The organism is Pseudarthrobacter woesei (assembly GCF_055412745.1).
The window spans coordinates 169,985-226,096 of record NZ_JBVAYU010000004.1 but is presented as its reverse complement, the minus strand read 5'-3'; the positions used below and the strand labels follow the sequence as shown (position 1 = coordinate 226,096).

Below are 56,112 nucleotides of genomic sequence, written 5' to 3'. Positions count from 1 at the left end.
CTGCCTGCGCCCGGCCAAGCGCCCGGAAATGCCCACCGGACGGGACATGTCCCGCGCCGGGGCCGGCGGGTGGACATACTCCGGTTATGTCCGGTCCCGGGCGCGGGGACTGGGCATGTCCTCCCGGCGGAGCAGCCTGGCTCCCCGCCGCCGGACCCACCCAACGCCTGACCGGGCCAACGCCTGACCGGGCCGGGCGGCGGGCGTGCCGTGACGGTCCTGCCCAGTTACTTCGGCGCCCGGAGCCAAACGCGCCCGGGAATCCAGGCTTTGCGCGGGGCGGCAGGCGGCCGGGCGGCAGGCAACCGGGAAGGAGCGCTCCCGAGGGCCGCCAGCGACCGGCCAAGCACCCGAAAATGTACTCTCCCGCCAGCTGCCAGCGCCCGGCCGCGTCCACCCGCAGTCGGACATGCGGTCAGGACCGGCGGGCAATGACGTCGAAGATGTGCCAGTGCTTGGGCCCCCGGAACGACTGCCCGTCGTCGTCGCATACCTCGAACTTCAGGATCTCCAGGCCGTCGAAGAGTTGCCGTGCCTCCACGTCCGTGTGGAAGTTCCATTCCGTAATGTCCGCCCAGGAATCCCGGTCGCCGAAGAGGTTCACGGCGATGATGCCGGCGGGAAGGAGCGAGGTGAGCAGCATCCGCCAGAAGCCTTCGAAGTGCTCTGGGCGGATAAAGGGCAGCGAATAGCCGGCGAAGATGAGGTCCGCCGGCGGGAGTGCTCGCAGGTCCTGGAACGCCCGCACCTCGATGCTGAGCCGGCCGTCCGTGTCCGCCGGAGCGATCCGCAGGAGCCGCTCCCTGGTGTCCGGTAGCGAGTCCACAGCATACACGCGCCAGCCATTCTCCAGCAGGGCCAGCGTTTCCTTCCCGGCGCCGCAGCCCAAGTCGATGGCGAGCCGTCCGGTTCCCGGGCCGGCGAGTGCCATGGCGTCGAGGCAGAGGGAGCGCACGGGACGGGTCGCCTGGGCTGCATTGTAGTCCGCCCATACTTTGTTCCCCGCGAGGCTTTCCACAGGATCAGTTTTCCACTTGGGTGCCGGCGGAGCCACACCTGGCTCTTAGCTGTTGAGCTTCGCGACCGTCATCAGGATGGCCGAGTCCTCTTCCGCCTCCAGGCTATGCAGCCCGTCGGGCACGATCAGGAGGTCGCCGGCTTTCCCCTGCCAGGATTCCTTGCCGGCTTTTAGCCGGACACAGCCCCGCAGCACAAACACGGTGGCTTCGCCCGGGTTCTGGTGCTCGCTCAGCTGCGTGCCGGCTTTGAACGCCATGACAGTCTGGCGGAGGACTTTCTCGTGCCCGCCAAACACTGTGTCCGCGGCCCTGCCGCTTCCCGCCGCGAGGGCAGCCGCTATTTGCTGACGGGCCAGGGCCTCGATCGATATCTTCTGCATGAGGCCACCGTACCCACAATCGCCTTCGCTGCCGAGTGCCGTTCGTCCCGATCGAGTGTCCCGATCAATAGCCGAGGAGGGAAATGTACCGCCACCCGCCGGCGACTCGCTCAATACACCACCCTGAAGTTGCTGAACGCCCCCGTCGCCCGGGAGATCGACTCGTCCACGTTCTCCACCCGGCCCGGTGCCTCCGGCGATCGCAGCCAGCGCCGGAGCTCAAGTACCGCCATCTGAGGTCCCTCCGCCACGATGCCCACCGAACCGCCGTCGTTATTCCTCACCGTGCCCGTCAGCCCCAATTCCTCGGCCTTGCGCACCGTCCAGTAGCGGAACCCGACGGCCTGCACCACACCGTCCACCGTCGCCGTCAGCCGAACCCATTCCCCGGAATCCCTCGCTGGAAACTCAGCCATGTTCCCAATGTAGCGCCGGAGGCGGGCGACGCCACCAGGGGTGGCGGGAATCGGACAAGGGGACTTTTGCCCCTTACTACCCGCCGGTCCCAGCAGTCAGGCTGGTCAGGAGCATTACGGGGACTTGTCGAGCAAACGGCATCGCACAAGGACGTGCCCCAACCGCCTCCGGCGGCGCTACTGCCCGAAAGGACACAACGATGGCAGGACAATTCGAAATCTTCACGGACGCTGAGGCGAACGTCCGGTTCCGCCTGCTCGGAGCGGACGGAAGCGTACTGGCCATTTCCAAGGCCTATGACGACAAACGGGCAGCCGCGGAGGGCATCATGGAAGTGCGCGAGTGCGCCGGCACCGGCCTGATCAAGGAGGCCCGCTCCAACGTCTGGGGCGGGATTGGCCGGACCCGCAAAGGCCTGCCGACGCCGGCACACCGCCGGCACCGGCACTTCCCCGCCGTTTAGGCGGGGCATCGAGAAGACGGCCGCACGGGACGGCATAGTCGGGAGCAGTCATGGACGAAGCGCGGGTCCACATCAGCGGCTTCCGCATGGACTTCGGCGACACCACGGTGGTCCGCGACCTGTCCTTCGACGTGCACGCCGGCGAGACGTTCGGCTTCCTGGGCAGCAACGGCTCCGGGAAGACGACGACCATCCGCGCCCTGCTCGGCATCTACGAACCCACCGCCGGAATCCTGCACATCAACGGCCGGGACTTCAAGCCCGAGCACGGCGACCGGCTGGGCTACCTCCCCGAAGAGCGCGGGCTCTACAAGAAGGAAAAGGTCCTCGACATCATGACCTACTTCGGCCGGCTCAAGGGGATGGACCGGCGCGTCGCCAGGCAATGGTCGCTCGAATACCTGGACCGGGTGGCCCTGGCGGACAAGTCCGGACTGTTGCTGGACAAGCTCTCCAGCGGGCAGCAGCAAAAGGTCCAGCTCGGCGTCACCATCATGAACAACCCCGAACTGCTGATCCTGGACGAGCCGACCAAGGGCTTCGACCCGGTCAACCGGCGCCTGCTGATGGACATCATTGCCGAGCAGAAACAGGCCGGCGCCACGGTGGTCATGGTGACCCACCAGATGGAAGAGGTGGAACGGCTCTGCGACCGCGTCATCCTGCTCAAGGACGGTACCGCCGAGGCCTACGGCACCATCGACGAGGTGCAGAACAAGTACGGCGGCCGGATCATCCGGATCAAACACAGCGGCACCATCCCGCCGTCGCCGCACTACGCGGTGATGCTCCAGGAGACCTACTACGCGGAACTTTCCGTCACCGACTCCAGCGATGAGGCCAGCATCCTGAAGGACCTGATCGACGCCGGCGTGACCGTCCGCAGCTTCACCACCACCAAGGTTTCGCTCGAGGACATCTTCATCCGGGTCTACGGCGACCAGAACAAGCCCTCGACGTCGGCGTCGGACTCCGCGCCTGGGTCCGCCGGCGGCGGACCCGCTTCGGACGGACCCGCTTCGGACGGATCCGCTTCGGGGGGACCCGCCGGTACGGCGCCCGCCCTCGCACGGGACGGCGCGTAGCCATGGCGCAGCGCAATCTCGGCACGGTCATCGGCTTCGAGTTCATCCGCACCGTGACCAAGCGGCGGTTCTGGATCGGTACCCTGGCCGTCCCCGTTATGATCGCGATCGTGTTCGGGCTGATCTTCCTGAGCAACTCCACCACGGACACCGCGGCCGAGGCCCAGAAGAACGCCCAGTTCACCATCTCCTATACTGACGCCTCCGGGCTGATCAACGCCGAGGTCGCCGCCGTCTTCGGCGCACGCACGGCGGACTCCCCGGATGCCGGGATCCGGGCGGTGCAGTCAAGGGCTGTGGACGCCTACTTCGACTTTCCCGCGAATCCCGAAACCACGGCCGTGCGCGTCTATGGACACGACCAGGGGATCTTCGAGAACGGCAAGTACGCCGCCGTCGCGCAGGCCATGCTGACCGGCGCCGTCGAACAGAAAGTCGGCTCCCCGCAACTCTCCACCCTCGCCGCCGGCAAGGCGCAGATCGAGACTGTCACGTACGACGGCAGCCAGGAATCCGGCGGCCTGGGCACCGTGATCCCGCCGCTGATCTTCCTGGTCACCTTCTACGGGCTGATCGTGCTCCTCGCCGGCCAGATGCTCAATTCCACCCTGGAGGAGAAGGAAAACCGTGTCACTGAAATGATTCTGACCACGCTGAAGCCCACCACCCTGATCGCGGGCAAAGTGATCGCCATCTTCGCGATCGGCCTCGTGCAGATGATCGTCTTCATCTCCCCGATCGTGATCGGCCGGGTCTTCTTCCCCGATGAACTGAGCCTCTCCGCCCTGGACCTGCCCCCGCTGACGTTCGACCCGCTCCGGATGAGCATCGGCTTCCTGATCCTCGTCGGCGGCTTCGCTCTGTTCACCACCACGCTTGTGGCAATCGGCGCCGTGATGCCCACCGCCAAGGAAGCCGGAAACTTCATGGGCGTGATGATGGCGCTGATCTTCGTGCCGTTCTACGCCGTGGCCCTGGTGATCTCGGACCCGCACGCGATCATCGTGCAGATCTTCACATACTTCCCGTTCTCCTCCCCCGTGACGGCACTGCTGCGCAACGGCTTCGGCTCACTGAACCTGTTCGAGGCGGGAATCGTGATCGTCATCCTCTTCGTCGGCGCCGCGATTATGCTCCGCCTCGCCGTCAGGCTCTTCCAGTACGGCTCGATTTCCTACACCTCGAAGGTCAACATCCGCACCGCGCTGCGGGCAGGATCGCGGCCCGCCGCCGCGGATACGACGCCGACGCCGGCCCCCTGAGTTACGCCGGTGCCCCGAGTTTTCGGGGGTGCCTACTGGGCTGTCTGCAGGCTTGCGAGGAACTTCCTGATCTCCTCCGCCATGCGTTTCGCCTGGGTCCAGTGCAGGTAGTGGCCGGCGGCGAGGGGGATGATCTCGTGGCGTTTGACGTTCTTCAGCAGGTTCTTCAGCGTCTCCGTTTTCGTGGCCTCCTCCGGCGATCCGGCCCCGGCGACGAACGTCAGCACGGGCAGTACATCGGGATAGCTGACTCCCCGGAGGTCCGAGGCGTTGTTCCCGATCCTCGCCGTCTCATCGGCAACGGCCGCGTTGCCGAAATTCCAGCTCATCATCAGCCGCATGCGTTCGCGTTCCTCCGCGGTAAACGCGTCGCCGTCCGGTTCCGCCAGTCCCGGCGCGACCGCGAGGATGTTCCGGACCACGCCCGTGACGGACAGGATCCGCGCCAGGCCGACGCCACCGGATTGCACCTCAACGGGTCCGCTCTTGGCCGCCGGCACGGTGAGGTCGATCCCGATCACGGCCGACACGTCCGCGGGGTACCGGTTTGTGTAGTCCAGCATGTAGAAACCGGCGATCGAATGCCCGGCCAGGACGTACGGCCGGGTGACATTGATCTTTCCGAGCACCTCGTGGAGCTCGGAGTTGATGTTCTTGTTGGTCCGCTCGCTGGCGCTCAGGTCGCTGTAGCCGTAGCCGAATCCCTCCACAACGGTGACGTTGAAGTCGCCCAACTCCCGGATCAGCGGGGCAAAGTCCAGCGCGGGGGCAGCCGTGCCCAGGCCGCTGACGAGCACAATCGACTGGCCCGCATGGCCGTTGCGGTACACGTTGACCGATCCGCCGGTGATCGCGATTCTTTCGCCGTAGGGGGTGATGCTGGCCCGCTCCTGCCGCTCAAGGAACAGGTTGGCCGCCGTCGAGACCATCCCCACCCCGACGGCGATCAGGGCCGCCGTCGCGAGGGCCCTTAGTACTCTCCGGCGCTTCCTCGGACGGCCTCCGGCAGCGGGTTTGGCGGCGGCTCTGGCGGCGGAATCCTCAGCGGAGTCCGTTGAGGAAGCGTCCCTGCGACGACGATTGATCCTCATGGCAGCCCTTTCAATGCCTAGTGCCAGAACGAAAGCCTCACGGCCGCGCGTCGTGCTTGGCTGCCTTCCAGAGAAGGACGCCCAGCCCTGCTGTCACCGGCGTCCAGATCATTCGTTCAACCAACGACGGCGACGCGAGATTCGCCGCTGCCCCGACGGCCATCAGTCCAGCCGTCCCGGACATCACCCGCCGGCGCAGGGCGGGCGCCGCCAACGAGGTTCCGGCTGCTGCTGCAAGCATTATGTACACCCCTGACGCTGCTGCGCTACCACTTCGGAAGGAATCGGGAAGGACACCGGGATGCGCTCCGCCGTAGGCAGCCGCACCCCACGGCGCCCCCAGGGCGAGAGCCCCTTGAAAGCCGGCCACTCCGAGGAGGAGCACGGCCGCCGCCTTCCCGGCACGGCTCGCAGGCTCCCGGGCGAGCAAATCCTTTCGATCCATCACAGATCCTCCTGAGTCGCGATCACAGCTTCCATTTCTATCTTCCAGATATACACTATCTGCTAGATACATTAGCCCCGCCAGCCCGCCCTGGCCAGCAGATTCGCACCAGCCGTTTCACGAAGGAGCACCGATGGCACGCTCGGACCAGACCCAGACCGCTGTTCTTGGCGCGCTCAGCATCATGCCCATGTCGGGCTACGCACTCCGGGAAGAATTCAAGAACACCCTGGGGCACTTTTGGAGCGAGAGTTTCGGGCAGATCTATCCGGCGCTGGGGGAACTTCGGCGCGAAGGGCTGGTGGAGCGCCAGGATGGTGCCGGCGACCGGTCCCCGCGCTACGGCATCACGGCCGCCGGCTCTGCCCGGCTCCGTGCATTGCTGGCCGAACCGCCCCAGCAGGGCAAGCCTCGAAACGGCGTGCTCCTGCGCCTCTTCTTCGGGCACCAGCTTGGTCCGGAGGCGTGCCGCCAGCTGGTGCTCGGGGCGCGAGCCGTGGCCGAACGGCAGCTTGCCGCCATGAACGAGGCCCGGTCCGAGTTGGCGGGGGGCGAGCTGGGCGGGAACACCCCGTATGCGCGGATCACCATCGCGGCCGGCGAGCATTCCGCCCGGGCCACGATCGATTGGGCGAGGGACGCGCTGGCGATCCTGGCCAACCTTGACGAGGCGCCGGGTTTTTCACCGGCGGCCTCTCCGCCGGCCTCTCCGACGGCCGAAGCGACGTAGTCATTGTCCGGAGATCCCGGTATTCCATCCCTGCCGCGGGAACCATGCCGTGACGCCAGCCACGTTGACACCGCACGGATTTCAGTTGCCCGCGGAAGCTTGCTAGAGCTTAAGGCAAGCAAGAGTTCCTGATCCCAGCCATCCCGTTCCTGGCCATGGCACTCGCCGTGGCCGCCGGGCTCGTCCTGTCCTGGCTGCTGCGCCGGATTGTGCTCCGGCTCAACCACAAGCAGACCGAGTTGCGGGAGACGTCGAGGGTGGCCCGGCTTCCGCTGCGCTTGGCGCTCTGTCTTATCGGTGTCCGGATTGCGTTGGCGATGACCACCGAGGACGTCCAATGGCGCCGCAACGTGGACCATGTCCTGCTGATTGCCCTCATCGCGTCCCTGGCCTGGCTGGCCATTGCCGTGCTGCTGATCATCGAGGCCATGGTCCTGGACCGCTACCGGGTGGATGTGGCGGATAACCGCCGTGCCCGGCGGCTCCGCACCCAGGTAATCCTCGCCCGGCGGATCGCCGTCGCAGTGATCTCGGTGGTTGCCCTCGGCAGCATGATGCTGACCTTCCCCGCGATCCAGGCCCTCGGCGCCGGACTGCTGGCCTCCGCCGGCGTGATCTCGATCGTGGCCGGCCTCGCGGCGCAGACCTCGCTGGTCAACGTTTTCGCCGGCATCCAGCTCGCTTTCACGGACGCAATCCGGGTGGACGACGTCGTGGTGGTGCAGAAGGAGTGGGGCCGGATCGAGGAGATCACCCTGACCTACGTGGTGGTCCACATCTGGGACGACCGCCGGCTGATCCTGCCCTCCACGTACTTCACTACCACGCCGTTCGAGAACTGGACCCGGCGGCAGTCCGAGGTTATGGGCACCGTGGAATTCGACCTCGACTGGCGCGCCCCTGTCGACCAGATGCGCACCGAGCTGAAGAAGGTCCTCGCCGGAACCGGGCTCTGGGACGAGCGCGTGGGCATCCTCCAGATCACCGACGCGACGGCGGGCTTCGTCCGGGTCCGCATCCTGGTCAGCGCCGCGGACAGCGCCTCGCTCTTTGACCTTCGCTGCCTGATCCGCGAGGAACTCGTGCTGTTCCTGCAGCTGGACCACCCGACGGCGCTCCCCCACGTCCGGCTCGAATCGCTGCCGTCCGCCGCGGCAGAGTCCCCTGCCTCCGGTTCGGCGGCCAAGCGCCCCGGCAAGGTCTCCGCCGCCGATGAGCAGCCCCGGCACCACGCGGATCCGCAGGATTCCCAGCTGTTCACCGGCTCGATCGAGGCCGTGGAACGCTCGCGGGCATTCGCCGGCCCCGGCGAGGACGTGTTTGAGGACCGGGACAAGACCATCGCCTCGCAGAACTAGCGGCCGCAGAACCGCTACCTCGGGCTGAGACACACCGGGGTGCAGACTAGACCGCTACCACCCAGATGGCTCCGGACGCCGACGCACCAAGATCGATGTCCCGGTCACGCCCCTGGAGGCGGATCGTGGTGACGTCCGCGTACGGACGGTGTTCCCGGACGGAAAGCCGTGTATCCGGCGCGAGTCCAAGTTCGGTGAAGTACCGCAGCATGTCCGGATCCGCATCAGAAATGCGGGTAATGGCGACAGCCCGGCCAATGACCGCGGCGGTGAGCCGCGTTGCGGCCGGCAGATGTGGCCGGCCATCGGCAGTTGGTATCGGATCGCCGTGTGGATCCCGCGTCGGATGCCCGAGTTTCTGATCAATGCGCTCGATCAGCTTGTCGGAGACGGCATGTTCGAGTACCTCGGCCTCGTCGTGGACCTCGTCCCAGCCGTAGCCCAGCATCTGGACCAGGAATGTTTCCAGGAGCCGGTGCCGGCGGACCATCGCGACGGCGTCGTTCCGTCCCGCATCAGTCAGCCCGATACTCCCGTACGGTGCGTGGGTCACGAGGCCCTGCTTGACCAGCTTCTTGACCCCGTCCGACACGGTGGAAGGCCTGACGCCCAGACGCTCGGCCATCGCACCGACGGTCATTGGGGTTGCGGACCACTCCGTGGCTGACCAGATGAGCTTGAGGTAGTCCTGGGCTGAGGGGGACAAATCCGAGACCGGCATGCCACCCATGGTAGCAAGCCGGAGCAGAATGTTAGGCTAAGCGAACAATATTGTTTGCTCGATGAATCGATGGGAATTGGCATGCCGAAAAATCTCTCGGAGCAGTTACCGAGCAGGCGGTCCATGCTGTCGGGGGCTGCCGCTTTCGCCGCCGTCCCGGCTTTTTCCGCGCTTCTGCCCCAGGCATCCGGCGGTCATGACCAGCACGGCGCGGCAGGGAACGGCGGCCAGTACGCCACGCCGTCGGGCCCCGACACGGCGGCGGGCGGACAACCGGGCGGCGGGACCCCCGGGACCAGTCCCACGGCGATGACCAACCACGCCGGCCACGCCGGCTTCGCGGGCGGGTCCGTTCTGCCGGAGCGTGCCGGCATCGACCCCACCGCCATCCTGCGCGACTTCGACCGCGGAAAGACCAGCACGCTGCCGGACGGCCGGACACTGCGCGAATGGGACATCGTGGCGGTGGACAAGGACTTCGAGATCGCCCCCGGCATCATCTTCAAGGGGTGGAGCTACAACGGCCGCATCCCGGGCCCGACGCTGTGGGCGCGGGAGGGCGACGAGCTGCGCATCCACTTCACGAACGCCGGAGCACACCCGCACACGATCCACTTCCACGGCATCCACCGGGCCACCATGGACGGCACGCCGGGGATCGGCGCGGGGTCCATTGCCCCGGGGCAGAGCTTCACCTATGAATTCGATGCCACACCGTTCGGCACGCACCTGTACCACTGCCACCAGTCGCCGCTGGCCCCGCACATCGCGAAAGGCCTCTACGGCGGCTTCATCATCGAGCCCAAGGAGGGCCGGCCAAAAGCCGACGACGAGATGGTGATGGTCATGAACGGCTACAACACCGACGGCGGGGATGACAATGAGTTCTACTCCGTCAACGGCCTCCCGTTCCACTTCATGGACTTCCCTGTCAAGGTCAAGCAGCACGAACTGGTGCGCATCCATCTGATCAATGTCCTCGAATACGACCCGATCAACTCGTTCCACGTGCACGGCAACTTCTTCCACTACTACCCCACCGGGACCATGCTGACGCCCAGCGAGTACACGGACACCATCTCCCAGGTCCAGGGCCAGCGCGGCATCGTGGAACTCCGCTTCCCCCACCCGGGCAAGTACATGTTCCACGCCCACAAGACCGAGTTCGCCGAGCTGGGCTGGATGGGCTTCTTCGAGGTGGGCGCATCATGACGGTCAAAGACACCACAACGGCCACGCCCACGACGGCGGAACCCGCGCCGGGGCGGGGGCGGCCACCGGCCCCCCGCTGGCTGCTCGGTTTCGGGCCGCTGGTCCTGATCGCGATCGTGCTGGGCCTGTTTTCACTCCTGAACGCGCCGGGACTCTCCAAACTGTCCGAAGGCATTCCGCCCAAGGAGGAGATCGCCGTCGAGGACATCCGGCTGACGCCCGGCCAGATCTCCATCACCGTCCGCAATGAGGGGCCGGATCCGGTGGCGATCGCCCAGGTCAACGTCTCTGACTACTACGCCATGTTTACGCAAACGCGCGAAACCATGGCACCGCTGGAATCCTCCACCCTCGCCGTCGCCTACAACTGGGTCGACGGCGACCCCTACGAGATTGCCCTCGTGACCACCACGGGGGGCAAAATCCTCGCTGAGATCGCAGCGGCGGCCCCGAGTCCGGAACGCGGCAGCCAATTCTTCGGACTCATGACACTGCTCGGCGTCTATGTCGGAGTGATCCCGGTAGCCCTGGGGATGCTATGGATGCCGTTCGTGCGCCGCTCCTCCGCAGCGTGGGTCCGGGTCCTGCTGGGAGTCACCGTTGGGCTGCTCGCCTTCCTGGCCCTCGACGCGACGCTGGAAGCCGTGGAGCTCGTGGCCAACAACGGCGCCTTCGGCGGGACCATCGTGGTATTCCTCGGCGCCCTGACCGCCTACCTGGTCCTCGAAGGAACGGACGCCTGGATGCGCCGGCACCAGAACGTTGGCGACGCCGGCCGGCCGGAGGCTCTGCCCCCTCGGCGCCTCGCCCTGCTGATCGCCATCGGCATCGGGCTCCACAACCTCGGCGAGGGACTCGCCATCGGCTCCGCCTACGCGGTGGGCTCCCTGGCCCTGGGGGCCTCACTGATTGTCGGCTTCGCCATCCACAACACCACCGAGGGCCTGGCCATCGTCACCCCGCTCGCCAAGGAACCGCCCGGGCTCGGACGGCTGGCGCTGCTCGGGCTCATCGCCGGGGCTCCCGCCGTCGCCGGTGCCCTCGTCGGAGCCACTGTCTTCCAGCCCGCTCTTTCGGCGTTCCTGTTGGGCGTCGGCGCCGGAGCGGTGGCCCAAGTAGCAGTTAAACTCCTCCCCCTGCTGAAGGACCGGCAGGGGAAGACCTTCACCGCGCTCACCACCCTTGGCATCATCCTGGGACTGGCAGTGATGTTTGTGACAGGGCTGCTGGTCCAGGCCTAGGCCCGCAGTGGCCCGGGCTGGCGCTCCCAAGGACACCGGGCCTGCCGGTGACCCTGCAGCCGGACGCGCACGCCGGCCGCATCCGCACCTGGTCAGTCGTGGGCGGGTTCGCCGGTGACTTTGTGGTCCGCGTGGTTCAGGCCTTCCACGATGAGGCGGGTGAGGTGTCCGTCGGTGATGCTATAAACGACGCGGCGGCTCTCTTTTTGGGTGGTGACCAGTCCGCTGAAGCGCAGCTTGGCCAGGTGCTGGCTGACGGAGGTCCGGGATGCCCCGGTCCGCTGCACCAGGGACGTCACATCGGAGGATTCCTGGGTCAGGAGCCAGAGGATATGCAGGCGGGTGGGGTCCGAAAGCATCCGGAACGTGGCGGTGGCGGTGTCGAGACGCCGGGCGTCGGGAGCAACGGGGTGGTGCAGGCTGGGTGCGTTGGTGCGTTGGATGCTGTCCACCCGATCACCCTTTCGTGGTTGCCGGCGCGGAGCCAGTCCTGGATGTTGCGGGCCAGAGTCTCAGGGCCGCCACGGTACTGATTGTAGCCACCGCCGCGAGGATGGCGGCCGCGGCGGGCTGGCCGGCAGCGGCTCCGATCCACCCGGCGACGGGGTAGGTGATGATGAAGCAGGCGTGGGAGAGGGAGAACTGGGCGGTGAAGATGTAGGACCGGGTGCTGTCCGTCGCGGCGCGGCGCAGCAGCCGGGCAGCAGGTGTGTTAATCATCGATGTTCCGGCGCCCAGGACAACCCACAGGCCCAGCAGCACAGGCCAGGGCCCGGACACGGCGAGCAGCACATACGTCCCGGCCAGACCGAGGGAGAGCAGCACCGCCCCGGCCGCCATGAAGCCGCGATCCGGTGCGCTGTCCAGAATCCTGGGGACGGCGAGGGCGATGACCATGGATCCGGCGCCGAAACAGGCCAGGGCGATGGCGACGTCGGCGTTGGACCCGCCGAAGAGTTCCCGGGCGTAGACCACGGTGTTGACCAGCACCAATGCCGTGGCGGCCGCCACGGCGAGGTTCAGTGCCATGAGCCCCCGCAATTCCGGGGTCCCGGCAAATATCCGGGCGCCCAGGGTGGTGCGGTGCCACAGACTCCCCTCCAGCGGTGCAGCATGCGCAGCCGGCAGCCTGGTGGTGACGACCAGTGCCGCTGAGAACAGGAACCCGGCCACGGTTCCCAGGAACAACTCGTGGAAGGACAGCACCGTCAGCAGCGCCGCCGCCAGGGCCGGGCTGGCCAGGGATTCCAGGTCGTAGGCCAGGCGGGAGAGTGACAGGGCCCTCGTGTAGTGCCGCTCATCGGGCAACACGGCCGGGATCAGGGCCTGGAAGGCCGGAGTAAAGGTAGCCGAGGCGCTCTGCAGCACGAAGACCAACACATAGATCTGCCACGCTTGGTCCACCATCGGCAGCATGAGCGCGATGCCCGCCCGGATCAGATCCGCGCCGACCAGCACGGCCTTTTTAGGCAGCCGCTCCACCAGGGCCGCCATCAGGGGTGCAATGAAGACATAGGCCAGCATTTTGATCGTCAGCGCTGTGCCGAGAACGGCCCCGGCCTGACCGCCTGCGAGGTCAAAGGCCAGCAGGCCCAGCGCCACCGTGAGAAGACCGGTGCCGAGCAGGGCCACGATCTGCGCCGAAAAGAGCTTCCGGTAGGCAGGAACACGCAGGACTTCAATCAACGGGACTCCTCGGGTCGACGCGAAAACTCAACAAGTGCTTACGTATGCACACAAAAGACTAGCCCATCATTCCCGCACCGGTCTCCCCGGAACCCGTTCAACCACCCCGAACGGCCGGCGCTAGCCTGGCGCCGGCCCTAACACCAACACCGGGCCGCTCATCCGGGCCCGGGGCCGTGGAGCGCATCAAACCAGCACGCAATTGATTGAGTACACCCCTGCATGTACTTTGGAATCATGGAAACCCTCACGCACGCCCCGGTGCTGGCCCGGTTCGGCTTCGCCGTGTCCGATCCGACCAGGGCCCGGATACTCCTGGCCCTCGCTGACGCGCCCGCCCACCCGTCGGACCTCGCCGATTCCCTCGGAGTTTCACGGCAGAGCATGTCCAACCACCTGACATGCCTGCGTGGCTGCGGGCTGGTGGTTGCCGTCCCCGACGGCCGGCGGAACCGGTACGAGCTCGCCGACGCCCGGCTGGGCCACGCGATCCGGGACCTGATCGGCGTCGTCCTGGCCGTGGACCCGGCCTGCTGCGCCCCCGACGGGACGTGCCTGGCATGACGGCGCTCGATCTGGCGCCCGCAACAGACCGCCGCGCCGTGCTCAGCAGGCGTATCCGGATCTTGGCCGCCGCAACCATCAGCTACAACGTCATCGAAGCCATAGCCGCACTCTGGGCCGGCGGCGCGGCCGACTCGTCGGCGCTGATCGGCTTCGGCCTGGACTCCGTGATCGAGGTGGCGTCCGCCGTCGCCCTGTCCTGGCAGTTTGCCGCCAAGGACCCCGAACGGCGCGAGCACCTGACCCTGCGGATCATCGCCATCTCCTTCTTCGCCCTCGCCGCCTTCGTCACCCTTGACTCCGTGACGTCCCTGGCCGGCGGCGGCGAGGCACGGCATTCCACGCCGGGCATCGTGATCGCGGCCCTGAGCCTGGCCATCATGCCCGGGCTGTCCTGGCTGCAGCGCCGCGCCGGCCGCGAACTCGGCTCCCGGACGGCGGTGGCCGACTCCAAACAGACCCTGCTCTGCACCTACCTCTCCGCGGTGCTGCTCGCCGGGCTCGTGCTGAACAGCACCCTGGGCTGGTGGTGGGCCGACGCCGGCGCCGCCCTGGTCATCGCCGTCATCGCCATCCGCGAAGGCATCAACGCCTGGAAGGGCGACGTCTGCTGCACCGTTCCCCACAGTGCAGTCCCGTCCGCAGCGGCAGCAACCGGCGCCGAACCGGACCGCTGCTGTTCCGCCCCGGCTGTAGACCACGACGGCGGCACGGTTGTCCACGACTCATCTTCGGCCGCGGCGAAGGACCCCGAGGTGGGCGAGTCGTCCGTCTGTTGTGAGGGGTGTGCTTCCGGCCCCGAACCTCAGGCAGTCACCGTGGGCCCGGGTTTGGGCCGCAGGGACGCCTGAGTCATGGACTTCGAACTGCGCACCATTCCGGGCTGCCCGAACAGCGGCCCGGCCCTGGAACTATTCCGTGCCATCCTGGCGGCAGGAGGGATGGACGCCGAACACCTGACCCTCCGTGAGGTAACCTCCGAAGACGAGGCCACGGAACTCCAGTTCCACGGCTCCCCCTCGTTCATCGCGGAAGGACGTGACCTGTTTCCTGCGGAATCCGCACCGGCCCTGAGCTGCCGCATCTACCGCACCGGGACCGGTATCGCCGGAATTCCTTCCGCCGAGTCGTTGCTCACCGCGGTACGTGCCTTCGGCCCTCAATCGTGACCTGTCACCGGCCCATCGAACCCGACAACTTGGAGACACGCGCATGAGCGGTCATGACCACCACCATGGCGCTGTCGGTGCTTCCGGACCCGGTAACCGCGGCAAACTGATCATCGTCTTCGCCATCACGTTCACGGTCATGATCGCGGAAATCATCGGCTCGATCCTCGCCGGCAGCCTCGCGCTCCTGGCCGACGCCGGCCACATGTTCACAGATTCCACCGGGCTGCTCATCGCGCTCATCGCCGCGTCGCTGGCGCTGAAACCGGCCACGCTGAAACGGACGTGGGGATATAAGCGGGCCGAAATCGTTGCCGCAGCGGGCCAGGCAGCCCTGCTGCTCGGCGTCGGCGGCTTCGTCATCATCGAGGGAATCCGCCGGCTCTTCGAGCCTCCGGAGGTCGGCGGGGACACGATGCTCTGGTTCGGCATCATCGGTCTCGCCGGCAATGTTATCGGCCTCATCGTCCTCGCGTCCGGCCGGAACCACAACTTCAACATGAAGGCCGCGTTCCTCGAAGTGCTCAACGATGCGCTGGGGTCAGTGGCCGTGATCGTCGCGGCGATCATCATCGCCGTGACCGGCTGGGTCCAGGCTGACGCCGTCGTTTCCCTGTTCATCGGCGTCCTGATCATCCCCCGCACGCTCAAGCTGCTACGCGATACCGTGAACGTGCTGATGGAAAATGCACCTGCCGGCCTGGACATGGGCAAGGTCCGCGAACACATCCTGGCCTTGCCGCACGTGATCGACGTCCATGACCTGCACGCCTCCCTTGTTGCCTCGGGGACACCGGTCCTCTCGGCCCACGTCACCGTCGAGGACAGCTGCATGACGGACGGCCACGCCGCCACCATCCTCGCCGAACTGCAGCGCTGCGTGGCCGAACACTTCGACGTCAGCGTCGAACATTCCACCTTCCAAATCGAACCCGCCGCCCACCGCGACCAGGAAAGCATTCCGCACTGATGACACAGACCACCATGAAACCCGCCCCCGCCCCGAGAGACCCCGCTAAGAAGGCACGCCTTGTTATCTGGATCCTGCTGGGGTTTGTCGTCGCCGCTGGCGCGATCGGCTACGGGGTGTCAACCGCCAGCAGGCCGGCAGCGCCATCCCCGCAGCCGGCCGCCGACTCGCAACTGGTCCGCGAGGACAGCCACCGGGTTACTTCACCGGTCACGGAGAAAGCCCAGCTCGTCGAGTTCCTGGACTTCGAATGCGAGTCCTGCCGTGCAGCGCAGCCCCTCGTGGAGGAACTCAAGAAGGAGTACGGTGACCGGATCACCTTCGTGAACCGTTACTTCCCCCTGCCGGGACACCGGAACTCCGGCACGGCGGCCCTGGCCGTGGAATCTGCCGCGCAACAAGGCAAGTACGAGCAGATGTATGCCAAAATGTTCGAGACCCAGACCCAATGGGGCGAACAGCAGGATTCGCAGGCGCCGCTGTTCAGGACCTTCGCGCAGGAGCTGGGACTGGACCTGGGCAAGTATGACGCCGCTGTGGCGGATGAGCAGACCATTGACCGGATCCGCACGGACGTCGCCGATGGGAAGGCGCTTGGCGTGACCGGAACCCCGACATTTTTCCTCAACGGCAAAAAGCTGACGCTTAGCACCGAGGCAGACTTCCGCCAGAAACTGACCGACGCCGCAAAGTAGCAACCGTAGACCACTGCACATCTCCCGAGGGAGCTACCGTGGTCAACGGGCACTCACCCGGGAGGAGCGGCGCACCATGACACGACAGCGTGCGCCGTTCTGGTTCCTGCGCACCATGGTGGTCGCTGCTGCGGTCATATTCCTTGCCGCTGGAGCCCATATCCTCGCCGGTGGACAGTTGCCCCCTCCGCCGGGCCGGAAGTGCGCCGGCACCTGCCGGCTGACCTTGATGCGCCCATGCTGGCGCTTCACGTGAAATTCGCGTGTTCCCCTGCTGAGGAAAATGATCTGTGCACCCAACTTTGGACATCCGCGCAGTCGACGTCGGAAAATGACACTTGGGCCACCAACCGGAACAACGCGCGCACCGGAGCAGCCAGGCCTGACCTACCAGCCGGATCGACAACAAGCGAGGGAGCTCGGCATGACCATTCCACCACCCCACGAACCCGACCCGTTTCCGCCGGAGCCCGGCCCCACGACTCCGGAACCGGAGCCCGGGGACCCTTTCCCGCCGGAACCCGGACCGGTCCGGCCGCCATCGCCGATTCCGGAGCCGGGGCCTGCGCCGACGCCGGGGCCGTTCCCCACGCCCGGCCCGTTGCCGATCCCCGATCCGGGGCCGGTCCCGCCGCGGCCGGATCCCATGCGGTTCTAGGCGCCCGGCCTCGGCACGCGTCGCAGGTTCACGACGCGCAAAGTCGCCCGCGACGCGCAAAAGACCCTTCGACACCCGAATCCGGGTGTCGAAGGGTCTTTTGCGCGTCGGCAGGAAGAATGCGTGTCGCGAGCGAGCTACGGCAGGACGATGTCGCGGGTGACGTGGTTGTAGTGGATGACCAGCTGGCCGCCGCCGTGGCGCACTTCGTGATTGGCGCCGTCGAAGGCTCCGAACGCGCCGTAGTTCTCATCCCAGGAGCGGTTGAGGGCGATCTTGAAGCTATAGACACCGGCAGGGAGCTCAGCCGTGAGCTTCCAGAGCTGGTCAACGAGATCCAGTTCCATCTGGACCTCGTCGTACTGCGGCGCCCAGTTGGCGGGCGCGCCCAGCAGGACGTTGAAGTCACCGACGACGGCGACCGCCTCCGGCTGGTCGATGGTCTGGACGCTGGTGGCCGCTTCGGTGGCGCGAGCCGCAGCTGTAGGAGCTTCAGCCGAAGCACTAGCAGGAGCCTTGGCGGTGGCCTTAACTGCGGCCGTCCGCTTACGGACAACCTTGGCGACCGGGGCAACGGCCTCTTCGACCAGCTTGGCAGCCGCGCCGGCTACCTTCCCGGCGCCCTTCCCTGTAACTTTCGCAGCCTTCGGCGCCGGCTTCTGGGCTGGGGCAGACGGCAGCGGGGTGTCGGCCGGGACGGGAGTTCCGGCGTCGAGCGCTGCGGAGAAAGCGGCAGGGTCAGCGAACACGACCGTGGCGCGCTGGCCGTCGTCGGTGATAGTCCAGCCGGAACGGCCCTTGACGAGCCAGCCGGCCTTGACAAGCTTCGCCGTGGCAGTGGTCAGCGTCTTGTGTCCGCGGGGAATTCCACCGCTGAGCAGCTCACGCTCGAACTCGTTGAGCGGAACGCGTGTGATGGCCTCGCCCAGCACCGCTCCGGCGTTCAGTTTCTCGCCCGTCCATACCCCCTCTGCCAGAACATCCAGCACGGCCTTCAGCCGAAGGTTGGTGTTTTCCGCAGTGTTCGCGCCCATGGGTCTCCTCTAGCAGCAATTGATCCACCTGCATCTTGCCAAGGATGGGTGCGTTTTCGCGAGTAGAAACGGTTAACTTTGTGTGTCGTGACCCACTATTACACCCCAGCCGGGCGGGCACGAGGCCAACAAGACCCCCTACCCGCCAGTAGAAAACAACGCGGGGTCACTTACGGCCCATCCCGGGGCTCGGGATGGGCCGTAAGTGACCCCGCGTTGTTTGGTGCTGTTAGTGCCCGGACTCGGCCAGCTCGGCCAGCAGCTCCGTTTTGCGTTCATCGCTCGCGAAAGAGGAACGGATGGAGTTCGCCGCCATCCGCACGCAGTCGAACTCGGACAGCCCGATCACCGACTTCAGCTGCGCGAAGTTGTCATCCACGTACCCGCCGAAATACGCCGGATCGTCCGAATTCACGCTGACGTTCAGGCCCGCTGCGAGCATTGCCGCCAGCGGATGTTCCGCGAGGCTATCCACGGCCCGGAGCCGGACGTTGGACAGCGGGCACACTGTCAGCGGCATAAGCTCCTGCACCAGCCGTTCCACCAGCTCGGGGTCCTCCATACAGCGGATGCCGTGGTCGATCCGCTCGACCTCCAGGATGTCCAGGGCATCGATGATGTACGACGGCGGGCCCTCCTCGCCGGCGTGCGCGATCCGGTGCAGGCCTGCCTCCTTGGCCCGGGCGAACAGCCGCTGGAACTTGGCCGGCGGGTTGCCCACCTCGGCCGAGTCGAGGCCGATGCCGGCGATCGGCGCGTTCATCGCCAGCAGCTGGTCCAGCACCTCCAGCGCAGAGTCCTCGGGCAGATCCCGCAGGAAGGCGGCGATCAGCAGGGTTGAAATCCCGAACTCCTCGCGGGAGCCCGCCAGTACCGACGCCACGCCGTTGACGCAGGTCTCCAGCGACACGCCGCGGGACAGGTGCGCCTGCGGATCCAGCATGATCTCTGCGTGCCGGACCCCGGCGAGCGCGGCCCGGGCCAGGTAGGCCCGGGTCATGTCGGCGAAGTCCTGCTCGGTCCGCAGCACGGCCATGTTGGCGTAGTACAGGTCCAGGAACGACTGCAGGTCCGTGAACTCGTACCGCGAGCGCAGCTCGTCCAAGTCCGCATACGGCAGTTGGATCCCGTTCCGCTCGGCGAGAGCGAAGATCAGGTCCGGTTCCAGCGTTCCCTCGATGTGCAGGTGCAGCTCGGCAACCGGCAGCGGGCCGTGCACCTCCTCCGGGACCTCCGCGAAGTCCGGTGCCGCGGCCTGGGCCGGCTCTGAGCTGTCCGGTGCGGTGTCCTCGGCTTCGGCGCCGCCGTCGTAAGTTTTCATTCGGTAAGGATATGCCCGCGCGCGGCGGAGACCGATAGAGTCGAATCAATGCGAAATGAACAGCATGCTTCCGATCTGCCCGGCCCGCCCCTGGGGTTGACAGCCGACCACCCCACCGACGGCTTTGTCCGCGTGCGCGGCGCGCGGGAGAACAACCTGCGGAACGTGGACGTCGACGTCCCCCGCGACGCCATCGTCGCGTTCACCGGTGTCTCGGGTTCGGGCAAGTCCTCGTTGGCGTTCGGAACTATCTACGCCGAGGCGCAGCGCCGCTACTTCGAATCCGTGGCGCCCTACGCCCGCCGGCTCATCCAACAGGGACACAACCCCAAGGTGGAAATGATCACCGGGCTGCCGCCCGCCGTCGCGCTCCAGCAGCGCCGCGGCACACCCAGCTCGCGGTCCACCGTCGGCACGGTCACCACGCTCTCCAACTCCCTGCGCATGCTCTTCTCCCGCGCCGGCAGCTACCCCGACGGCGCCGGCCAGCTCGACTCGGACGCCTTCTCCCCCAACACCGCCGCCGGCGCCTGCCCGGTCTGCCATGGCCTGGGCATCGCGCACACCGTCACGGAATCCTCCCTGGTCCCGGACACCTCGCTCAGCGTCCGCGACGGCGCCATCGCGGCCTGGCCCGGCGCCTGGCAGGGCAAAAACCTGCGCGACATCCTCACCCACCTGGGCTACGACGTCGACACGCCGTGGCGCAAGCTGCCCAGGAAGCACCGCGACTGGATCCTGTTCACCGAGGAACAGCCCGTGGTGGAGGTGACGCCCCAGCGCGACCGCGTGGCCAAACCGTACAAGGGCCGTTTCTGGAGCGCCAAGAGCTACGTGCTGCACACCCTCGCCGATTCCAAGAGCACCACCATGCGCGACCGGGTGCTGCGCTTTATGGAAACCGGCCCGTGCCCGCGCTGCGGCGGCAGCGGACTGACCCCTGCCGCCCTCGCGGTAACCTTCGCGGGCCGGACCATCGCCGAGCTCAACGCCGTGCCGATGACCGAACTCGCCGGGATCATCCGCCCCACCACCGAGCTGAAGGCCGCCGGGACGGCCTCACGCAAGCAGACCTCCGGCGAAAGCAACGAGGTGGCCGTGGCCATCACCCGCGACCTCCTGCAGCGGGTCATGGTACTGGTTGACCTCGGCCTGGGCTACCTCGCCCTGGGCCGCGCCACGCCCACGCTCTCCCCCGGCGAAATGCAGCGCCTCCGGATCGCCACGCAGCTCCGCTCCGGCCTGTTCGGCGTGATCTACGTGCTGGATGAGCCCTCCGCCGGCCTGCACCCCGCCGACGCCGAGCCCCTCCTCGCGGTCCTGGACCAGCTCAAGTCCTCCGGCAATTCGGTGTTCGTGGTGGAGCACAACATGGACGTGGTGCGCCGCGCCGACTGGATCGTGGACGTTGGCCCGCGCGCCGGTGAAGGCGGCGGCGAGGTGCTCTACAGCGGCCCGGTGGCCGGCCTCGCCGGGGTGGAGGCGTCCGTGACCCGGCCGTTCCTGTTCCCTGACGGCTCCGGCAGTTCCGGGAAGAAGAATGACGACGACGGCCGTCCCTCCGCTCCGGCGGACGGCGACCGGCGGGAAGCGGCGGGCTGGCTGGAGCTGCGCGACATCAGCCGGCACAACCTGCGCGGGCTGGACGCGAACTTCCCGCTCGGTGTGCTGACGGCCGTCACGGGTGTCTCCGGTTCCGGCAAGTCGACCCTGGTCAGCCAGGTCCTGGCCGAGGTGGTGGGTGGCAGGCTGCACCCGGAAGCCGGATCCACTATGCCGGACACCTCCACCGGCGATGAGCCGGAGCTCAACGAACCCAGCGAGCCGTTGACGGTGGGACCCGTGTCCGGCCTGGACCACATCGACCGCCTCGTGAAGGTGGACCAGAAGCCGATCGGCCGCACCCCGCGCTCCAACCTCGCCACCTACACCGGCCTCTTTGACGCGGTCCGCAAGGAATTTGCGGCCACGGACGAGGCCAGGTCCCGGGGCTTCGGCGCCGGACGCTTCTCCTTCAACGTGGCCGGCGGGCGCTGCGAAACCTGCCAGGGTGAGGGCTTCGTGGCCGTCGAACTGCTGTTCCTGCCCGGCAGTTACGGCCCCTGCCCCGAGTGCCACGGCTCGCGCTACAACCCGGAAACCCTCGAGGTCGCCTACCGCGGCAAGAATGTGGCGGAGGTCCTGGGCATGACGGTCAACGCCGCCGCCGAGTTCCTGGCCGGGGTCCCGTCCGCCGCGCGCAGCCTGCAGACCCTGCGCGAGGTGGGTCTGGGCTACCTCCGCCTGGGCCAGCCCGCCACCGAGCTCTCCGGCGGCGAAGCGCAGCGGATCAAGCTCGCCACCGAACTGCAGCGCGCCCAGCGTGGCCACTCGCTCTATCTGCTGGACGAACCCACCACGGGACTGCACCCGGCCGACGTCGAGCTCCTCATGGCCCAGCTGCACCGCCTCGTCGACGCCGGCAACACGGTGATCGTTGTGGAACACGAGATGGACGTCGTGGCAGCGGCGGACTGGGTGATCGATCTCGGCCCGGCTGGGGGCGACGCCGGCGGCAGGATCATCGCCGCCGGGACGCCCGCCGCCGTCGCGCGTTCCAAGCGGAGCCGGACGGCGCCGTATCTGGCGGCGGTTCTCCGGGACTGAACCGGACCGGAAAATCCCCCAAAAATCACGTCTTGATAACGGCGGGGGCCTGCCTTAACCTAGGTTCCATGCCCGAGATCCGGGCAATGTATGCCCGGTGCTGCCACCACCAGATACTGCCCGACCGGCAGCCACCGAACACGACCTCTATTGTCAGGGGCGGGCAGTGGCGCGACAACGTCCGGGGACGGACCGAGCGCTGGTGGCCCTCAGGAGCATCTGTCGCCATGAAAAATTCAAGCTATCGCACAGCCGCGCGCCGCGGCATCACACTTGCGGCCGTCTCGATCGCCGGAGTCGCACTGTCCGCCACGGCCGCCAACGCAGCTGTCCCCACCACCACCGCCACGTCCGTCTGGGATTCCCTCGCCCAGTGCGAAAGCGGCGGAAATTGGGCCATCAACACAGGAAACGGGTACGCGGGCGGGTTGCAATTCAGCCCGGGCACGTGGGCGGCCCACGGCGGAACAGGGTCTGCGGCAAACGCCAGCCGCGAGCAGCAGATCGCCGTCGCCGAAAAGGTGCAGGCCGGCCAGGGCTGGGGAGCATGGCCTGCCTGCGCCGCAAAGCTCGGCTTGACCGGCGGCCGCTTGACCGGAGCCGCAGTAGCTCCGCCGAGCGCATCCACGGTGCAGCCGCCCGCTGCGGTTCCTGCCCCGGCGGCCAAGGTGCCGGCCAAGGTGCCGGCCCGGAGCGCCGCCCCCACGGCAGCCGCCCCGGCACCGCGCCACGTTGCGGCGGTCACCCTCAGTGGCCAGACGTACACAATCCAGGGCGGCGACACCCTGAGCAAGATCGCCGGGGAGCTCAACGTCCCCGGAGGCTGGCAAGTGCTCGCCGACGCCAACACCGCGACCATCAGCAACCCACATCTGGTGTTCCCCGGCCAGGTGCTGCAGCTGCCTGCCTAACGGCTAACTGGTTAAACCACGACGCCGGAGCGAACCCTTGCGGGTACGCTCCGGCGTCGTGGTTTGTCCCTTGGGTGACCGACTCTTGGTGAAGGTGCTGTTGGTGAAGCTCGCTCAGACGGCCCGCGGAATTTCGCGGACGATCCGAACCTTCCAGGCGGCGTCGTCGCTCGTGTCCAACAAGGCCACGGTGCCCATGGCAAGGTGCAGGGCGACCCGCTTGGCGGCGAGGAGCTCGAGGTAGAGGTTTTCGTTCATCCGGCCCGGGGCGTCGATGACGTACTTCACGGCGTCGCGGACCTTGCGGTAGTTGGCGCTCTGCTCCCGGTGGAGATGCAGTTCCAGCATCCGCCGCTGGCGGATCTTCGGCTCCTGGCGGTTCAGCCAGGACACCGCCGCGTGGACCGCCACCACGAGCGTCAGCGAGATGGCGTAGATCTCCCAGCCGCTGGAGAGCAGGAACAGGGGCAGGTTGGCGATCGCGACGACGGCGATGAAGAGGCGGAACGCGAGGATACGCCGCATGGTGAGGGCGAAGGTTGCCAGGGCCAGGCGGAAACCGTGTTGCTCCCTGCGCGCTGCCGAAGGATCGATCGTAAATTCTTCCAGCACCAGGATGCCGTTGGCTTCCGGGCTCAGCATTTTTCCGTACTTGGGCGCAAACGGCGCCGCAACTGTAGTTACTGCTTCATTCGACATGGGCGTGTCTTCCGGGCGGCAGGGGTATTTTGTGCTAGTTTACGCGCCGAAGCTGATAGCTGTCTGTCCCGTTCCGATATGTGAACACGCTCACCCGGAGCCCCCTCCAATTGGCGCATTGGCTCCGTGGCCCCAAACTGGACAGATGCAGACTTTTCTCCCCTTCCCCGATTTCCAGCAGAGCGCCGCGGTTTTGGACCGCGAGCGGCTCGGCAAGCAGCGCGTTGAAGCGCTGCAGATCCTCCGCGCGCTGGTAATCCCGGAGTACGGCTGGCAGTCGCACCCGGCCATCCGGATGTGGATGGGGTACGTTCCTGCGTTGACGCTCTACGGCCTCACGATGGTGGACGAGTGGACGGCCCGCGGCGGCGAGGACACCACGCGCGAGAAGATCATGGAGTTCGCGCCCCAGGCCGCGCACCCGGACTATGCGGCCAAAATTCCCATGCCGCCGTGGCTGGGCAACCCTGAGCTGCACCTCAGCCACCGCTCGCGGCTGATCAGCAAGGACTCCCGCTTCTACACCCCGTTGTTCCCTGGTACTGACCCGGATCTCGAATACGTCTGGCCTGAGCCGAAGCTCGACCTGGCGCCGGAGGATCCCGCCGGCGAGCGCATGTGGATCCTCCGCCTTCCGCTCGGCGACACCGACCCCGCGAAGCTGGACACCGTCAGCCTGCCCCTTGTGGGTCGTGCGAAGACCGCCGCCGACGACGACGAGTACCAGTTCGTCTACGCCGATTCCGGTGCCCGGCGCCCGGCGAAGCAGCGCAAGCTTCCGCCCAAGCAACTGGTCAAGAAGCCGACGCGGAAGCGCCAGCAGCAGGAAGAGGCGTTCAATACCCTGCCCGGCAACTCAATCGTGGCCGTCCCGATCGCCGGCGGCACTTCCTTCGCGGTGGGCAAGGTCCTGGGCCGGCCGATCACCGTAGACGGCCGCTTCGCGCGCAACTTCCAGGTGGACGAAATCCTTGACCGCTCGGCCTTCGACTACCCGGCGCTGCTGCAGGACCCCCGGGTCTTCTTCCCGATTCCCGCCAGGTAGCCGGCCTGCGGCCGCCGGCCTGCGTTCGACGGCGGCCGCCGGCCGGCGTAGGTCCATTCAGCAGTTGTAGGTCTTCTGATAGGCCGCCCCGGTCCAGCTGCCCAACTGGGCCTTGATCACCAGCGTGTAAGTTCCTGCCTTGGTGGAAGTTTTGGTGAAGCTGAATCCGCTGACGGAAACCGCCTTGCTGGTGGCGGTGCCATCGGGCGCCGTCACGGTCGCAAGGTACGACGTGGCCCGGCTGACGGGGGCAAAGCTGGTGATGCTGATCGTGATGCTGCGTGGGCTGTTATTGCAGGTACCGGTGCCCGTCGCCGTCGCCGGTGCGGGGATAGAATACGTTCCAACGCTCAGGGAAGCAGTGGTCCGGGCCGTGAACGTCGCATTGGCAAGCCCGGGTGCACAAAGCACCAAGGCAACGGCCACCGGCACAACCAGCAGACCGCGCAGCCGCACCAGCCATACGGGCGAGACCCGCGGGGCTGCCGAAGCTGTGCTGTGCTGGGCGACGGTCACTGGTTGCACTTTCTGTCGGGAGTGGTTTCCTAGGTCCAACCCTGACAGTCCAGCTTCAATTCGAAACCGGGTTCAAGTTCAACATTTGCTCAAGAACAACCCGTGTTAGCCTGAAACGGCTGTGACACATGGGGTGGGTGTGACGTGAAAGTCTCTTCATCTGAGAAGCTGGGGTTATGTCTGATTCGCCGGGTCAACTCCGCGCTGTCGTCGTAGACGATGACGGCGACATTCGCCTGCTGCTTCGCCGCACGCTGGAGATGCAGGGATTCGCGGTAGCCGAGGCCGCCTCCGGGGCTGAGGCGCTGCTCCGCATTGCCGAGCACCGGCCGGACATCGTGACCCTCGACCTGAACCTTCCTGATTTGGATGGCGTGGAAGTGTGCCGGCGGCTGCGCAAGTTTTCCGATGCCTACGTCATCATGATCACTGCCCGGGTGGACGAGATTGACGAACTGATCGGCTTGGAAACCGGCGCGGACGACTTCATCAGCAAGCCTTTCAGCCCCCGCACGGTCCAGGCGCGTGTGACCGCGGTGCTGCGCCGCCACCGCCCCACCCCGCAACGCCCTACACCGCTTCGCCGGGCCGCGGACTTCCGTCCGGTCACGGCCGGCACCTCCGCTTCCGAAACGGATCTGGCTCCCCGGCGCCGGGCCAGCGACGTCGCCGCCGACGTCGCGCCGGCCGGGAACCCCTCGGGGACGCACCTGCCACCGCAACGCCGGGCGAGCGACGTCACCGTCGCCGTCGCGCCGGGACTTGACCGCAACCCGACCGAAGACACTCACATCCTCAGGCACGGGCCGCTGGTGGTCGAGGTCGACGGCCGGATTGCGTCACTCGACGACGTCGAACTGGTGCTGACGCGCACGGAATTCGATCTTCTGGAAGCGTTGACCGGCGCGCCGCGGCGGGTGTGGACGCGAAAAGCCCTGCTGACCAAGGTGTGGGGCACCGAATGGGCCATGGATGAGCACCTGGTAGAAGTGCATATCGGCAACCTGCGCAGGAAGCTCGGCGACCAGGGCCGGGAGTCGCGGTTCATCCGCACTGTCCGCGGCGTTGGCTACCGGATGGCGCCGGCGGAAGAGGTGGCTTAGCTGGCCGCGGCATCGCCGGCCCGCTATGCGGCAGCTCACACGGCGGCGGCCGGCTCGGCAGCCGGCGCGGCAGCCGGTGCGGCGGAAGATCAGGCCGAGGTGACCCGGGATTCCCTGCTCACGGAGTACGGACTACCGCACCTCGAACCCCTCGCAGCCACGACGGGAGCCGGGGCGCCCGATACACTCGGTCAACTCCAGAAGCTGCTGGCCCTGGCCACCGCCACTACGGGCATCCCGTTCGGCGTCGTCAACATCATCACCGCGGACAAGCAGCACCACATTGCGGCTGTCGGGATCGACGCCGGAATGTGTTCCCGTGACGATTCGATGTGCGCCAGGGTCTTCCTCCGAGGCGAGACGACCGTGGTACCGGACGCGTCCCTGGACCCGCTGTTCCGGGATCACCCCTTTGTCACGGGGCAGCTTGCCGCCGTCAGGTTCTATGCTTCGGTCCCGCTCACGACGGCCGAGGGGTTCGTGCTTGGTTCGCTCTGTGTTTTTTCGCCCGCTCCCGCCGCGCTCTCTCCGGACCAGACGGCGGCCCTTGAAATCATCGCATCGCAGGTGGTGGAGGTGTTCGAGCTCCAGCACCATGCCCGTATGCTTGTCCGCAGCCTGGCAGAGGCCCGGCGCAGCAACGCGCTCCTGGAAGCGTTCGCCGGACGCATCAGCCACGATCTGCGCAATCCGCTGACCAGCGTCATCGGCTTCACCGAACTCGGTGAACTGAGAAACCCAACGGACGCGGAAGACTTCCGCATCATCGGCAGGACATCCCGCCGGATGCTGGCCATGGTGGACGATATCCTGTCCTTTTCCCGCATCGGCGGCGCGCTTCACCCCCAACGGGTGTCCCTCGCCGGGCTGGTCCGCGAAGTTCAAGAGGATCTGGCCTCCGGCATCAAGGAGGCCGGAGCGGAAATCAAGGTTTCAGATTTCGTCCTGCGAGGTGACGCCGGGCAGCTGCGCACTCTCCTTCAGAACCTCATCCAGAACGCCGTGGCCTACCGTCGCCCTGACATTCCGCTGAGGATCCTGGTCACGGCCGAGGACATCGCCGATGGGGTTGCCGTTCATGTGGCGGACAACGGCAAGGGCATTCCGGCAGAGGAGCGGAGCCACGTCACCGAGCCTCTCGTCCGGCTGCACGGCGCCGACGATCCGCCCGGTTTCGGGTTGGGGCTGGCAACGTGCGTCCGGATCGCGCAGGCCCACGGCGGACGGCTGGAGATCGGAGCGGCCCCCGGCGGCGGAACCACCGTCACGATTCTGCTGCCCGCAATGGCGCTCAACGGCGCCCCGCCGGCGGCAACAGGCATCGCCGGCTAAGACTCGGGGTGTGTCCAGGGCACGTCGAGCCCGGGCTTGGAGGAATCCAGGAGTGCGCTCAGGTGCTGGGCGAAGACCGCCGCACTTGAGTCGAGGTCCCCGGCAGCAGCCAGGGCCGCCTCGAGGTCGCCGGCGCGGATGCACCGCTCCACCGCCCGGCTGCGTCCCTCGAGCTGAATCGCTCCGGCCATGGCTGCCGATGTTGCCACGCTCAGGATCCCCACCAGGGCGCCCTCGCTCTTGCCTTCAAGCAGGCTTCGGTGGACACCTGACAGCCGGTAGGGCAGGCGTTCGATGAATCGGGAGACGAATCCAACGGCACAGGATCGCGAATCCAGCTCGACGGCGAGGCGGTCGATCCGCCGGGTGTCAAGAATCAGGCCGTCGCCGTAGTTCATGGACGGTTCACTTCCGGTGCCGCCGCATCATCCGGCATGGCCTGCTTGGCAGGCTTCTTCCAGATCGATGTCAGCAGCACGACGACGAGCAGGGCGGGCGCCCCGTACAGGAGGACGGACTGAATGAGAGGCTGGCGGAGCATCCGGATGCCGTCGCCGAGGTACGGGACAACGCCCGCTGTGGTGTACACGTAGTCCTCGGACAGGACAGCCGTCCACGGGTCCGGCCCGGGGTTGGCGTCGCCCTTGGTGGTGACGGAGGCCAGGCCTGCCGGGTCGCGGTTGATGCCGGTTACCCGGTGGGTTTCAATCCGATGATCATCAACCGGAATGCTGTAGGTGATGACGTCGCCAACGCTAAGTTCGGACACCGGAGTCCGCACACTGACCACAACATCGCCCGGGTTGATCCCCGGCGCCATGCTCCCGGTGAGCATGGTGGACGTCTGATAGTTCAGGAACCGTGGTCCCACGGCCAGGAAGAGGAACAGCAGGGCAGCAATCACCAGGCAGACCGTCAAGACAGCCCGTCCGACGGCGGCAACGGCCTGAGCGGCTGGCCTCCCGGCCCGAGGGAGGACGGACTCAGCCCGGCGCCGCCCGTGCGGTGCCGGCGCGTTACTGTCTGCCGTAGTTGGGCGGGCCCCCAACAGATTCATGGCGCTCACGGATGTTCCTCCTGCCGGCGTGGACACTGCTGGAATGGAAGGGACCCGGCCGCGTTCAGGCCGGGTCCCAGGTTGGGGAGGAGCTTACTTGCTGGTTGCTCCACGGAATGCTGCGTCGAAGCTGAACTTGATGGAGCTGTTCTTGCCCTGGAAGGTGTTGTCCGCTGCCACCGGAACAGACATCGTGACGCGCAGGAAGTCGGTGCTGCCTGCAGTCAGGGACCTGAGGGTGTTCGGCAGTGCGTAGACCCCGACCACTCGGCGCAGGGACAGCACCGTGGTGGGAGCACCTGATGAACACGTGTAGGTGAAGGAGGGGGACGCGCCGGCTTCAGTCCAGGCAACAGGGCAGCTGTCAATTTGGAGCTGAAGGCCGTTGGTGGCGTCCGTGTCCAGGACGGACGACGTCGTGGCGGAAGTGGTGAGAGTAAGCCCGGTCAGGTTCTGGTCGCCATTATTGAACAAGGTGACCGCGCGCTGCATAGTATCGCCCGGAATGGCGCCCGTCGCCGCCACATTGAGTCGGTCGCTGGCACCACCGACCAAGTTCACGGTTGCGGAATTGACCGCACTCGAGGCCGAGGTGCTAGCGGTGAAGCCACCGTAGGTGCCCATGCCGGCCACGCCGGCAGCTGCGGCGAGGAGTGCTGCGGAGGCAAGGACCTTGCTGGACGTGGACTTGAGGCTGAGACCCATCAGAGTTCCGTTCGTAGAGCCGGGCCATGAGCACCGGGCTAGGTGATTGTTGTAGCCGGCCCCCAAAGGCTGACAAGAACAACCATGCCCGGCTCCTTTCAAGGCAGGCCCTCGGCGGAAAACAAGATCACTTCAAGAATTCCTCAAGGTCGGCCGGAGCCCAGCCCGAAAGCTGGCAGACTTGCCGTCATGACTGTACTTCTGGCCGGTTGCGGCGATCTGGGCACCGAGGCCGGGCTGCGCTTTGCCGCCGCCGGCCACCGCGTGGTGGGCTGGCGGCGGTCACCGGCGAAACTTCCGGCTGCCATCGAAGGCGCCGCGGCTGACCTGAGCTCCGGCGAACTGCCGCCGGTCCCGTCGGACACCACCGCCGTCGTCGTCGCCATTGCGGCGGATTCCCCCACCGAGTCCGCCTACCGGGCCGCCTATGTGGAGGGACTGGCGAACGTGCTGGACGCCGTGCTGTCCTCCCCCGCGCCCGTCCGGCGCGTGCTGTTTGTCTCCTCCACCGCGGTGTACGGCGACGCCGACGGCGGCTGGATTGACGAGGGCACGACGCCGGAACCCGCCGGATTCTCGGGCCGCATCATCCGCGAGGCGGAAGAACTCCTGGCTAGCCGCCTGCACGGCACCGGGATTGCGCCGGTGGTGCTGCGGCTTGGCGGGATCTACGGTCCCGGGCGGACCCGGCTGATCGACCAGGTGCGCAGCGGTGCCGCCGTGATCCCGGCGGAATCGCGCTTCACCAACCGTATCCACCGCGACGACGCCGCGGCCGCGATTGTCCGGCTGTGCACCATGTCCGGGACGCCTGGCCCCTTGTACTTGGGGGTGGACAATGAACCGGCCGAGCTCGGCGAGGTGCTGCGCTTCCTGGCCGCCGAGCTGGGACTCCCGCAGCCGCCGTCGCGCATGGCTGACAGTGGCACGCGGACCGGCGGCACCACCGGCGGCGAGCCGTCGCAGGCGCGTGGGCCGATGCGCGGGGGCAACAAGCGCTGCAGCAACGCCCTGCTGCGCGGCACCGGATTCGAGTTCACCTACCCGAGCTTCCGGGAGGGCTACCGGGACATTCTCGCCGGCGTAGGCGTACGGTACCCCTAGGGTCTGCCCGGTCCAGTCACCACCCAGCTTTCAGTGAGGGGAGCCATGGAACTTCAGGAGATTATTGAAGCCGCCGGCCGGTACATGGATATGGCTGGCGTGGCCATCATGGTGATCGGCGCCGTTGTGTCCATCCCGATGGCAATGCGCGGATTCCAGCCACGGGGCCAGGCCCCCGGTTCCCAACCGCTCTCCGTCTACCGCTCCTACCGGCAACTGCTGGGCCGCTCCATCTTGCTCGGGCTGGAACTGCTCGTGGCAGCCGACATCATCCGGACCGTCGCCGTCGCACCCACCTACGAAAGCGTGGGTGTGCTGGCCATCATCGTCCTCATCCGGACGTTCCTGAGCTTCTCCCTCGAACTCGAAATTACCGGCCGATGGCCCTGGCAGCAGCAACCCGAAGGTTCCTCCACCGCGTCTTCTACGGGCTGAAAACCCTTCCGGGTGTCGCGGGCTCCCGTTAGGCTCGGGAAATGACTGATAACGCTTCTTCACTTGCCCTCAAAGCCACGGAGCTGCTCCGGCTCCACCAGGACCCCGAAATCGTGCAGGTAATCAATGTCTGGGACGCGATTTCCACGAAGGTGGTCGCTGATATTCCGGGCACCCGTGCGCTGGCCACAGCCAGCCACTCCATCGCCGCATCGCTAGGCTATGCGGACGGCGAGAATATCCCGCTGGAAGACATGATCGACGCCGTCCGGCTGATTGCCGCCGCGACGTCACTCCCGGTCAGCGCCGACCTCGAATCGGGCTACGGGAACCCCGGCGAGACTGTGCGCAAGGCGATTGGAGTCGGCGTCGTCGGCGCCAACATCGAGGACCAGATGCGCTCCCTCGGCGATGCCGTGGCGCAGATGAGCTCCGTGGTGCGGGCAGCCGAGGCCGAGGGCATCGACTTCGTTCTCAACGCCCGCACCGACGCCTTCCTGAAGGGCAAGGACAGGGATCCCGCCGCCGTACTGGCCGATGCCATTGAGCGCGGCCGTGCCTTCCTCGACGTGGGTGCGACGACGGTGTTTGTGCCGGGCCTGCTGGACGAGGCCACAGTTACCGCACTGGTGGACGGGATCGGCTGGAACAAGATTTCCGTGATTAATGTGCCCGGTTCCCTGGCCCCGACCAGGCTCCAGGAACTTGGTGTCGCCCGCATTTCGTACGGCCCGTGGACGCAGAGGGTGGCGCTGACGGCCTTGGCCGACGCCACGGAGGCGTTGTTGGCGGGCGGGACGCTGCCCGAGGGAATCCGGGCCCTGAACTAATGGGTCCCCACTGATGGGTCCCGATCCCTGGCCACGTGCCCCCGAGCTGCCGGCTCCGATCATCATGGATCAGCGGTGGACGGATGCCGTCTTTCTGCACTGGCGTATCCCTCAGGCCGTGGCTGCCCCGTTCATGCCTCCGGGTGTGGTCCCGGACGACTTCGACGGATCCGCCTGGGTGGGGCTGATCGGTTTCCGCATGCAGGGCGCCGGCCTTGGCCACGGGCCCGGGATTCCATACTTCGGGAGTTTCAACGAGATCAATGTGCGCCTCTACTCCCGGGAGCCGGACGGCACCCGGGGTGTGGTTTTCCTCAGCCTGGATGCCTCGCGCTTGGCTGTGGTGCTGGCTGCGCGGGCGGCCGGGATTCCTTATGTGTGGTCGCGGGCGAGGTTCCGTGCAGCAAACCCGGCGGACCCGTCTACCGGGTATTCGGTGCGTCGTTTTCGGGGAGGTGCCCGGAGCGATTTCGCGGTGTCCCCGGAGTTCGACGACGAAGCAACCGATCCGCTGTCCGTCCACCTCACCGCCCGGTTCGGACTGCATACCCGCTTCCGCGGCAAGACCCTCTACGTTCCGAACACGCACAGCGCGTGGCCGCTGTACCAGGCGCGCGTGACCGTCTTGGAGGACCGGCTCATCGCTGCAACGGGCATCAGTGTGGCAGGGCCCCCCGAATCGGTGCTGTTCTCACCCGGAATACGCACGCAGTTTGGCCGGCCGCGGGTCCTGGGCGGCGGGCACTGAACCGCTGGTGCTCGTTCCGCGTGACCTGAAACGCGCGTCCTCATTCCGCGTGACGGCGGGCAATCTGGCGCCGGAGGTGCCCGTCGAGCATGGTGTGGCCCTTATCGTCGGACCCCCTTCGTAGAGTGGAGTTATGGAAACCGTCGGGGAATTCATTCCTTTCCAGGACACGGATCCGGGCCCAGCCCGGGCCGGGGTTCCGGGCGCAGCCCGGGACGAACAGCCTGGCGTGGACAGCGCGCTCGCGTTGCTCCGGGGAGTGAGCGCGTCGGCGGCACGGGACGCGGCGTTGTGGGGATACCGGGCTGCCTCGGACTTCGCCGGCCGGGTGGAAGAGCTCTCACGGACAGTGGAGTATCTGCAGCTCGTGGCGGCCGCCGCCGTGGACCGGACCAGGAAGCAGTCCGCGGCCGCGGCCTCGAAGGGCATCGCCTCGTGGACCACCGGCTGGCGCGACACCCCCGGCGCTGGCGCAGGCTGGCAGGACGGCGCGGCCGCAGTTGCGGCTGCGGCCACAGCGGTGGATGTGGATGCGGATGCCGATGCGATTGCCGCGGACGACGGCTACCGGAACACCACCGAGTTCCTTCGGGCGCGGCTGCGGATCAGCGCGTCCGAGGCACGCCGCCGGCTCTCGCTCGCAGAGAGCCTCCTGCCGCGGCAGGGAATCGCCGGCCGGCAACTCCCTCCCGCGCACCAGGAACTCGGCGCCGCCGTCGCCTCCGGAGAGGTCGCGTCCCGGGCCGGGACCATCATCGCCATCGCCCTGGACCATGTCCGGCACATCTGCGATGCCGGAGCCGCGGCCCGGATGGAACACGCCCTGACGCTCACCGCCGCCGAGAACGACCCGGACTTCCTGGTCCGCGTGGCACGGAGCTGGACCGATGCCATGGACCAGGACGGCGCCGAACCCTCGGAAGAACTCCTGCGCCAGATCCAGGGCGCCTTCATCCGTAAAACCCGCCATGGCCTCCACCATGTCGAGATTTTCGCGACCGCCGAACAATTCGAACACCTCCTCACCGTCATGAACACCGCCACGAACCCCCGCACCGGCGGCACGCAGGCAGCCGGACCTGCGGCCGGTTCGGGTTCCGCAGCGGGTGCGGGTTCCGCAGCGGGTGCGGGCTCCACAGCGGGTGCGGGCTCCGCGGCCGCTGGGGACGGCCCCGCCGCGGTATCAGCGAGCGTTTCGGGCGCTGCCGGCCTGTCAACTGCCACGGATGCCTGGGTGTCCGCCGGCGTTTCAGCCGCCGCAGGCACCCCGGAAGACGACCCCGGCGCGGCGCGCCTGGACCTCCGCTCGCGGGCGCAGAAGCTCCTCGACGGCCTCGTCGGCGCCTGCAAAGTCGCCCTCGCCTCGGGTTCACTGCCCGCCGCCGGCGGACTCCGCCCGCAGGTCATGGTCACCATCGATTACCGGGATCTGCTGGCCCGGCTCGCGACGGCCGAGCGCGAAACTCCTTCCCGAACAGCCTCCTACGGTCCCACCTCCCCCGGGCGGCCGGCGGCACACACCGGAACCCTGCTGTTCACCGGACCCGTCACCGCCTCCACCGCCCGCAGGATCGCCTGCGACGCGGACATCATCCCGGTCCTGCTCGGCGGTGACGGCCGGATCCTGGACATCGGCCGGGCCTCAAGGATCTTCCCGCCACACATCCGCAAAGCCATCACCGCCCGCGATCAGGGCTGCGCCTTCCCCGGCTGCACTATCCCGGCCCCCTGGTGCGAAGCCCACCACATCAGCTACTGGTCCCGCGGCGGCACCACCAGCACAGACAACGGCACCATGCTCTGCTCCCACCACCACCACATCATCCACAAGGAACAATGGACCATCCAGATCCGCACCGGAATCCCCTGGTTCATCCCGCCCCCGCACCTGGACCCGCGGCAAAGACCCCGACGCAACCACTACTTCCGGCCCGCAGATCTCGACACGTCCGAGTGAGCACGGTCCAGCCCGAAGTCCCTCGCACCCGTACGGTGCTCAAAGCGCTGAACCGAGCGCGCTGAACGGGGTCGCTGAACCGAAGCCCGGTTATCTCGATCATGGAGATAACATCGAACTGTGAAGGACACTCCGGTGAACCCGCAGAAACCGCCAGCACCCCAGCGCCCTGGCTCCGCGGCAACAGCCCCTGCTCCAGCCCTGGCCCCGGCCCCGGCCCCGGCGAAACCAAGCGGGTCGAAAGTCTCCGGCGGAGCGAAGAAGTCAGCGGCCCTGAACTGGAGCGGGGCAATCGTGGCCGCGGCATTGATCGTGGTGCCGCTGTGGATGCTCCTGGACAACAGCGCGGTGCTGGCCGGCCACCCTGCCCTCCCCTCGCTGCTGCTGGCCACCGTTGCTCTCGGTACGCTCTGGGCTTTGATCCTGCTCAAACGATGGAATCGCCTCCGCGCGGTGTCGCGCTCGCTTCTTTTGCGCGGCTTCACGGGCCGGCTGCTGGCTCTGGGCCTCGTCGCGGCCATGGCCTGGCTGAGCCCCTTCGCGTACCAGCCGCCCGGTACCGGCGGCCGGAGCATCGGGACCACCACCGAGGACGCCACCTCGATCGCCCTCGCCCCGGAGGGCAAAGCCGGCGCTGGCCTCGTGTTCTACCCCGGTGCGAGGGTCGACGCGCATGCCTACCGGGACGTCCTCGGTCCGCTCGCGAACGCAGGCTATCTGGTGGTCATCCTGAAAGAACCGCTGGGCCTGTCCCTGCTGGACCCAAGCCAGGCCCGTGGGGTTATGGACCGCCACCCGGAAATCACGTCCTGGGCGGTCGGCGGCCATTCACTCGGCGGAGTGAGCGCGTCGTCCTTTGCGAAAGCAAACGACGACGTTGCCGGGCTCCTGCTGTTTGCCTCGTACCCAGCGGACAATATGGCGGCCGCCGACGGCGTGTCGGTTCTCTCGGTCTCCGGGTCCCACGACGGCTTCAGCACTCCGGACAAGATCGCCTCCTCGAAGACCCGGCTCCCGGCCTCGACCGAATATGTGGTGGTGGAGGGCGGAGTGCACGCGTTCTTCGGGGACTACGGCGAGCAGCCCGGCGACGGCGAACCCGGCATCTCCCGCGAGCTCGCTCAGCAGCAAATCGCCGCGGCGTCGCTCCGCTTCATGGACCGGCTCCGCACCCCAGGCTAATGCGAGTTCGCGAAAGGACCCCTCCTAGGGCACCAGGGTGTTCGGCGCCGCTTCGGGATCCAGCCCTCTACGAGATCGTCGGCGCCCATCAGGCGTGGCTAACGCCCGGCGGCATACCCCTGCGCGCCGCGCGGATTCGCTGCCGACTGAAGGACTCCCGTCTTCGGGTCACGGACGACGGCGGACAGCCGCCCCAGCGTCCAGCCGCCCGTCCTGGTGACGATATGCCCGCGGCGCTCGAGCCCTGCGATCACGTCCCCGCCCAGACGGTCCTCGACGACGGCGCCGCCCGGCTCCCAGGTGCGCGGCCAGAACGAACCCGGGATCGACGTCGTGTGGAACGTGGGGGCGTCGATCGCCTGCTGCGGTGAGTAACCGCCCACGATGGTGCGCAGCAGATACGGCAGTTGCCACTGATCCTGTTGGTCGCCGCCAGGTGAGCCCAGCGCGGTCACGGCGTGGCCGTCGCGGAGCACGAGGGTGGGCGTCAGCGTCGTGCGCGGCCGCTGGCCCGGTGTCAACGTGGAGGGTGTGCCGGGTTCCAGCCAGGTCATCTGCAGCCGGGTGCCCAGGCAGAAGCCCAGCTCCGGGATGGCCGGCGAGGACTGCAGCCAGCCGCCGGACGGCGTGGCCGAGACCATGTTGCCCCAGCGGTCCACGACGTCAATATGGCAGGTGTCGCCGCGGGTCTCCCCGCTCGGCGCTACGGTGGGCTCCCCCACACCGAGTCCGGCGGACCCCGTCCCGTCGGTGCCTGCCCCCGCGTGCGCCGGCGGCGTGTAGTGGGTGCGCAGGGGCGGCAAATACGGCTCGCGCCCCGGCACCCGGCCTGGCCGGAATTCGTGTGAGGCCCGCTCCCCGATCAGCGATCGGCGGCCTGCGCAGTACACCTCGGACAAAAGATATTCCAACGGAACGTCGGTGTCACCGTAGTAGGCTTCCCGGTCGGCGAGCGCGAGCTTCTGGACCTCCAGGATGGTATGCGCCCCGAGTTCGGTGGACGGGTCGAGGTATCGGTTATCGAACCCTTCGAGAAGGGCGAGCGCCTGAAGCAGCGCCGGACCTTGGCCCCACGGCCCCGTCTTGGCGATCGTGTGCCCCCGGAACTCGACCGTGGCCGCCGGTTCGTAGCCGGCTTCGAACCCCGCGAGATCCTCCAGCGCAAGGACACCGCGATGATCCGTGCCGGAGGAATGCCGGTGCGGGGTCCGGGCCGAGTCCACCATGGCCCTGGCAACGAAGCCCGCGCGCCACTCGCGCCGAGCGGCGTCGATCCCGGCCTGGCGGGAGTGCTCGCGGAAGTGTCGGCGGGAGTGCCCTGGGGAGCGGCTCCCCGACGGCTCAACCGGCCCCGACGGCTCAACCGGCCCCGACGACTCAACCGACCCGGCAGCCCCGGCGTCGACCAGTCGCTGCAGCGTCCGGGCGTAGGCCGGATTCTTCACCAGCTCCCCTTCAGCCGGAATCCGCCCGCCGGGCATCCACAGTTCGGCCGAGGTGGGCCAGTGCGCCTGGAACAACGCGGAGACGGCAGCGATCGTCGTCCCGACCCGCCCCAGCATCGGGTGCCCGTCCCGCGCATAGCCGATAGCAAAGTCCAGAACCTCGCCCAGTTCCCAGGTTCCGTGGTCGCGCAGGAGCAGGAGCCAGGCGTCGACGGCGGCAGGCACCGCCGCGGCCAGCGCCCCCGAGCCGGGAACGAGGTCCAGCCCCTCGGCGAGGTAGTGCTCCACGGTGGCTCCGGCCGGGGCGGGCCCCTGGCCCATCAGGACCATGGGTGTGCCGGGCGCGGCCGCGGTGACGAAGACGCCGGTCATGTCCCCACCCGGGCCGTTCAGGTGCGGCTCCACGACGTGCAGCACGAACGCTCCCGCCGTGGCCGCGTCGAACGCGTTCCCGCCGCGTTCCAGCACTGCCTGCGCTGCCGCCGTCGCAAGCCAGTGCGTGGACGCGCTCATCCCGAAGGTGCCCTGCAGCGTCGGCCGGGTGGTGAACTGCTCGGGGCAGGTGAAGACGGCCGGGTTGGCGGGAACTGTGTCCGCCAGCGGTAGACCGGTTGCCGCGGAACCCGGGGGAACCGACGTTGCACCTGTTGCCGCGGTGTCAGCCAAACAGGGCCGCCACGCGGGTCAGGGTCTCGTACACGCCGTACCCCAGCGGCACGCCGACGAGGGCCCAGGCGATCGCCAGTTTCCCGGTGGACGGTTTCACCGACGTCTGTGCAGCACTCATCTCAAGCCTCCATGGCGGGTTCTTCGGACTGGACACGGTCCGGGCGTGGTTCGTGGAAGCGCGCATCCACGGGCTTGACCAGCAGGTTCGCCACGAAACCTATCACCAGCAGCCCCACCATGGTCAGCAGCGCGGGCTGGTAGGACGCGGCGGTCAACTGGCCCGGCTTGCCCTGCGCGTCAAGGAACGCATTGACGATCAGCGGTCCGGCGATGCCCGCCGCGGACCAGGCCGTCAGGAGGCGGCCGTGGATGGCCCCGACCTGGAAGGTGCCGAAGAGGTCGCGCAGGTAGGCCGGGACGGTCGCGAAACCGCCGCCGTAGAAGGAAATGATGATGAAGGCCAGGATCACGTAGAGCGCCGTGGTGGTGGACCCGGCCAGCGCCAGCACGGTGTAGAGCACTGCCCCCACGCCGAGGTACATCATGTAGATCTTCTTGCGGCCGGTGATGTCCGAGGTCGCGGACCAGGCGAAGCGGCCCGACATATTGCCAATAGAGAGCAACCCGACGAATCCGGAGGCGACGGCGGCACTGACCAGCGATACGCCGTCGGACTGGCGGAAGAAGTCCTGGATCATCGGCGCGGCCTGTTCCAGGATCCCGATTCCGGCTGTGACATTGCAGAACAAGGCGATCCAGACAAGCCAGAACTGCCTGGTCTTGACGGCATTCTTGGCGGACACGTTGTCCGTGGTGACGAGTTTCGAGGCCTTGACCTTGGCCGGGTCGAAACCGGAGGGCTTCCAGCCCTCGGCGGGCACCTTGATGGTGAAGGCGCCGAACATCATGTAGGCCAGATAGACGAGGGCGAGGGTCAGGAACAGCTTGCCCACCGAGTCGCCGCTGGCCACCCAGCCCTTGGCGCCGGAGTTGGGATCGTACATTTTCAGCAGCGCCGTGGAGACCGGGCTGGCGATCAGGGCGCCGCCGCCGAAGCCCATGATGGCCATGCCCGTGGCGAGTCCGGGACGGTCGGGGAACCATTTGATCAGGGTGGAAACCGGGGAGATGTAGCCGATGCCCAGGCCGATCCCGCCGACGAAGCCGTAGCCGAGGTACACGAGCCAGAGCTGGCCGCTGAAGATGCCAAGCGAGCCGATCAGGAAGCCGCTGGCCCAGAATACGGCCGAGGTGAACATCGCCTTGCGCGGGCCGTTCTTGTCCACCCAGGTGCCCATGATGGCGGCGGAGAGGCCCAGCATCACGATCGCGATGGAGAAGATCACGCCGATTTCGGTCAGGCTGGCCCCGAAGTGCTTCACCAGCGCCGTCTTGTAGACACTCGTGGCGTAGGCCTGGCCGATGCACAGATGCACGGCGAGCGCCGCGGGAGGCACCAGCCACCGGTTGAATCCCGGTGGTGCGATGGTTCGTTCACGGTCCAGCCAGCCCATAGTTGCTTCCCTTGCGTGTTGACGTCGGTGTCCCAGCGGCATAGAGGCGAAAGGCCCGCAGCGGGGCCGTGCCTCCGGCAATCATGGTGCAGATCATCAGCAAACGTACTATTTATGCGCCGAGCGGTAGGAAATCCGCGGTGAGCGGTGACATTTCCTTCCGCGGCCTACTTTTCACGACCTACTTTCCGAGTCCGGCCCTCCGGAGCGCCTCGGCCATTGCTGTATCGGCCGGCGCCGGCGCAGGTGTCGACTTCTGCGGTGGCCTGTCGGGTGTCCGCCGCTCAGGTCCCGGTTTCCCGGACGGCGGCTTCGACGGCGCCTGCTGGGACGGTGACTGCGGCGCCGCCTGCCGCGGACGATCCGCCCGCACCGCAGCTCCACCGGAGGCGGTACGCCCACCAGCCGCGCCGCCCCCGGCGGGGGCCGGTTCGTCGTCGAGCCTCAGCGTCAGGGAAATGCGTTTCCGCTCCGGATCCGCCTCCAGCACCTTGACCCGGACCACCTGCCCGGACTTGACCACCTCACGGGGGTCGGAGACGAAGCGGTTGGCCAGCGCGGATACGTGCACCAGCCCGTCCTGGTGCACGCCGACGTCGACGAACGCGCCGAACGCCGCCACATTGGTCACCGTTCCCTCCAAGATCATGCCGGGCCTGAGGTCGGAGATCTTCTCGATGCCCTCGGAGAACGCCGCCGCGGCGAAGGCCGGACGCGGGTCCCGGCCTGGTTTCTCCAGCTCGGAAATGATGTCCTGCACCGTGGGCAGGCCAAAGGAGCCGTCGACAAAGTCCTGCGGGTTGAGCGCCGCGAGGCTTCCGCCCTCCTGGCCAGCCTTCGCGGCGGCCCGGATCTTCCGCGCCACGGGGTACGCCTCCGGGTGCACACTGGAGGCATCCAGCGGCTCCGCTCCCCCGGTGATCCGCAGGAAGCCGGCGCACTGCTCGAACGCCTTGGCGCCGAGCCGCGGGACCTTCTTCAGCTCGCTGCGCTTGTTGAAGGTCCCGTGCTCGTTGCGGTACGCAACGATGTTCTCGCTCAGCAGCGGACCGACGCCGGCCACCCGGCTCAACAAGGCGGGCGAGGCGGTGTTGACGTCCACGCCCACGGCATTCACGCAGTCCTCGACGACGGCATCGAGGCTGCGGTCCAGCTTGGCGGCGGTGACGTCGTGCTGGTACTGCCCGACGCCGATCGATTTTGGCTCGATCTTCACCAGCTCCGCGAGCGGGTCCTGCAAGCGCCGCGCGATCGAGACCGCGCCGCGCAGGGACACGTCCATGCCGGGCAGCTCGGCCGAGGCCAGCGCCGAGGCCGAATACACCGAGGCGCCGGCCTCGGACACCACCACCTTCTGCGGTTTGGCTCCCTGCTTCGCCGTGTCGGAGTCCGCGGAGAGCTGCTTCAGCAGCTCCGCTGCGAGCTTGTCCGTCTCCCGCGACGCGGTGCCGTTGCCGATCGCCACGAGCTCGACGCGGTGCTTCCTGGCCAGGCCCACGAGGGTCCGCAGCGCCTCGTCCCATTTCCGGGCCGGGGCGTGCGGGTAGATGGTGTCCGTGGCGACGACCTTGCCGGTGCCGTCCACCACCGCGACCTTCACGCCGGTGCGCAGTCCCGGGTCCAGGCCCAGGGTGGCGCGGTTGCCGGCCGGGGCCGCCAGCAGCACGTCGCGCAGATTGGCCGCGAACACGCGCACGGCCTCGTCTTCCGCGGCGGCGAACATCCGGCTCCGGAGATCCGCGGTCAGCCGGGCCAGTACCCGCGAGCGCCAGGCCGACTGGGCAGTCTGCAGCAGCCAGGCGTCGGCGGGACGGCCGCGGTCGGCCACCCCGAGGAACCTGGCCACGGCGGCTTCGTAACGGCCGCGGGCGGCGGTGAGGGCGGCGTCGTCGTGCGGTTCCGCCTCGGCGAGGTCCAGCTCCAGCACGCCGTCCTTCTCGCCGCGCAGCAACGCCAGGACGCGGTGCGAGGGCATCCCGGAGGGCTGCTGGGAGAACTCGAAGTAGTCCTTGAACTTCTGGCCCTCGACGTCCCTGCCCTTCTTGACGCGGGACACCATCCTGCCCTGCGTCCACAGCCGCTCCCGCAGCGTCGCGGCCAGGTCGGCGTCCTGCGCCACCCGTTCCACCAGGATGGAGCGGGCACCGGCGAGCGCCGCGGCGGCGTCCCCGATGGAGTGTTCGGCGTTGAGATACTTGGCCGCTTCGCGCTCGGGGTGCAGTTCGGGGCGCGTCAGCAGGGTATCGGCGAGCGGTTCCAGCCCGGCCTCGCGGGCGATCTGCGCTTTGGTGCGACGCTTGGTCTTGAACGGCAGGTAAATGTCTTCCAGCCGCGACTTCGTGTCGGCCCCGACGACGGCGGCCTGCAGTTCCGGGGTCAGCGCACCCTGCGCGGCGATCGCTTCCAGGATGGTCCGACGCCGGTCCTCCAGCTCACGCAGGTACCGCAGCCGCTCCTCCAGCTCCCGAAGCTGGGTGTCATCCAGCGTCCCGGTGGCCTCCTTGCGGTAGCGGGCGATGAAGGGAACGGTGGACCCGGCGTCGAGCAGGTCCACTGCGGCCTTCACCTGCCAGGCCAGCACACCAAGTTCGGCGGCGATCTGGGCGGCAATGCCGGACTCCTGGGTGTGCGGAGACCGGGTCCTCGGGGTCTGGGGCGCCTGGGTCCGTGGGGTCTCGGTCCGCAGGGTCTGCGGGGCCTGGGTGGAGGCTGACGGGGTGGGGCGCTGCGGGAGTTGGGTCACCCTGCCATTTTGCCCTATCCGGGTCCTTGCCCTGTGGCGCCTGGAGCGGGCTGGGGCTCCCCGACATCCTGGATGACTTCGTTGCGGCGGAGAAACCACGGCTTGAATGGCGGATCAAAACGGGCGAACCTCGGGAGTCCGACGGCGGACAGGCCGGCCACTTTCAGCGCTGCCTGCAGTCCCTGATTCCGTTTCTCAAAGGCGCTCTTCGATCCGCCACCGGAGAAGATAAGGGCGGCGGTGAGGGAGCCGGGTACGGTCTGGATCTTGACGTCCGGATTCGTCGGGACCGGGGCCGTCTCCGCTGTCATTCCCGCCGGCAGCACAAAGGCGACCACAAAGTCGGCTGCGTCGTCGCCCTCAGTGAAGGATCCGCGTTGGAGAACCGGGGCGGTCATGGCCAGCTTCTGGGGAGGGCCGAAACCCTGGACCACCGGCGCGGTCATCGCCACCGATTGCCGGGCGGTGTTGTTGCCGCTGATGTAGTTGAAGAGGTGGCGGAAGGCGGCGTTGCCGGCACGGTCAAACGTCGCGTTGACCTGTACCTCGGCCACCACGTGCGTGGGATAGCGGCGCAACTCGAAATGCGGGAAGCGCTGGACCAACTCGAAGGGCTGTTGTTCGGTCATTGTCTTCAGACTCTACGCCGGGCCTCCGACAGGAACCAGCATGCTGCACCCCCAGATTCCCGCCGGATTGTCAGTGGGCTTTGATAGCTTGAAGAACAGACGGCCAGGCTGCGCTGACGGCAAGTGTCCAAAACAGCAGAGTCTCTACAAACAGCAGAGTCTCTAGAGACAGCAGAGCCGCTGAACCAGCAGAGCCACAAATTGGCAGAGCATCAATATCGGGGGCACAGTGTTTTTTCTTGAACCGGTAGCGCCGGAGTCCGCACAGGACCTGGTCTTCTCCGCGAGCGACCTGATAGTGGCAGCCGGTTGCGAGTTCCAGCTCCTTCGGAAGCTCGACGAGAAGCTGGGCCGCTCCCCCAAGGCTGCCTTCGAGGCCGACGAGATGCTTGCGCACGCGGCCAGGCTGGGCGACGTCCACGAACACAGGGTCCTGGACGCCTTCCTCGCGGAGTTCGGGGTGTGGGATGCCGCCGCCGGACACGGCGTGTACGACGTTGTCCCGGCCAAAAGCATGGACCGCGCCACTCTGCTGGCGAAGCATGAGGAGTCCATCGAAGCCTTGCATTCGGGCGCCGACGTCGTGTTCCAGGCGGCCTTTTTTGACGGGCAGTTCCACGGGCGCTCGGACTTCCTGGTGCGGCAGGCCGACGGAAGCTACGCCGTATTCGACACCAAGCTCGCACGCCATGCGAAGGTGACCGCGCTGCTCCAGCTTGCTGCCTACGGGGATCAGCTCCTTAGGGCGGGGATCACCCCGGCTCCGGCTGTGACCCTCGTCCTTGGCGCCACCGTTCCGCTGCCGGGCGGCGGCTTCGACTACGTCCGCAGCCACCACAAGCTCTCGGAGATCCTGCCGGTCTTCGGCGAACGGCGGGACCGCTTCCTTGCCTTGACCGCGGCGCACATGGCGCAGCCCGGCACCGTGCAATGGGGAGCTCCCGGCATCACCGCCTGCGGCCGCTGCGACTATTGCCAGGAAATGGTCAAGGCCACCGACGATGTGCTTCTCGTGGCCCGGATGACCTCCGCGCAGCGCAAGGCCCTCCATCAGCAGGGCATCTTCACCGTGGCCGAACTGGCGCAGGCCGAACTTCCCGCCGCGAACCCTTCGCTGCTGCGGCTACAGTCCCAGGCCCGGATGCAAAGCGGAGCGTGCGGAGCCGACGGGGAAGTCCGCTATATCAAGGACGGCGAGGAACATTCCCTCCGCTTCGCGGTCATCCCGGACAACACGCTGGCCGAGCTCCCACCGTGCAGCGAGGGCGACATCTTTTTCGACTTCGAGGGCGACCCGTTGTGGCAGGAAAGCTCCACCGGGGTCTGGGGACTGGAGTACCTCTTCGGAGTTATCGAGGCGCCTGCCGAACCCGGTGCGGCCGGGGTGTTCAAACCGTTCTGGGCCCACAGCAGGGAAGCGGAGAAACAGGCTTTCCTGGACTTCCTGGCCTACGTGGAGAAACGCCGGCAGGACTACCCGGACATGCACGTCTACCACTATGCCGCGTATGAGAAGACGGCGCTCCGCAAGCTCTCCGTGCTGCACGTTGCCGGCGAGGACACCGTGGACCAGTGGCTGCGCGACGGTCTCCTCGTGGACCTATACCAGACCGTCCGGAACAGCATCCGGATCTCCGAAAATTCCTACAGCATCAAAAAGCTCGAACCGCTCTACATGGGGACAAACCTGCGCTCCGGGGACGTGAAAGACGCCGGGGCGTCCGTCGTCGCCTACGCCCACTTCTGCGATGCGCGCGACGACGGGCGGCCCGACGAGGCCGCGCAGATCCTCGCCGGGATCTCCGACTACAACGAATACGACTGCCTCTCCACGCTGGAGCTCCGAAACTGGCTCCTGGGCCTGGCGCAGGAGCGCGGCAGCAGGCCGGGGGGCCAGGGCGGGCGTCCTGCTTCCAAGTCCCAGGCCGCCGAACCTGTGGCAGACACGGCCCTGACACCGGCGGAACTGGAATTGGCCGAGCTGTGCGGATCCGGCGTCGGCTTGTCCGAGGATGACCGGAAGGCCGTGGCGATGCTGGCGGCGGCGGTGAGTTACCACCGGCGCGAGCGGAAGGCGTTCTGGTGGGCTCACTTTGACCGCTGCGAGAACGGTCCCGATACGCATCATCAGCAAGACCGCAACGTCTTCCTCGTCGAGGACGCGTTGGTGCTGGAGGACTGGTGGAAGGACGGCGCAAAACTTCCGGAGCGCCGGGTAAAGCTGATCGGCACAGTCAGCCCGGGCTCGGACCTGCGGGAGGGCAGCACATGGTTCCGCATGTACGAGCCGCCGCTCCCGGCCGGGCTCGAGGGCACGGGCATCGGGGGGACCGGCCGCAACGGCTGGTTCGGGACCGAGATCCTGGAGCTCGGCCACGAGGACGGAAAGGACACCGTCATCATCCGGGACAAGCTCCGCAAGAACATCGCGGCATACTCCCAGCTGCCCGTCGCGCTGACCGAAGACCAGCCGATCCAGACCAAGAGTCTCGAGGAGGCCCTGGAAACACTCGCCGACCGCGTCGCCGCCGGCTTGCGGACGGCGTTCAGGGTTGGAGGGGACGCGGACGGAAGCGCACGCGGCGACGCGTTCCCGCGCCATCCGGCCATGGATCTTGTCCGCAGGGTGCCGCCGCGGCTTTCAACAGGGCTGCCGTTGCCCACGCCCGGCGGGGGCGCGGACCGCTACATCGACGCCATCGCCGACGCCGTTGGGGCCCTGGAGCGCTCCTACGTCGCCGTCCAGGGTCCGCCGGGAACCGGAAAGACGCACGTGGGTTCCCACGTCATCGCCCGGCTCGTGGCCCGCGGCTGGAAGGTGGGCGTCGTCGGCCAGTCCCACGCCGTCGTCGAAAACCTGCTGAAGACCGCCGTAACCAAGGCCGGTGTGGACCCTGCCGTCGTTGCCAAAGACGTGAAACACGGGGAGGCGCTCCCGTGGGATCAACGGACCGGCCAGGATGTCGTCCGGCTGCTCGGCTCTCCCGGCGGCGCCCTCATCGGCGGCACGGCGTGGACCATGACCGGGGCCAACGTTCCTGCTGGGTCGCTGGACCTGCTGGTGATCGACGAGGCCGGCCAGTTCTCCTTGGCCAACACCCTGGCGGTGGCGCAGGCCAGCAGCCGCCTGCTGCTGCTCGGTGATCCCCAGCAGCTGCCGCAGGTCAGTCAGGGCTCGCATCCCGAGCCCGTGAATGAGTCGGCCCTTGGCTGGCTTTCCGCCGGCCATGCGACTCTGCCGCCGGAACTCGGGTACTTTCTGGCCGACTCCTGGCGGATGACCTCCGAGTTGTGCCGTGCCGTGTCCGAGCTCTCCTACGAAGGGCAGCTGCGCTCGGCGCCGGCCGCGGGGCTCCGGCGGCTGGATGGTGCTCCTGCCGGAATTGAAACCGTGATGGTCAAACACACGGGCAACATCACGTCCTCGCCCGAAGAAGCCGCGGAAGTCGTCCGGCAAGTGCGGCGTCATCTGGGGCTGCAATGGCACAGCGAACAGCCGGCGCGGCCGCTCGAGGCCGCGGACATCCTCGTGGTGGCCGCCTACAACGCCCAGGTCAACGTGATCCGCGAGGCCCTGGCCGCAGCGGGTTTGGTTGACGTCCGGGTTGGGACCGTGGACAAGTTCCAGGGCCAGGAAGCCGCGGTGGTAGTTGTGTCCATGGCCTGTTCTGCAGTGGCGGAGGCTCCGCGTGGGATGGAGTTCCTGCTCTCACGCAACCGGATCAACGTCGCGGTCTCCCGCGGGCAGTGGCGCGCCGTCGTAGTCCGCGCGCCCGAACTGACCAACTATCTCCCCACGCACCCCGAGGGCCTGGAGCAACTGGGCGGTTTCATCGGCCTGTGCCGGCGGTCCGTGGGTTCCTGAGCATCGCTGGCCGGCCCGCGGGACATGCCCATTCTTCGCTTCCCCGCCCGCGGGACATGCCCATTCTTCGCTTCCCCGCCCACGGGACATGCCCATTCTTCGCTTCCCCGCCCGCGGGACATGCCCATTCTTCGACACGAACAGCGGGCACAATGGCAATCTGCCCACTGTTCGTGGCCGCGGCTGGACATGTCCCCCCGTGACGGTCTTCGCGGCTGGACATGCCCCCGGTGAGTGCCCTAGGCGGTTGCGGAGTACCTCGCCGGGAAGCCCTCGGCAAGCAGGAGCGCCTCATCCAGTACCCGGCCGAAGTTCGCCGGGTCGTGCGCAAAGCGGCCCAGGAACAGGCCGGAGACGCCGTCGAGCGTCGGCAGTAGGCCCGGCTTGGCCGAGCCGCCGTAGATGACCGGAAGGCTCTTGAGCCCGGATGCGGTGAGGCTCCCCCGGAGGTGCCGGACGACGTCGGACACGTACACAGCGTCGGCGGGCTCCGCGGCACCGATAGCCCAGACCGGTTCGTAGGCTATGACGAGCCGGCCGGCCAGCTCCCAATCGCCGTCCACGGCCGCCTCGATCTGGCGGTAGACAAAGTCGGCAGCGTCCGCGGCCGGGCCGCGGTCGGGCTCCCCCACACACAGCAGCGGTGTCAGCGCGGCGGCGTCCGCGGCGCGGATCTTGCGCGCAATCATGGCATCGTCTTCGCCGAAGTGCCGCCGGCGCTCGGCATGCCCGATTTCCACCAGGCTGACGCCAAGTTCCGCCAGCATCGACGGCGCCACTTCCCCGGTCCAGGAGCCCTCCGCCCAGCCGCAGTTCTGCGCACCAAGAACCAGCGGTGAGCCCGCCAGCAGCGCGGCCGCCGCCGGCAGGACCGGAAACGAGGGGATGACAAACGGGACAACCCGCCCGGCCGCGAGGGCCGGACGGGTTTCCACTTCGTGGCGCAGCAGCTCCAGCCAGTCCAGACTGTCCCGGTAGCCCAGGTACATCTTGGTGCTTGCTCCCACCAGGAACGTGGCGTGGGCGGTCTGGCGGTGGTGACTGTGCTGCATTGCTGGTGCTTTCTGCTGAATGAGCGGATGCGATGAAAAGCTGCTTACTGCTCCAACAGTTCGTCGGCCTTGTTTTTGAACTTCTTGGTGTAGAATATCATCGCCGCGGCGAGGAACGGGAGCACCCCCAGGGCGTAGACGCCCATGGTTCCGGTGTCCGACGCCGTCATCTGGTTGACCGAGGTCCGCAGGATCGGCGCCACGAAGCCGCCCAGGTTGCCGAGCGAGTTGATCAGGCCTATGCCCGCGGCTGCAGCGGTGCCGGTGAGGAACGCCGTCGGGTAGGACCAGGCGATGGGGCCGATGGAGAGGAAGCTGCAGACGGCCAGGGTGATGAAGATGATGCCCAGGGCCGGAATGTGGTTCGCTCCGGCCCAGGCGGAGCCGAAAATGCAGAGGCCGGTGGAGATGAACAGGCCGGTGCCCCAGACCCGGCGGCGGATCACGGTGTTGGCGGCCCTGCCGATGAAGTAACAGGCGAAGATGCCGAAGAACCACGGGATGGCTGCCATCATGCCCACCGCGAAGCCGACCTTTTGGCCGGTCAGTTGGGCCACCTGCTGCGGCAGGTAGAACGTCACTCCGTAAACGGCGATCTGGAGGCAGAAGTAGATGATGGTGAAGTACCAGACCTTGCCGTTCTTCATGGCCGCGAGCACGCCGCGCGGGCCGGATTCTTCCTTGAGGGTGTCCTCCAGCGCCATGACGTCCAGGAGTGCCTTCTTTTCATCCTTGGTCAGGAACTTCGCGTCCTGCGGGCTGTTGATCAGGAAGAAGAACGCGGCAATACCGGCGACAACCGCCAGCATGCCTTCGACGAAGAACATGACCTGCCAGCCCTGGACACCGGGCACCTGGTCACCGATGTTGATCAGCCAGCCTGACAGGGGTGCGCCCATCATCTGGGAGAACGGCTGCGCGAGGTAGAAGATGGCAAACATCTTGACGCGCACCTTGTTGGGGAACCACGCGGCGAGGAACATGATGACGCCCGGGAACAGGCCGGCCTCGGTGACGCCGAGCAGGAAGCGCAGGATGATGAACGACGTCTCGCCCTGGACGAACGCGAAGCAGGCGGAGACGATGCCCCAGGTGATTGCGATACGGGCCAGCCACACCTTCGCCCCGAATTTGGTCAGGAGCAGGTTGCTGGGGATTTCGAACAGGGCGTAGCCGATGAAGAAGATCCCGGCGCCCAGTGCGTAGGCGCCGGCGGTGATGCCCTTGTCCACGCCCAGCGCGGCTTCGGCGAAGCCCACATTGGTGCGGTCCAGGAAGGCAACCACATAGAGGATGACCAGCATGGGCATGAGCCGGCGGGATGCCTTGGAGATGGCCGATTTCAGAACCGGCGTCTCCAGGAGGTCCCTGGTGGACGTTGTTGCTACGGACATCAAAACTCCTCGTTGAGTAGATCAGGTGAGTGAATCAGGTGCGTGAATCAGGTGGGTGGACAGCGGGCCGATCCGGTGGGTGGAACAGCGCAGCACAGTTCTCTAGCGGGAAAAGGCGATGATCATCACGCCGGCCAGGCAGGCCAGGATTCCGACGGCGAGGTAGATTTTCCGTCCCCTGCGCCAGGCTGCGAATCCGGTGGCGGCGGTCTTGTTGGGTTGTGCCATGATGCTTCTTCCCTAGTGCATGTAAAGTCCGCCATCCACATTCAGCGTCTGGCCGGAGATGTAGCCGGCGTCCTCGCTGATGAGGAAGGCGATGGCGGCCGCGATGTCCCGGGTGGATCCCACGCGGTTGACGACGAGGTCTTTGGTGAGGTCGTCCTTGCGTTCCTGGCTCAGCGTGCCGCCCATGATGTCGGTGTCGATGGGGCCCGGTGAGATCGCGTTTACGGTGATGTCGTATTCGCCGAGTTCGCGGGCTGTGGAGCGGGTCAGCCCGATCACGCCCGCCTTCGCCACCGAGTACGGCGTCTTGGAGTAGGTGCCGCCGCCGCGCTGGGCTGAGACGGAGGAGATGTTGACGATCCGGCCGATCCGGTTCTTGACCATGGACTCGGCGGCCCGGCGGGTGGCGTAGTGGACACCGTTGAGGTTGATGCTGAGCACCCGGTCCCATTCCGCCGCGTCGAGTTCCAGGTACGGAACCGGCGAGCTGACGCCGGCGACGTTGGCGAGGGCGACGATCTGCGGCAGTTCGGCCTCGATCGCGTCGATGGCGGCGCGGACGGACGCTTCGTCGGCGATGTTGGCCCCGGCGCCGTGGGCCTTGACGCCGTGCTCCGCTGCCAGTTCCTTGGCCGCGGCCTTGCACAGGGCGTCGTCGAGGTCGATGATGCCGACATTCCAGCCCTGCGCGGCCAGGTAGTTGGCGGTGGCGCGGCCGATGCCGCGTTCCGAGACGGCGCCGGTGACGATTGCCGTGCGTTCTGCGGGGAAAATGCTCATGGGATTGCTCCTGTAGGTGTGACGGTGAAAGAAGGGATGATCAGTTGATGGGGGCGGGGCCGAGCTCGTCGATGAGCTGCTGCATGGCCACATACGCCTTGTTCCGGTACGCGATCAGCTCGGGGGTGCGCTCTGCCGGGACGTTGAGGAAGCCTGCCCCGGTCTTGGTGCCCAGCCTTCCGGCATCGACCAGGTCGCTGAGGATCTTCGGCGTCGCAAACCGCTCCGGAAATTCGGTCTGGAGCGACTTGTAGCAGAAGTTGTAGACGTCGAGCCCCGCCATATCGGCAATGGCGAACGGTCCGAAGAACGGCAGCCGGAAACCGAACGTGGTGCGGACCAGGGTGTCGATGTCCTCCGCCGTCGCGATCTCCTGCTCCACCAGCTGGGCGGCCTCGTGGAACAGCGCGTACTGGAGCCGGTTGAGCACAAAACCGGTGACGTCCTTGACGACCGCAGTCTGCTTGCCGGCGGCGTGGACGAGTTCCCGGACTGCGCCGACAGTGGCGGCCGAGGTACCGGCGTGGGGGATGATCTCCACGCCGGGGATGAAGGGGGACGGGTTGGAGAAGTGCACGCCGAGGAACCGCCCGGGGTTGGTGACGGGCCCGGACAGTTCCGCGATGGAAATGGTGGAGGTATTGGACCCGATGATGGCGTCCGGGCGGGCGGCGGCGCTGATGCGGGCCAGCGTCTGGTGCTTGATGGCGATGACTTCGGGCACGGCCTCTTCGATGAAGTCGGCGTCGGCCACGGCCTCCTCAATGTCCTTGGCCGCCCAGAGGTTCTGCTTCAGGATGGCGGTGGAGCCTTCCGGGAACAGCCCGGCGGCAACGAACTCGTCGGATTCGGCCAGCAGCCGTTCGTAGTTCTTCTGCGCCACTTGGGCGGACACATCGGCCAGGGCAACCCGTGCCCCGCCGAGCGCCAGGACCTGGGCAATCCCGCCGCCCATGTAGCCGGACCCGACGACGGCGATCCTGCGGGCGGCGTTGATGGCGGCCGCGGCCTCGGTTGGGCGTGCAGCCTCGCTGCTTGCGTTGTCGGTCATGGTCTGACTGCCTTCGTGTATTCGGGCTCGTATGAGCCGATGGCGTCCACCTTGGCGGCGGAGGATGAGTTTTCGTCGAAGCGGTGGCCGAGCCATTCGACGACGAGTTTCTTGGCGAGTTCCAGGCCAATGACGCGCTGCCCGAGCGTGAGCACCTGGGCGTTGTTGCTGAGGACCGAGCGTTCCACGGAGTAGCTGTCGTGGGCGGTGACGGCGCGGATGCCGGGGACCTTGTTGGCCGCGATGGCTACGCCAAGGCCTGTGCCGCAGATCAGCAGGGCCCGGTCCGCGTCGCCGTCGGCCACCTTCCGGGCGGCCTCAACGGCCACGTGGGGGTAAGCCGTGAAGTCGTTCGCGCCGACCCCGACGTCCCGAACCGAGGCCACGCGAGGATCCGCCTCGAGCAGCGCCTTGAGTGCGTTCTTGTATTCGACGCCGGCTTCGTCGTTACCGATGACGACGCGCCAGCCTGTTGTTGTACTCATGCTTGTGCTCCTTGCTTGGCCAGTGCGGGGTTAGCGGACCGGGAATCAATGTGGGCGGAAATCCTTGCTGCGATCAGCGCGAAGGACACCGCACCGGGATCGGCGTGTCCCAGGCTCTTTTCGGCGAGCGGCCGGGCACGGCCCTTAAGCGGACGCATGCCCGCTGTCCCGTCGGCCGCGGTCCGGGCGGCGGCCGAAGCCACGGCGAGCGAGTCCGCCACCGAAGCGCCGCCGCCGAACGCGGCAAGGAAGGCGTCCCGAAAAGGCAGCAGGGCATCCACCATGGTCTTGTCCCCCGGATCGGCCTTGCCCAGTTCTGTGATGGCGTCAACGAAGGCGGTGACCGCGGCGGCTGCATCCCCGCCGCCGTAGCTGTCACGGTTCCCCAGTGCCAGTCCGGCGGCAATGACGGCGGAGCCCCACAGCGCTCCGGAGGTGCCGCCTGCGCGTTCGCTCCAGGCCTCCCCCGCGGCGGTGAGGACCCGGGCAGCCGAAGCGCCGCCGTCGTTCGCGGCTTCTTGCTCGGCCGCGGCGACCGCTGCTTCCACGCCGCGGCGCATGCCGATGCCGTGGTCGCCGTCGCCGGCAATCGCGTCCAGCCGGCCCAGTTCGACTTCATGGTCGACCACGACGTCCCGCACCTGGCCGAGCATCTCGGCTGCCAGCCGTCCGAGGTCCGCGGCGGCGGCGGTGGGGTGTTCGACGTCGGTCGCGACTTCGGCATCGGCAGCGGCCGGCCGGCGCGGGGCGCGCCGCACCACATTGCCCTTGCGGAAGGCCGGGGCGTCTGCCGGAGCCGCCCAGAACTGCTCAAGTTCGTCGTCGAGCCAGAACAGGGTCAGGGAGAGTCCGGACATGTCCAGGCTCGTGACCAGCTCGCCGCATTCCGGTTCCACCACGGTGAGGCCGGCCGCGAGGAGGAGTTTCTCGACCTTGCCGAAGAGCAGGAACAGTTCGTCGTACTTGACCGTGCCGAGCCCGTTGACAATCGCCACAACGCGGCTGCCGGCGTCGTGCGGCTTGTCTGCCATCAGTTTGGTGACGAGCAGTTCGGCGAGTTCCGAGGCGGTGGGCATCGGGTGTTCGGAGATTCCCGGTTCGCCGTGGATGCCCAGGCCCAGGGACATCTGGCCTGCGGGGACGTGGAAGAGAGGTTCGGTGGCGCCGGGGAGGGTGCAGCCATCGAAGGCCACGCCGAGCGAACGGGTGCGGTAGTTGGTCCGGATGGCCAGCCGTTCGACGTCGTCCAGGCTCAGCCCGGCCTCGGCGGCGGCGCCGGCGATCTTGAAGACGGTCAGGTCGCCGGCAATCCCCCGCCGTTTGTCGATCTGGTCAAGGGGGGCGCTGGCGATGTCGTCGGTGACGAGGACGGTGCGGGTCTCGATGCCTTCCGCGTTCAGGCGCAGCTGGGCCTGGCCGAAGTGGAGGACGTCGCCGGCGTAGTTTCCGTAGCTCAGGAGCACGCCGCCCCCGGCGTTGGCGGCCTTGGCCACCCGGTAGACCTGCCCGGCAGCGGGGGATGCGAACATGTTGCCGCAGGCCGACGCTGTGGCCAGCCCGGGCCCGACCAGTCCGGCGAAGGCAGGGTAGTGGCCGGAGCCGCCGCCGATGACAAGGGCCACCTGCCCGGCGGGGACCTCGGTGGAACGGACGACGCCGCCGTTCACGCGGGCAACGTACCCGCGGTTGGCTGCCACGAAGCCGTCCAACGCCTCGTCCGCAAAGTCAGCGGGGTTGTCGAAGATCTGGGTCATGGTTCCTCATTGAATCCGTGTTGGAGAAGTCGTGCCGGACTGAATCAGACGCCGGCGGGCTCAGACGCTGGCGAGTTCCGCCGTCGCCGGCTGCTGCCGGCCCTGGGCCACCTGGCTCTGGCCGAGGGTGTAGCCGGCCGTCTTCGGCAGGATCCGGCGGCGGAGGTAGTCCTGGTTGCTGGCCGTGACGCTGAGTCCGTCGCCGCCGTAGTGCTCGGTGCAGAGGATGCCCTGGAAGCCGACCGACAGGGCAATTCGGAAGGCCTCGCGGTAGTTGATCAGGCCGCTTTCCATTGGTGCGGGCATGGCGACGAAGCTGTCCCGGGCCATGTCCTCATCCCTGATGTAGTTCTTCATGTGCCAGTAGTTGGAATATGGGAGGGTCTTGGCCACCATCTCGCGCCAGTCCTCGATCGGGCGGTGCAGCCGGATCAGGTTGCCGAGGTCGGGGTTGAGGCCAACGTTGTCCAGCCCGATGTCCTGGACCAGCTGGACGGAAGAATCCGCGGTGCCCAGGTAGGTGTCTTCATACATTTCGAGTGAGAGGAGGATCCCGGCCTCCGCTGCGTGCCGGCCGAGTTCGCGGAGCCGGGTGACGGCCTTGCCCCAAGTCTCCTTGTCACCCACCGGGTCTTTGTGTCCTTCGACGGTCCAGAACCAGAGCTGTTTGCGCTGCTCGGACGTGAGCGCCTGGTGCAGTCCGAAGGAGACCACTTCGCAGCCGAGTTCGGCGGCCGCGTCGATGGTCCGGTGGCTGTAGGCCAGGTTGGCCTCCCAGTTCCTTGTCTCGATGACGCTGCGGCGGATGGCCGAGATGACCGGGATGCCGATGCCGACGTCGTGCGCAGTTTGCTTGAACTCGGCCAGCCGCGGAGAGCTTAGGTCGCCGGGACGGACCCAGCTGTCCGTGAGGTCCGCGTTGGCGAAGCCGGCATCCTTGACCTCCTGCAGCACCTCGGCCCAGGCAGGCGCGGCGGCATCGGTCATCTGTTGCCCGTTGGCATCGACGCCCGGGAACTGAAGTAGCGCGGCGGTGATGGGCCAATTCTCGGCTGTGTAGGCCATGGGGGTTACTCCTTCAATGAATCCTGTTTCCTATAGGATTTACTATCGAGAGGATGTTGTCAAGATCACATCCGGGATTGCTGGCGACAATCAAAGATCCTATAGGGAGGACCGGATGGTGTGAAGGGGGGTCATGCGGGATATGCGGAATTCAGCCTTCCGGGGCGTCGGCGATGGCGCGGCCACGCACCTTGCGCACGTGATCGGCCATGGCAAGTGCCGCTTTCTCTGGATCGCCCGAGGCAAAGGCATCCAGGACGGACTGGTGCTCGGCGATCGCATGCTCGGCGTCGGTGATGCCCACTCCCCCGAAGAGGCGGAAGCGCTGAACCTGTCCGCCAAGGGCAGCATATGCGGCGACCATGAACTGGTTTCCGGTCTGTTCCGCAATCAGCCGGTGGAACCTCTCATCGGCCTCAAGATAGTCGCGGTACTCCGCGAATGAGGGTCCCCTCGGCGCCTTCTTCAGGTCAGCAACTGCCTGCGCCAACTCGGCGAGGTGTTCGGGCGTCAGCCGTCCGCACGCGAGGCGGGCATTGACTGGCTCAATGGCCAGGCGCGCCTCCATTAGCTCAGCGAAGTCATCCCTGGTGAAGACCGGTGCGACCCGGTAGCCCTTGAGTGCCACGCGGCGGACCATACCGGTGTGTTCGAGCCGGGCAAGCGCTTCGCGCACCGGCGTGGGCGAAACATCGAGCTCCCTGGCGGTTCCGTCGATGCTCACCACGGCCCCGGGTTCGAGCCGCCCGTCCATGAGCGACGCCAGGAGTTCCTCATAGACATGGTCGGCGAGGACCTGGCGGCTTATGGGACGGCCTACGGGGCGGCTGCCGGGAGAAGCTAGATGCATGTTCAGATCCTATAGGACTGCTCGCGGCGGGAGCCCTCCGGACCAGCGTCCGCGGGACATGCCCAATCCTGAATCCAGCGTCCGCGGGACATGCCCATTCTTAACCGCGAACAGTGAGCAGGATGGCCTTCTGCTCACTGTTCGCGGTTGCGGCTGGACATGTCCAGCCGCGGGGGTGGTGCCGGCCAGACCTAGTTCTGGTAAGCCGGGTAGTCGGTGTAGCCCTTGGCGCCCTCAGAGTAGAACGTCGACGGGTCCGGATCGTTGACCGGGAGTCCCTCGCGCCAGCGGCGCACGAGGTCGGGGTTGGCGATGGCGGGGCGTCCGACGACGACGGCGTCAGCGTGGCCGTCCGCGACCAGCGCCGTGGCCTCTTCGCGCGTCGTGATGACACCGAAGCCGGTGTTCAGCAGGAACGTACCGTTGAAGCGGGCCCGCAGGTCTTGGACCGTGTCGCTCGTGGGTTCCTTGTGCAGGACGCTCAGGTAGGCGAGCTTCAGGGGAGCCAAGGCATCCACCAGACGGCCGTACGTCTCGTGGATGTCTGCAGCGTCCAGCTCGATGGCTCCCTGGACGTTGTGCTCCGGGGAGATGCGGATGCCGACACGGTCTGCGCCGATAGCGTCCACCACTGCCTGGGTCACCTCAATGACGAAGCGTGCACGGTTTTCCGGTGAGCCGCCGTAGATGTCGTCACGCTGGTTTGCGGACGGGGCAAGGAATTCGTGCAGCAGGTAGCCGTTGGCGGAGTGCAGCTCGACGCCGTCGAACCCTGCGCCGATAGCGTTGCGGGAGGC

At 67.3% G+C, this 56,112-nt stretch carries 54 protein-coding genes (1 of these 54 running past the window's edge); 24 read left to right on the top strand and 30 right to left on the bottom strand.

Translation table 11 applies throughout. The features are described 5' to 3' along the window. Positions 1-415 precede the first annotated feature (415 nt). From ACZYZE_RS08485 to ACZYZE_RS08475, 3 genes are all read right to left on the bottom strand, one after another. Positions 416-1,018, bottom strand: a complete 603-nt coding sequence (locus tag ACZYZE_RS08485) for a class I SAM-dependent methyltransferase (RefSeq protein ID WP_459318927.1) — start codon at positions 1,016-1,018, stop codon at positions 416-418. A gap of 45 nt (positions 1,019-1,063) precedes the next feature. Continuing rightward, entirely contained in the window at positions 1,064-1,399 is a 336-nt protein-coding gene (locus tag ACZYZE_RS08480) for a cupin domain-containing protein (protein WP_459318926.1), read from the bottom strand. A 110-nt stretch (positions 1,400-1,509) separates the two neighbouring features. Continuing rightward, entirely contained in the window at positions 1,510-1,815 is a 306-nt protein-coding gene (locus ACZYZE_RS08475; protein WP_459318925.1) for an acylphosphatase, read from the bottom strand. Between the two features lie 200 nt (positions 1,816-2,015). On the opposite strand from ACZYZE_RS08475, the gene ACZYZE_RS08470 reads away from it, so the two are divergent. From ACZYZE_RS08470 to ACZYZE_RS08460, 3 genes are read left to right on the top strand one after another with little or no spacing between them, the layout of a single operon-like run. Next, on the top strand, positions 2,016-2,279 hold the full coding sequence (locus tag ACZYZE_RS08470) for a YegP family protein (RefSeq protein WP_459318924.1): 264 nt from the start codon (positions 2,016-2,018) through the stop codon (positions 2,277-2,279). Between the two features lie 50 nt (positions 2,280-2,329). Further along, entirely contained in the window at positions 2,330-3,364 is a 1,035-nt protein-coding gene (locus ACZYZE_RS08465; RefSeq protein ID WP_463907308.1) for an ABC transporter ATP-binding protein, read from the top strand. 2 nt (positions 3,365-3,366) lie between these two features. Further along, positions 3,367-4,626: an ABC transporter permease gene (locus ACZYZE_RS08460; RefSeq protein ID WP_463907307.1), complete on the top strand. Its 1,260-nt coding sequence runs from the start codon at positions 3,367-3,369 to the stop codon at positions 4,624-4,626. A gap of 32 nt (positions 4,627-4,658) precedes the next feature. Here the strand turns inward: ACZYZE_RS08460 and ACZYZE_RS08455 are convergent, their stop codons facing one another. Then, the gene (locus ACZYZE_RS08455) at positions 4,659-5,717 is read right to left on the bottom strand and encodes an alpha/beta fold hydrolase (RefSeq protein ID WP_463907306.1); all 1,059 of its coding nucleotides are present in this window, start codon (positions 5,715-5,717) and stop codon (positions 4,659-4,661) included. A gap of 37 nt (positions 5,718-5,754) precedes the next feature. Further along, the gene (locus ACZYZE_RS08450; RefSeq protein ID WP_459318920.1) at positions 5,755-5,958 is read right to left on the bottom strand and encodes a hypothetical protein; all 204 of its coding nucleotides are present in this window, start codon (positions 5,956-5,958) and stop codon (positions 5,755-5,757) included. Between the two features lie 337 nt (positions 5,959-6,295). Between ACZYZE_RS08450 and ACZYZE_RS08445 the strand changes: the two genes are divergently transcribed. Then, entirely contained in the window at positions 6,296-6,892 is a 597-nt protein-coding gene (locus ACZYZE_RS08445; RefSeq protein ID WP_463907305.1) for a PadR family transcriptional regulator, read from the top strand. A gap of 155 nt (positions 6,893-7,047) precedes the next feature. Beyond that, positions 7,048-8,250 (top strand): mechanosensitive ion channel family protein, encoded by a 1,203-nt coding sequence (locus ACZYZE_RS08440; RefSeq protein ID WP_463907304.1) that lies wholly within the window; start codon positions 7,048-7,050, stop codon positions 8,248-8,250. Positions 8,251-8,296: 46 nt separating this feature from the next. On the opposite strand, the gene ACZYZE_RS08435 is transcribed toward ACZYZE_RS08440, so the two are convergent. After that, positions 8,297-8,971 (bottom strand): metal-dependent transcriptional regulator, encoded by a 675-nt coding sequence (locus ACZYZE_RS08435; protein ID WP_463907303.1) that lies wholly within the window; start codon positions 8,969-8,971, stop codon positions 8,297-8,299. 81 nt (positions 8,972-9,052) lie between these two features. Here ACZYZE_RS08435 and ACZYZE_RS08430 point away from each other — a divergent pair, with 81 nt between their 5' ends. Beyond that, positions 9,053-10,183 (top strand): multicopper oxidase domain-containing protein, encoded by a 1,131-nt coding sequence (locus ACZYZE_RS08430; protein ID WP_463907302.1) that lies wholly within the window; start codon positions 9,053-9,055, stop codon positions 10,181-10,183. Then, positions 10,180-11,424, top strand: a complete 1,245-nt coding sequence (locus ACZYZE_RS08425) for a ZIP family metal transporter (RefSeq protein ID WP_459318915.1) — start codon at positions 10,180-10,182, stop codon at positions 11,422-11,424. Before ACZYZE_RS08430 ends, ACZYZE_RS08425 begins: the two co-directional genes overlap by 4 nt. Positions 11,425-11,516: 92 nt before the next feature. Here ACZYZE_RS08425 and ACZYZE_RS08420 read toward each other — a convergent pair whose 3' ends face one another. After that, a complete protein-coding gene (locus ACZYZE_RS08420) occupies positions 11,517-11,876 on the bottom strand; it encodes an ArsR/SmtB family transcription factor (RefSeq protein ID WP_463907301.1) in 360 nt (119 codons plus the stop codon). A gap of 4 nt (positions 11,877-11,880) precedes the next feature. Continuing rightward, positions 11,881-13,110 carry an MFS transporter gene (locus ACZYZE_RS08415; protein WP_463907300.1) on the bottom strand — a complete coding sequence of 410 codons (1,230 nt, stop codon included), beginning with the start codon at positions 13,108-13,110 and terminating at the stop codon, positions 11,881-11,883. A 237-nt stretch (positions 13,111-13,347) separates the two neighbouring features. Between ACZYZE_RS08415 and ACZYZE_RS08410 the strand changes: the two genes are divergently transcribed. From ACZYZE_RS08410 to ACZYZE_RS08390, 5 genes are read left to right on the top strand one after another with little or no spacing between them, the layout of a single operon-like run. Further along, positions 13,348-13,674 carry an ArsR/SmtB family transcription factor gene (locus ACZYZE_RS08410; RefSeq protein ID WP_459318912.1) on the top strand — a complete coding sequence of 109 codons (327 nt, stop codon included), beginning with the start codon at positions 13,348-13,350 and terminating at the stop codon, positions 13,672-13,674. Continuing rightward, on the top strand, positions 13,671-14,525 hold the full coding sequence (locus tag ACZYZE_RS08405) for a cation diffusion facilitator family transporter (protein ID WP_463907299.1): 855 nt from the start codon (positions 13,671-13,673) through the stop codon (positions 14,523-14,525). Before ACZYZE_RS08410 ends, ACZYZE_RS08405 begins: the two co-directional genes overlap by 4 nt. A gap of 3 nt (positions 14,526-14,528) precedes the next feature. Further along, the gene (locus ACZYZE_RS08400) at positions 14,529-14,843 is read left to right on the top strand and encodes a hypothetical protein (protein WP_463907298.1); all 315 of its coding nucleotides are present in this window, start codon (positions 14,529-14,531) and stop codon (positions 14,841-14,843) included. 43 nt (positions 14,844-14,886) lie between these two features. Further along, positions 14,887-15,813: a cation diffusion facilitator family transporter gene (locus ACZYZE_RS08395; protein ID WP_463907297.1), complete on the top strand. Its 927-nt coding sequence runs from the start codon at positions 14,887-14,889 to the stop codon at positions 15,811-15,813. Then, positions 15,813-16,508 carry a DsbA family protein gene (locus ACZYZE_RS08390; protein WP_463907296.1) on the top strand — a complete coding sequence of 232 codons (696 nt, stop codon included), beginning with the start codon at positions 15,813-15,815 and terminating at the stop codon, positions 16,506-16,508. The genes ACZYZE_RS08395 and ACZYZE_RS08390 overlap by 1 nt, the downstream gene beginning before the upstream one ends. 795 nt (positions 16,509-17,303) lie before the next feature. Here the strand turns inward: ACZYZE_RS08390 and ACZYZE_RS08385 are convergent. Continuing rightward, the gene (locus ACZYZE_RS08385) at positions 17,304-18,200 is read right to left on the bottom strand and encodes a pullulanase X25 domain-containing protein (RefSeq protein WP_463907295.1); all 897 of its coding nucleotides are present in this window, start codon (positions 18,198-18,200) and stop codon (positions 17,304-17,306) included. A 229-nt stretch (positions 18,201-18,429) separates the two neighbouring features. Further along, a complete protein-coding gene (locus tag ACZYZE_RS08380; protein ID WP_459318906.1) occupies positions 18,430-19,521 on the bottom strand; it encodes an adenosine deaminase in 1,092 nt (363 codons plus the stop codon). Between the two features lie 48 nt (positions 19,522-19,569). Between ACZYZE_RS08380 and ACZYZE_RS08375 the strand changes: the two genes are divergently transcribed. Both ACZYZE_RS08375 and ACZYZE_RS08370 read left to right on the top strand, forming a co-directional pair. Further along, the gene (locus ACZYZE_RS08375; protein ID WP_463907294.1) at positions 19,570-22,167 is read left to right on the top strand and encodes an excinuclease ABC subunit UvrA; all 2,598 of its coding nucleotides are present in this window, start codon (positions 19,570-19,572) and stop codon (positions 22,165-22,167) included. A 227-nt stretch (positions 22,168-22,394) separates the two neighbouring features. After that, positions 22,395-23,078, top strand: a complete 684-nt coding sequence (locus ACZYZE_RS08370; RefSeq protein WP_463907293.1) for a transglycosylase family protein — start codon at positions 22,395-22,397, stop codon at positions 23,076-23,078. A gap of 114 nt (positions 23,079-23,192) precedes the next feature. Here the strand turns inward: ACZYZE_RS08370 and ACZYZE_RS08365 are convergent, their stop codons facing one another. Beyond that, entirely contained in the window at positions 23,193-23,777 is a 585-nt protein-coding gene (locus ACZYZE_RS08365) for a hypothetical protein (RefSeq protein WP_459318903.1), read from the bottom strand. 145 nt (positions 23,778-23,922) lie between these two features. Here ACZYZE_RS08365 and ACZYZE_RS08360 point away from each other — a divergent pair, with 145 nt between their 5' ends. Next, on the top strand, positions 23,923-24,822 hold the full coding sequence (locus ACZYZE_RS08360) for an MSMEG_6728 family protein (RefSeq protein ID WP_463907292.1): 900 nt from the start codon (positions 23,923-23,925) through the stop codon (positions 24,820-24,822). 57 nt (positions 24,823-24,879) lie between these two features. On the opposite strand, the gene ACZYZE_RS08355 is transcribed toward ACZYZE_RS08360, so the two are convergent. Beyond that, the gene (locus tag ACZYZE_RS08355; RefSeq protein WP_463907291.1) at positions 24,880-25,338 is read right to left on the bottom strand and encodes a hypothetical protein; all 459 of its coding nucleotides are present in this window, start codon (positions 25,336-25,338) and stop codon (positions 24,880-24,882) included. A 176-nt stretch (positions 25,339-25,514) separates the two neighbouring features. On the opposite strand from ACZYZE_RS08355, the gene ACZYZE_RS08350 reads away from it, so the two are divergent. Further along, the gene (locus tag ACZYZE_RS08350) at positions 25,515-26,441 is read left to right on the top strand and encodes a response regulator transcription factor (protein ID WP_463907290.1); all 927 of its coding nucleotides are present in this window, start codon (positions 25,515-25,517) and stop codon (positions 26,439-26,441) included. A gap of 99 nt (positions 26,442-26,540) precedes the next feature. Next, positions 26,541-27,773, top strand: a complete 1,233-nt coding sequence (locus ACZYZE_RS08345) for a sensor histidine kinase (protein ID WP_463907289.1) — start codon at positions 26,541-26,543, stop codon at positions 27,771-27,773. On the opposite strand, the gene ACZYZE_RS08340 is transcribed toward ACZYZE_RS08345, so the two are convergent. The 3 genes from ACZYZE_RS08340 to ACZYZE_RS08330 all read right to left on the bottom strand — a co-directional run bounded on the left by ACZYZE_RS08340 (position 27,770) and on the right by ACZYZE_RS08330 (position 29,535). Then, positions 27,770-28,171 (bottom strand): hypothetical protein, encoded by a 402-nt coding sequence (locus ACZYZE_RS08340; RefSeq protein ID WP_463907288.1) that lies wholly within the window; start codon positions 28,169-28,171, stop codon positions 27,770-27,772. The genes ACZYZE_RS08345 and ACZYZE_RS08340 overlap by 4 nt on opposite strands. Beyond that, positions 28,168-28,692: a signal peptidase I gene (locus ACZYZE_RS08335; protein WP_459318897.1), complete on the bottom strand. Its 525-nt coding sequence runs from the start codon at positions 28,690-28,692 to the stop codon at positions 28,168-28,170. Before ACZYZE_RS08335 ends, ACZYZE_RS08340 begins: the two co-directional genes overlap by 4 nt. 231 nt (positions 28,693-28,923) lie before the next feature. Beyond that, the gene (locus ACZYZE_RS08330) at positions 28,924-29,535 is read right to left on the bottom strand and encodes a TasA family protein (RefSeq protein ID WP_459318896.1); all 612 of its coding nucleotides are present in this window, start codon (positions 29,533-29,535) and stop codon (positions 28,924-28,926) included. A 189-nt stretch (positions 29,536-29,724) separates the two neighbouring features. Here ACZYZE_RS08330 and ACZYZE_RS08325 point away from each other — a divergent pair, with 189 nt between their 5' ends. The 6 genes from ACZYZE_RS08325 (at position 29,725) to ACZYZE_RS08300 (ending at position 35,791) form a co-directional block, all read left to right on the top strand. Continuing rightward, on the top strand, positions 29,725-30,639 hold the full coding sequence (locus tag ACZYZE_RS08325) for an SDR family oxidoreductase (protein WP_463907287.1): 915 nt from the start codon (positions 29,725-29,727) through the stop codon (positions 30,637-30,639). 45 nt (positions 30,640-30,684) lie between these two features. Further along, on the top strand, positions 30,685-31,074 hold the full coding sequence (locus tag ACZYZE_RS08320) for a DUF1622 domain-containing protein (RefSeq protein WP_463907286.1): 390 nt from the start codon (positions 30,685-30,687) through the stop codon (positions 31,072-31,074). A gap of 41 nt (positions 31,075-31,115) precedes the next feature. Next, a complete protein-coding gene (locus ACZYZE_RS08315) occupies positions 31,116-31,904 on the top strand; it encodes an isocitrate lyase/PEP mutase family protein (protein ID WP_463907285.1) in 789 nt (262 codons plus the stop codon). 13 nt (positions 31,905-31,917) lie between these two features. Next, on the top strand, positions 31,918-32,652 hold the full coding sequence (locus ACZYZE_RS08310; protein ID WP_463907284.1) for a YqjF family protein: 735 nt from the start codon (positions 31,918-31,920) through the stop codon (positions 32,650-32,652). Positions 32,653-32,785: 133 nt separating this feature from the next. After that, positions 32,786-34,609, top strand: coding sequence for an HNH endonuclease signature motif containing protein (locus ACZYZE_RS08305; protein WP_463907283.1), 1,824 nt, complete (start codon positions 32,786-32,788; stop codon positions 34,607-34,609). A gap of 120 nt (positions 34,610-34,729) precedes the next feature. Next, the gene (locus ACZYZE_RS08300) at positions 34,730-35,791 is read left to right on the top strand and encodes an alpha/beta hydrolase (RefSeq protein WP_463907282.1); all 1,062 of its coding nucleotides are present in this window, start codon (positions 34,730-34,732) and stop codon (positions 35,789-35,791) included. A gap of 98 nt (positions 35,792-35,889) precedes the next feature. Here the strand turns inward: ACZYZE_RS08300 and ACZYZE_RS08295 are convergent, their stop codons facing one another. The 5 genes from ACZYZE_RS08295 to ACZYZE_RS08275 form a co-directional block, all read right to left on the bottom strand. Continuing rightward, positions 35,890-37,749 (bottom strand): gamma-glutamyltransferase family protein, encoded by a 1,860-nt coding sequence (locus ACZYZE_RS08295; protein ID WP_463907373.1) that lies wholly within the window; start codon positions 37,747-37,749, stop codon positions 35,890-35,892. 145 nt (positions 37,750-37,894) lie between these two features. Then, positions 37,895-38,023, bottom strand: a complete 129-nt coding sequence (locus tag ACZYZE_RS08290; protein WP_326968074.1) for an MFS transporter small subunit — start codon at positions 38,021-38,023, stop codon at positions 37,895-37,897. A 1-nt stretch (position 38,024) separates the two neighbouring features. After that, positions 38,025-39,419: an OFA family MFS transporter gene (locus tag ACZYZE_RS08285; RefSeq protein ID WP_459318889.1), complete on the bottom strand. Its 1,395-nt coding sequence runs from the start codon at positions 39,417-39,419 to the stop codon at positions 38,025-38,027. A gap of 181 nt (positions 39,420-39,600) precedes the next feature. Beyond that, on the bottom strand, positions 39,601-42,030 hold the full coding sequence (locus ACZYZE_RS08280) for a Tex family protein (protein ID WP_463907372.1): 2,430 nt from the start codon (positions 42,028-42,030) through the stop codon (positions 39,601-39,603). A 146-nt stretch (positions 42,031-42,176) separates the two neighbouring features. Next, positions 42,177-42,791 carry an SOUL family heme-binding protein gene (locus tag ACZYZE_RS08275; protein ID WP_463907281.1) on the bottom strand — a complete coding sequence of 205 codons (615 nt, stop codon included), beginning with the start codon at positions 42,789-42,791 and terminating at the stop codon, positions 42,177-42,179. A gap of 229 nt (positions 42,792-43,020) precedes the next feature. Between ACZYZE_RS08275 and ACZYZE_RS08270 the strand changes: the two genes are divergently transcribed. Continuing rightward, the gene (locus tag ACZYZE_RS08270) at positions 43,021-46,656 is read left to right on the top strand and encodes a TM0106 family RecB-like putative nuclease (RefSeq protein WP_463907280.1); all 3,636 of its coding nucleotides are present in this window, start codon (positions 43,021-43,023) and stop codon (positions 46,654-46,656) included. A gap of 239 nt (positions 46,657-46,895) precedes the next feature. On the opposite strand, the gene ACZYZE_RS08265 is transcribed toward ACZYZE_RS08270, so the two are convergent. The 10 genes from ACZYZE_RS08265 to ACZYZE_RS08220 all read right to left on the bottom strand — a co-directional run. Beyond that, the gene (locus ACZYZE_RS08265) at positions 46,896-47,708 is read right to left on the bottom strand and encodes a triose-phosphate isomerase family protein (RefSeq protein WP_463907279.1); all 813 of its coding nucleotides are present in this window, start codon (positions 47,706-47,708) and stop codon (positions 46,896-46,898) included. Between the two features lie 44 nt (positions 47,709-47,752). After that, the gene (locus ACZYZE_RS08260) at positions 47,753-49,102 is read right to left on the bottom strand and encodes an MFS transporter (RefSeq protein ID WP_463907278.1); all 1,350 of its coding nucleotides are present in this window, start codon (positions 49,100-49,102) and stop codon (positions 47,753-47,755) included. Positions 49,103-49,204: 102 nt separating this feature from the next. After that, positions 49,205-49,330: a hypothetical protein gene (locus ACZYZE_RS08255; protein WP_459318884.1), complete on the bottom strand. Its 126-nt coding sequence runs from the start codon at positions 49,328-49,330 to the stop codon at positions 49,205-49,207. Positions 49,331-49,342: 12 nt separating this feature from the next. Beyond that, complete coding sequence (locus ACZYZE_RS08250; protein WP_463907277.1) at positions 49,343-50,110, bottom strand: SDR family NAD(P)-dependent oxidoreductase; 768 nt, start codon at positions 50,108-50,110, stop codon at positions 49,343-49,345. A gap of 40 nt (positions 50,111-50,150) precedes the next feature. Next, positions 50,151-51,161 (bottom strand): 3-hydroxyacyl-CoA dehydrogenase family protein, encoded by a 1,011-nt coding sequence (locus ACZYZE_RS08245; protein ID WP_463907276.1) that lies wholly within the window; start codon positions 51,159-51,161, stop codon positions 50,151-50,153. Next, positions 51,158-51,646: a ribose-5-phosphate isomerase gene (locus ACZYZE_RS08240; protein WP_463907275.1), complete on the bottom strand. Its 489-nt coding sequence runs from the start codon at positions 51,644-51,646 to the stop codon at positions 51,158-51,160. Before ACZYZE_RS08240 ends, ACZYZE_RS08245 begins: the two co-directional genes overlap by 4 nt. Then, positions 51,643-53,400, bottom strand: a complete 1,758-nt coding sequence (locus ACZYZE_RS08235) for a dihydroxyacetone kinase family protein (RefSeq protein WP_463907274.1) — start codon at positions 53,398-53,400, stop codon at positions 51,643-51,645. Before ACZYZE_RS08235 ends, ACZYZE_RS08240 begins: the two co-directional genes overlap by 4 nt. Positions 53,401-53,460: 60 nt before the next feature. After that, positions 53,461-54,465, bottom strand: a complete 1,005-nt coding sequence (locus tag ACZYZE_RS08230; protein ID WP_463907273.1) for a sugar phosphate isomerase/epimerase family protein — start codon at positions 54,463-54,465, stop codon at positions 53,461-53,463. 151 nt (positions 54,466-54,616) lie between these two features. Then, a complete protein-coding gene (locus ACZYZE_RS08225) occupies positions 54,617-55,315 on the bottom strand; it encodes a GntR family transcriptional regulator (RefSeq protein ID WP_463907272.1) in 699 nt (232 codons plus the stop codon). A gap of 191 nt (positions 55,316-55,506) precedes the next feature. Further along, positions 55,507-56,112, bottom strand: partial view of an alkene reductase gene (locus tag ACZYZE_RS08220; protein ID WP_459318877.1) — the 3' portion only. The gene runs 465 nt beyond the window's last position; the window shows 606 of its 1,071 coding nt (coding positions 466-1,071); its start codon lies off the right edge, out of view; its stop codon occupies positions 55,507-55,509.

Coding starts and splice junctions, on each gene's coding strand:
- ACZYZE_RS08480 (WP_459318926.1), bottom strand. CDS start 1,399: ATGCAGAAGATATCGATCGAGGCCCTGGCCCGTCAGCAAATAGCGGCT.
- ACZYZE_RS08475 (WP_459318925.1), bottom strand. CDS start 1,815: ATGGCTGAGTTTCCAGCGAGGGATTCCGGGGAATGGGTTCGGCTGACG.
- ACZYZE_RS08470 (WP_459318924.1), top strand. CDS start 2,016: ATGGCAGGACAATTCGAAATCTTCACGGACGCTGAGGCGAACGTCCGG.
- ACZYZE_RS08465 (WP_463907308.1), top strand. CDS start 2,330: ATGGACGAAGCGCGGGTCCACATCAGCGGCTTCCGCATGGACTTCGGC.
- ACZYZE_RS08460 (WP_463907307.1), top strand. CDS start 3,367: ATGGCGCAGCGCAATCTCGGCACGGTCATCGGCTTCGAGTTCATCCGC.
- ACZYZE_RS08455 (WP_463907306.1), bottom strand. CDS start 5,717: ATGAGGATCAATCGTCGTCGCAGGGACGCTTCCTCAACGGACTCCGCT.
- ACZYZE_RS08450 (WP_459318920.1), bottom strand. CDS start 5,958: ATGCTTGCAGCAGCAGCCGGAACCTCGTTGGCGGCGCCCGCCCTGCGC.
- ACZYZE_RS08445 (WP_463907305.1), top strand. CDS start 6,296: ATGGCACGCTCGGACCAGACCCAGACCGCTGTTCTTGGCGCGCTCAGC.
- ACZYZE_RS08440 (WP_463907304.1), top strand. CDS start 7,048: ATGGCACTCGCCGTGGCCGCCGGGCTCGTCCTGTCCTGGCTGCTGCGC.
- ACZYZE_RS08435 (WP_463907303.1), bottom strand. CDS start 8,971: ATGCCGGTCTCGGATTTGTCCCCCTCAGCCCAGGACTACCTCAAGCTC.
- ACZYZE_RS08430 (WP_463907302.1), top strand. CDS start 9,053: ATGCCGAAAAATCTCTCGGAGCAGTTACCGAGCAGGCGGTCCATGCTG.
- ACZYZE_RS08425 (WP_459318915.1), top strand. CDS start 10,180: ATGACGGTCAAAGACACCACAACGGCCACGCCCACGACGGCGGAACCC.
- ACZYZE_RS08410 (WP_459318912.1), top strand. CDS start 13,348: ATGGAAACCCTCACGCACGCCCCGGTGCTGGCCCGGTTCGGCTTCGCC.
- ACZYZE_RS08405 (WP_463907299.1), top strand. CDS start 13,671: ATGACGGCGCTCGATCTGGCGCCCGCAACAGACCGCCGCGCCGTGCTC.
- ACZYZE_RS08400 (WP_463907298.1), top strand. CDS start 14,529: ATGGACTTCGAACTGCGCACCATTCCGGGCTGCCCGAACAGCGGCCCG.
- ACZYZE_RS08395 (WP_463907297.1), top strand. CDS start 14,887: ATGAGCGGTCATGACCACCACCATGGCGCTGTCGGTGCTTCCGGACCC.
- ACZYZE_RS08390 (WP_463907296.1), top strand. CDS start 15,813: ATGACACAGACCACCATGAAACCCGCCCCCGCCCCGAGAGACCCCGCT.
- ACZYZE_RS08385 (WP_463907295.1), bottom strand. CDS start 18,200: ATGGGCGCGAACACTGCGGAAAACACCAACCTTCGGCTGAAGGCCGTG.
- ACZYZE_RS08380 (WP_459318906.1), bottom strand. CDS start 19,521: ATGAAAACTTACGACGGCGGCGCCGAAGCCGAGGACACCGCACCGGAC.
- ACZYZE_RS08375 (WP_463907294.1), top strand. CDS start 19,570: ATGCGAAATGAACAGCATGCTTCCGATCTGCCCGGCCCGCCCCTGGGG.
- ACZYZE_RS08370 (WP_463907293.1), top strand. CDS start 22,395: ATGAAAAATTCAAGCTATCGCACAGCCGCGCGCCGCGGCATCACACTT.
- ACZYZE_RS08365 (WP_459318903.1), bottom strand. CDS start 23,777: ATGTCGAATGAAGCAGTAACTACAGTTGCGGCGCCGTTTGCGCCCAAG.
- ACZYZE_RS08360 (WP_463907292.1), top strand. CDS start 23,923: ATGCAGACTTTTCTCCCCTTCCCCGATTTCCAGCAGAGCGCCGCGGTT.
- ACZYZE_RS08350 (WP_463907290.1), top strand. CDS start 25,515: ATGTCTGATTCGCCGGGTCAACTCCGCGCTGTCGTCGTAGACGATGAC.
- ACZYZE_RS08340 (WP_463907288.1), bottom strand. CDS start 28,171: ATGAACTACGGCGACGGCCTGATTCTTGACACCCGGCGGATCGACCGC.
- ACZYZE_RS08330 (WP_459318896.1), bottom strand. CDS start 29,535: ATGGGTCTCAGCCTCAAGTCCACGTCCAGCAAGGTCCTTGCCTCCGCA.
- ACZYZE_RS08325 (WP_463907287.1), top strand. CDS start 29,725: ATGACTGTACTTCTGGCCGGTTGCGGCGATCTGGGCACCGAGGCCGGG.
- ACZYZE_RS08320 (WP_463907286.1), top strand. CDS start 30,685: ATGGAACTTCAGGAGATTATTGAAGCCGCCGGCCGGTACATGGATATG.
- ACZYZE_RS08315 (WP_463907285.1), top strand. CDS start 31,116: ATGACTGATAACGCTTCTTCACTTGCCCTCAAAGCCACGGAGCTGCTC.
- ACZYZE_RS08310 (WP_463907284.1), top strand. CDS start 31,918: ATGGGTCCCGATCCCTGGCCACGTGCCCCCGAGCTGCCGGCTCCGATC.
- ACZYZE_RS08305 (WP_463907283.1), top strand. CDS start 32,786: ATGGAAACCGTCGGGGAATTCATTCCTTTCCAGGACACGGATCCGGGC.
- ACZYZE_RS08295 (WP_463907373.1), bottom strand. CDS start 37,749: ATGAGCGCGTCCACGCACTGGCTTGCGACGGCGGCAGCGCAGGCAGTG.
- ACZYZE_RS08290 (WP_326968074.1), bottom strand. CDS start 38,023: ATGAGTGCTGCACAGACGTCGGTGAAACCGTCCACCGGGAAACTGGCG.
- ACZYZE_RS08285 (WP_459318889.1), bottom strand. CDS start 39,419: ATGGGCTGGCTGGACCGTGAACGAACCATCGCACCACCGGGATTCAAC.
- ACZYZE_RS08275 (WP_463907281.1), bottom strand. CDS start 42,791: ATGACCGAACAACAGCCCTTCGAGTTGGTCCAGCGCTTCCCGCATTTC.
- ACZYZE_RS08265 (WP_463907279.1), bottom strand. CDS start 47,708: ATGCAGCACAGTCACCACCGCCAGACCGCCCACGCCACGTTCCTGGTG.
- ACZYZE_RS08260 (WP_463907278.1), bottom strand. CDS start 49,102: ATGTCCGTAGCAACAACGTCCACCAGGGACCTCCTGGAGACGCCGGTT.
- ACZYZE_RS08255 (WP_459318884.1), bottom strand. CDS start 49,330: ATGGCACAACCCAACAAGACCGCCGCCACCGGATTCGCAGCCTGGCGC.
- ACZYZE_RS08250 (WP_463907277.1), bottom strand. CDS start 50,110: ATGAGCATTTTCCCCGCAGAACGCACGGCAATCGTCACCGGCGCCGTC.
- ACZYZE_RS08245 (WP_463907276.1), bottom strand. CDS start 51,161: ATGACCGACAACGCAAGCAGCGAGGCTGCACGCCCAACCGAGGCCGCG.
- ACZYZE_RS08240 (WP_463907275.1), bottom strand. CDS start 51,646: ATGAGTACAACAACAGGCTGGCGCGTCGTCATCGGTAACGACGAAGCC.
- ACZYZE_RS08235 (WP_463907274.1), bottom strand. CDS start 53,400: ATGACCCAGATCTTCGACAACCCCGCTGACTTTGCGGACGAGGCGTTG.
- ACZYZE_RS08230 (WP_463907273.1), bottom strand. CDS start 54,465: ATGGCCTACACAGCCGAGAATTGGCCCATCACCGCCGCGCTACTTCAG.
- ACZYZE_RS08225 (WP_463907272.1), bottom strand. CDS start 55,315: ATGCATCTAGCTTCTCCCGGCAGCCGCCCCGTAGGCCGTCCCATAAGC.